The organism is Adlercreutzia sp. St.1H8, from assembly GCF_059728655.1.
Genome location: NZ_AP039376.1, coordinates 2,350,001 through 2,407,671 on the forward strand (window position 1 = coordinate 2,350,001; position 57,671 = coordinate 2,407,671).

Consider the following 57,671-nt stretch of genomic DNA (forward strand, 5'->3'; position numbering starts at 1 on the left):
AGTGCTAACGCATCCGCGTAACCTTCCGGCACCGGGCAGGCGTCAGACCCTATACGTCGTCTTACGACTTTGCAGAGTCCTGTGTTTTTGATAAACAGTCGCTTGGGCCGTTTCGCTGCGGCCCCCGCACGCTCCGGACGCGAGGTCCTTCACCCGCAGGGGCGCTCCTTCTCCCGAAGTTACGGAGCCAGTATGCCGAGTTCCTTAACCATGGTTCTCCCGATCGCCTCGGTATGTTCTACCCGCCCACCTGTGTCGGTTTTGGTACGGGCGCCGATGGTCCTCCCTAGAGGTTTTTCTCGGAAGCATGGGCTCGCCGGCTTCGCCATGAGGCTTCGTCTCGCGTCTCAGGCTCACGTGAGGCGCTGGTTTCCACGCGCCTCGCCCTACATGCTTTCACGGGGACGTCCAGAACCCCGCCCGGCTACCCTTCTCCGTCGCCCCCTCGGTAGATAGCGGCCCATCAGCGGTACGGGAATGTCCACCCGTTGCGCATCGGCTACGCCTTCCGGCCTCGCCTTAGCTCCCGACTGACCCTGGGAGGATTAGCCTTGCCCAGGAACCCTTAGGCTTACGGCGGCTGGGTTTCTCGCCCAGCTCTCGTTACTCATGCCAGCATTCTCACTTCCGTCCCCTCCACCGCGGGTCGCCCCGCGGCTTCTCCGGTGACGGAAAGCTCCCCTACCAATGAAATGAATCATTCCGCCGCTTCGGCGCATCGCTTAGCCCCGTGAATTGTCGGCGCATGTCCACTCGACCAGTGAGCTGTTACGCACTCTTTAAATGCATGGCTGCTTCTAAGCCAACATCCTGGTTGTCTGGGCAGACGCACATCCTTTGCCACTCAGCGATGACTTGGGGGCCTTAGCGGGCGGTCTGGGCTGTTTCCCTCTCGAGCACACAGCTTAGCCCACATGCTCTGACTCCCGGCCTGTGATCCCATGGCATTCGGAGTTCGGTTCCCGTCGGTAGGCGGTGAAGCCCCCTCAGGGATCCGGTGGCTCTACCACCATGGGAGAACGGCCGAGGCTAGCCCTAAAGCTATTTCGGGGAGAACGAGATATCTCCGGGTTTGATTGGCCTTTCACCCCTATCCACAGGTCATCCCCTCCGTTTTCAACCGAAGTGGGTTCGGCCCTCCACGGGGTCTTACCCCCGCTTCAGCCTGCCCATGGATAGCTCACCCGGCTTCGCGTCTGCAGCATGCGACTGAATCGCCATCTTAAAGGCTCGCTTTCGCTGCGGCTCGTTTCATAACTTAACCTCGCCGCATACCGCAACTCGCTGGCTCATTCTACAAAAGGCACGCCGTCACAGCGCGAGGCTGCTCCGACTGCTTGTAGGCGCACGGTTTCAGGTACTGTTTCACTCCCCTCTCGGGGTGCTTTTCACCTTTCCCTCACGGTACTGGTGCGCTATCGGTCACAGGAGAGTGTTTAGCCTTGGAGGGTGGTCCCCCCGGCTTCGGACCGGGTTTCACGTGTCCGGCCCTACTCGGGAAATCCCCACGGGGGGAGCTGGGTTTCGCGTACGGGGCTCTTACCCGCTGCGGCCGGCCCTTCCATGCCGTTCCGCTACCCAGCTCCTTTGTGACCCCGCCCAGGCGGGCAGCGCCTGGGATGAGGCTCCCACGACCCCCGGGCGGCAACGCCTGCCGCTTACACGCGCCCGGGTTTGGGCTCGCGCGCTTTCGCTCGCCGCTACTCGCGCGATCTCGGTTGATTTCTCTTCCTCCGGGTACTTAGATGTTTCAGTTCCCCGGGTTGTCCCCCCGCCCCTATTTGATTCAGGGCGGGGTGCCCGGGCATGACCCCGGGCGGGTTCCCCCATTCGGAGATCCTCGGATCAAGGGATGTGTGCTCCTCCCCGAGGCTTATCGCAGCTTGCCGCGTCCTTCTTCGACTTCCTGTGCCAAGGCATCCGCCGTGCGCCCTTGGTATCTTCATCTACCGTCCAAGGTTCGCACGGAGAAGCATCGTAGTTGCTTCTCCAGATACTTTGAACTTATGTTCAAACATACGTTTGCGATCGTATTGTCTGTCCACGATGCGGACCACCTTCTTAATGCATGGTGCATTGGGATTGTGGTTTCGTATCATGGTTCGCGACACATTCGTGCCGCGCGCTATGCAACTGTCAAGGTGCGCGGGGCGGAGCCCCGAGGGCCGGATGCTGCGGACGAGGCCAGGAGACGACCTCCGTGAGATAGGTTTGAGATAAGTCTTCCGGGAGCGGGGAGCAGACGCTCGACCCGCCTCGGACTCGTTAGAGTCTCCCTAGAAAGGAGGTGATCCAGCCGCACCTTCCGGTACGGCTACCTTGTTACGACTTCACCCCCCTTACCCTCCACACCTTCGACGCCTCCGCCCCCAAGGGGTTCGGCCGGCGGCTTCGGGTGCAGACGACTCGGGTGGTGTGACGGGCGGTGTGTACAAGGCCCGGGAACGTATTCACCGCGGCATGCTGATCCGCGATTACTAGCAACTCCGACTTCACGCAGGCGGGTTGCAGCCTGCGATCCGAACTGGGGCCGGCTTTGCGGGATTCGCTCCCCCTCGCGGGGTGGCGGCCCTCTGTACCGGCCATTGTAGCACGTGTGCAGCCCAGGGCATAAGGGGCATGATGACTTGACGTCGTCCCCACCTTCCTCCGGCTTGACGCCGGCAGTCTCCCATGAGTCCCCAACTCAATGCTGGCAACATGGGACAGGGGTTGCGCTCGTTGCGGGACTTAACCCAACATCTCACGACACGAGCTGACGACAGCCATGCACCACCTGCGCAGGCTCCTCTCGGCCACCGGGTTTCCCCGGCTTCACCTGCATGTCAAGCCCTGGTAAGGTTCTTCGCGTTGCTTCGAATTAAGCCACATGCTCCGCTGCTTGTGCGGGCCCCCGTCAATTCCTTTGAGTTTTAGCCTTGCGGCCGTACTCCCCAGGCGGGGCGCTTAATGCGTTGGCTGCGGCACGGAGGGAAGGCCCCCCCACACCTAGCGCCCATCGTTTACGGCTGGGACTACCAGGGTATCTAATCCTGTTCGCTCCCCCAGCTTTCGCGCCTCAGCGTCAGTGCCGGCCCAGAGAGCTGCCTTCGCCATCGGTGTTCTTCCCGATATCTGCGCATTCCACCGCTACACCGGGAATTCCGCTCTCCTCTACCGCACTCGAGCCGCCCAGTTCGGAACCCGGCCCGAGGTTGAGCCCCGGGGTTAGAGGTTCCGCTTAGGCAGCCGCCTACGCGCGCTTTACGCCCAATGAATCCGGATAACGCTCGCTCCCTACGTATTACCGCGGCTGCTGGCACGTAGTTAGCCGGAGCTTCTTCTGCAGGTACCGTCAATATCTTCCCTGCTGAAAGCGGTTTACAACCCGAGGGCCGTCATCCCGCACGCGGCGTTGCTGCGTCAGGGTTTCCCCCATTGCGCAAAATTCCCCACTGCTGCCTCCCGTAGGAGTCTGGGCCGTATCTCAGTCCCAATGTGGCCGATCGCCCTCTCAGGCCGGCTACCCATCGCGGGCTAGGTGGGCCGTTACCCCGCCTACTACCTAATGGGCCGCGACCCCATCCCTTGCCGTCGGGGCTTTCCCGCCGGCCCCATGCGGGGCCCGCGGAGTATCCGGTATTAGCCGCCGTTTCCAGCGGTTGTCCCGGAGCAAGGGGCAGGTTGGTCACGTGTTACTCACCCGTTCGCCACTCTATTCCCGGCCGAAGCCGGCTTAATCGTTCGACTTGCATGTGTTAGGCACGCCGCCAGCGTTCATCCTGAGCCAGGATCAAACTCTCCGTTCAAGCGGCCTTGCGGCCGCATCGGTTCGCTTGATACAAGCTGAAATATGTCTCATCCGCCCTGCGCCCGCAAGCGGGCCCGGGCCGAATCGACGAGGTCAAAATGTCCGTCTGACACTATTCGATCCATCTCGAAATTCATCCACAGTATCCGGTTCTCAAGGTTCCGCGCCGTCCGCTCTCGTGAGCGGCGCAAGGAGATACTTTACTAGGCTTCCGGAGGTTTGTCAACGACTTTTTTCGAATTTCTTCGAGGCCGGTCGCCGCCTCGCCCGCCGGGGGCCGCCGCCTCCCTCTCCCGAAAAAGACAGCTTGCATATATTACTGCTCTGGCGGGAAAGCGCAAGGGTTGATATCGACCTCCATAATTCCTGCATAAGAGCCGCAGGCGACGCCGGGAACGCCTTACTTATATAAGGAACGGCTAGGCTCCGTGGCGACCGTGACCATGGGAGCCGCCAGCCCCTTCGCCCTGGCCCTGGCCTTGGGCGCCGCGCCCCTCCCCTGCCCCGCTGCCCGCGTGGGGGCCGCGTCCGGCGCCAGTGGAGGCATCGTCCGACGAGCTCTCGCCATGGCCCGCGCAGGCGCTGATGCGATCGCGCAGCTCGCGCATGCTCATGGCCGCGCACTCGTCGAGCGTGAGCGAGGGATCGAGCGCCACGAGCTCCTGGGCGGCCTGGTAACGCGCCATGCCCATGCCGGCGGCGCTAGCCTGATCGCGCACCTCCGTGCCGACGCTTCCGCAGGCATGATCGCAGGGAAGGGCCTCGAGAGCGGCATCCGTCTGGGCGGCAAGACGGTCGGCCAGAGCGGTGTCGGCGGAGGCGACGCTCACCTCCACGAGGGAGCCGGCGTCGGCATAGGGCGCGAAGGCGGCGCTCGTGGTGAGCGCGTCGATGGCCTCCTGGTATCCGAGGCCGGTGAGCGCCACGTCCTCGAGCAGGGCGCGGCCGTCATCGTTGAGGGGGCGCGCCTCCACCACCCGGTCGAAGCGGTTGATCCCCAGCTCGATGGAGGGGTTCACGTCGATGCCGACGAAGGCGACCGGCTCGCGGTAGACGGAGTGGAGACCGAAGCCCGCAAGGGCCAGGACGAGGCATGCCGCAAGGGCCGCGATCGCGCGGGCGGGGCGACGACGCCGAGCGGCGGCACGCACGGCGGGAGAAGGCGCCGGGGCCTCTGCCGCAGCGGTCGGCCCGGCACTCGTCGCGGGAGCATCAGCGACCAGCGGCTGCCCGGGAGCCGCGCTGGCACCCTCCGCGCCTTGGCAGGCCCGCGCCTCCTCGATGGCGGCCAGGGTCTTCTGCCGGAGGGAATCGGGCACGTGCTGGGCGTCGAGCGCACGACGGACGCGGGCGTCGAGGTCGGTCATGCGAGCACCTCCTTCAGCTGCCGCTTTCCGCGGGCTATCCACGAGTAGACCGTGTTGACGGGCGCCTCGACCAGCTTGGCTATCTCAGGCGCCGTGTAGCCCTCGTAGATGGCGAGGTAGAGCGGGGTGCGCGGCGGGTCGTCGAGCGAGCGCAGCGCGTCGATCACCTCGTGGACGGAGGATCCGGGCTGCGTCTCGGGGTCGTCAGATACGGCAAGGCGGGCGGCCGCCTCGTCGAAGGGGACAGCCGTGCGGCGCGCGGCGCGGCGCAGGAGGTCGCGGCAGACGTTGGTCGCCACGCGAATGAGCCAGGCCTTGCGATGCTCCTCGCCCTCGAAGGCCTGGGCGTCGGCCAGGGCGTACTTCATGAACGTGTCCTGGAAGGCATCCTGCGCGTCGGCGTCGTGACGCAGCGACAGAAGGCAGACGCGCCAGACGGTATCGCCGTGGCGCGTCATGGCCTGCTCTATGTCATCGCTCGGACGCACGGGAGCGCGAAGAACGACCTAGCGACGGCAGCCGTAGCCCTGGCCGCCGTGATGACCCATGCCGCGAGCGCGACCGCAGCCGCTGCCGTAGTTGTCGCAGGCACCGTCAGCGTCGGCATCGACGTAGCCGGGGCAGGAGGCGGCGCCGCGGCCGGCGCCTTGGCCGGAAGCGTAGTTGTCGCAGACGCCGTCGCCGTCAGCGTCGACGTAGCCCGGGCAGGCGGCGAGGCAGCCATGGGCGCGGGCGGACGCGCCCGCGGCAGGGGCGCCCTGACGCGGGGAGCGCTCAGCGTAGTTGTCGCAGACGCCGTCACCGTCGGCGTCGACGTAGCCGGAGCAGGAGCCGGCGCAGCCGTGGGCGTAGCCGTCGCAGATGCCGTCGGCGTCCTTGTCGACGAAGTTGGGGCAGGCGGCCAGGGCGGCCGCGGCCGGCGCGGAGGGCGAGACGGACACGCTGCCCGCGGCCGAGCCGCCAGCCGGCCCCCACGCGGCAAACGCCACGGCGGGAACCGCCAGGACGGTAAGGGCCACGGCGGCGATGAGCGCGATCATTGACTTCTTCATGGAACTGACTCCTCCTCTAGGACTCCTCTTCGCGATCTCTCTTGTCTCTAATACGAACGAGGGCCCGTGATCCTTGCAAGGATATCAGAGAAATTTGGAAAATTTCGCCCGGCAGACGCAGGGATGAGGGGCAGAGACGGCAGAAGTCACGCGTCGGAGCACAAAGAAGGGGGCGCGCCTGCGCCCCATTCTCTCCTGCTATACGAGCTTGACGAACTTTCGCTTGCCTACCTGGATGGTGGCTCCGGCGAGGAGGGCCGGATCGACGTTGTAGGCCTTGGGAGCGAGGGGCTCGCCGTTGACCTTCACGCCGCCGCCGTCGATGAGGCGGCGCGCCTCGCCGACGCTCGGGGCCAGGCCCGCCTCATGGAGCAGCTTCGCCACGTAGACGAGGCCCTCGTCGTTGGGGGTGAGGTCGGCGGCGAACGCGGGGATGTCAGCCGGGGCCTCGTGCTTCTTGAACACGAGGTCGAACTGCTCCTCGGCCGCCTGGGCCGCCGCGTCGTCGTAGTAGGAGGCCACGATGTTGCGGGCGAGCGCGCGCTTCACCTTGTTGGGATGGAGCTCGTCAGCAGCCAGGCCCGCCTCGATGGCGTCGATCTCGTCGACCGGCACGGTGGAGGCCAGGCGGTGGTACTTGACCATGAGCTCGTCGGGGATGGACATGACCTTGCCGAACATGTCAGCCGGCTCGTCGGTGAGCCCGATGTAGTTGCCGTAGCTCTTCGACATCTTCTTCACGCCGTCGGTGCCCTCCAAAAGCGGCAGGGTGAGGCAGACCTGGGGCTCCATGCCCATCTTCTCCATGAGCTCGCGGCCGGCGAGCAGGTTGAACAGCTGGTCGGTGCCGCCGAGCTCCACGTCGGCCTTGATGACCACCGAGTCGTAGGCCTGCATGACCGGGTAGAGGAACTCATGCAGGCTGATGGGCTGGGAGTTGGCGTAGCGGTTGTGGAAGTCGTCGCGCTCGAGGATGCGGGCCACGGTGAAGTTGGCCAGCAGCTTGAGGAGGGCCTCCATGTCGAGCGACAGGATCCACTCCGAGTTGTAGCGCAGGGTGGTCTTGGCAGGGTCGAGCACCTTGAAGGCCTGGTCGACGTAGGTCTGGGCGTTGGCGTCGATCTGCGCTCGCGAGAGCTGGGGACGCGTGGAGTTGCGGCCCGACGGGTCGCCGATGAGCGCGGTGCCGTCGCCGATGATGAGGGTGACCTGATGGCCGAGGTCCTGGAACTGGCGCAGCTTGCGCAGGGGCACCGCGTGGCCCAGGTGGATGTCGGGAGCCGTGGGATCGACGCCCAGCTTGACGTTGAGCGGCTCGCCGCGCTTGAGCTTCTCGAGCAGGGCCGCCTCGGGGACGATCTGGGCGGCACCGGACTTGATGATGTGGAGCTGTTCTTCGGGAGTTATCGGACTCATCTCCTTGGGATTGGGTTCGGCTGCTGGCAGGACATTCTAGCGCAGGGTGCGGGCCGCAGGCTAGCTGACGCCGCGGAAGAGGTGGCCCGAGGTGGTGTCGGGCATCTTGGCGATGGCGTTGCCGTCGTTCTGAGCCACGTGGAGCGCGCGGATGGCGCGGCCCACGGCATGGGCCGTCTCCTCGACGTTCATGAGGGTGGCGTCCACCATGAAGGCCGACACGCCGGCGGCCATGAGCTCGGGCAGGGCGGGAGCCACGTCCAGCTCCACGGAGTTGTACAGGTGGCTGCGCCCGAAGCAGTCGGTGACGACCGGGAACTCGAAGCCCTTGCGGTCACGCAGGTAATGGGGGCTCTTGCGGCGCGGGCAGACGGCGCAGTCCTCGTCACAGGGGCCTTGGCTCATGAGCAGGCAGTGCTCGGTGACCATGAGCTCGGTGGCGCCGATGAGCTGCACGCCGATCTCCACCGGCGCCTCGCGGGCGAGCTCCTCGATCTGGCGCAGGGTGAGCTCGGGCGAGAGCCATACGCGCTCGGCGCCGAAGTCGCTGACCGTGCGCAGCGAGAGCGCGTTGGTAACCGGCACATGCGGCCCCACGCTGATGAGCGCGCCCTCCTCAGAGGCCCGCTGGAGCGCGCCGAGGCTCTCGGCCATGAGGGGCTTGTCCTCGGCGGCGTACTTCCACACGTCGTGGGCCACGGCAGCCTCGCGGGAGGAGCCGACGGCCTCGTGGTCGACCACGGGCATGATGGGGATGCAGCCCTTGGGATAGCCCGCCTGCTCGGCAGCGGCGTTCAGCTGGCCTGCGATGACGGCCTCACCGCGGCGGTAGTTGAGCGCGGGCACGTAGATGAGGTGCGCGCCAGCCCGCTTGGCCGCGCGGGCGCAGGCAGGATTGGTCACCGTGACGGCGATGCGGCAGCCCGAGGGATGAGCCGCAGGCGCGGGATCGCGGGGGACGACGCGAGGCAGCGGCCGGTCGGCGGTTCCCGCCAGGATGAGGGACTGCAGGCGGTCGAGGGCCTCGGCGCGAATGTGGTGGAGCTGGGAGAACCCGATGCCCACGTTGTCGTCCAGGTCGATGGCGAGGCTCACCAGCCGGTAGGGCGTATTGCCGAGGCGGTCGATGTGGGCTGCCGCGTCGTCGAGGGAGACGGCGCGAGTGCGGGCCGCCTCGACCTCCTGGCCCTCCGCGACGCCGAGAAGACCGCCCTCGGGGAAGGCGGCGGCCAGGCGGCGGGCGATGGCGAGGGAGGTGCGGGCCGCGTCACCGTGCTCCAGGGGGAGCGCCGCGAGAACCTCCGCCTCCGTGGCGACGCGAAACTCGATGCCGAGCGGCTCGCCGATGCGCAGCGTGGCGGCGCCCACGAGGGGCACGCGGGGCTCGCGGGCGTCGTCGGCGAAGGCCGCCTCGGCGCTGCGCACGCGAAAGACGCGGTCGCCGGCCTTCACCGTGCGCGCCTTGCCCTCGAGCGGCAGGTGGTAACGTCCCCGCTTGTCGGTGCGAACAGGTCCCAGCGCAAGCGTGCCGTTGCCCTTGCGCGTCCAGAACTCCAGCACGTCGCCCTCGGCCAGGACGTGATCGCTCTTGAGGAAGGCGGCGCCGTCGCGCACCTCGTCAACGCGGCCGAGGAACAGCCCGCGGTTGTTGGGACGCCGATAGCTCATGATGCCGTTGCCGCGCTCCCCTTCCAGGTAGGCCGTGGTGAAGCCGCGCGAGAAGGCGTCGGTGAGACGGTCGCGATCGGCGTCGGTGACGCCGGGCTGCGCCGGCGCGGAGGGCGCATCTTGCCCGGAGGGGCTCGCGAGGGCCGCGTCCAGGGCCTTGCGATAGACGGAGACGACGGCCTGCACGTACTCGGGGGACTTCATGCGGCCCTCGATCTTGAGAGAGGCGACCCCGGCCTCCACCAGCGCGGGCACCAGGTCCACCGTGCAGAGGTCCTGGGGCGAGAGCAGGTGGTCGCCTGGCGAGGGCAGGCTCTTCTGCAGCGCTCGGTTGCGCAGCTCATAGGGCAGGCGGCACGCCTGGGCGCACAGGCCGCGGTTCGCCGAACGGCCGCCGATCAGGGAGGACATGAAGCACTGGCCCGAGTAGCAGACGCACAGCGCGCCGTGGGCGAACGCCTCCACCTCCATGCCCAGCTCGGCCGCCTCCGCAGCCAGCACGGCCACCTCCTCCACCGACAGCTCGCGGCCCAGGGTAACGCGGCGCGCGCCCAGGCGGGCGGCAGCGCGGATGCCGGCCAGGTTGACGGTGTTCATCTGGGTGGACACGTGGAGCCGCGCCTCGGGCAGGGTGCGCGAGAGCTCGGCAGCCAGGCCGATGTCCTGCACGATGAAGGCGTCGGCGCCGGCCCGGTAGGCCTGGCGTGCGCACTCCAGGGCGTCGGCCGCCTCGCCGGGAAGGATGATCGTGTTGAGCGCCACGTAGACGCTCACGCCGCGCAAATGGGCATAGGCGCAGGCCTCGCGCAGGGCCTCTAGGGAGAAGTTCCCCGCGTTGCGACGGGCATTGAAGGCCTCCAGGCCCAGGTAGACGGCATCAGCACCAGCGGCGACGGCCGCATGGAGCGCCTCGGGGGTGCCGGCGGGGGCCAAGAGCTCAACGGTGGGACGGGCCATGGGGTTCCTTTCTGCAGAGACAGCAAGGGCCCGGGCGATCGGCCGGGCCCTGTGGTGCGAGGGAGGATGGGGCTTACAGCTCGGCGGCGCGGGCGTCCCCGGCCTTGAGCTTGTCGATGCCCTCATCGTAGGTGTTCTGGATGTCCTTGACGCGCTGGTCGTAGGTGGCGTAGTCGAAGGGATGCTCGTCAGTGGCGCTCGCCACCTCGGTGTAGAGGGCGATGTAGCCGTTGAGCGCGTCCTTGAGCGCGTTGCAGCCGTCCACGTAGTCCTGCTGAACCTCCTTGAGCGGCTCGGGCGCCTCGATGGCAGCCAGGGCGTCGAGCGCCTTGAAGGCGTTGTCCGCCTGGGTGCGCATGGTCACCACGTCGCCGCGAGACACCGCGTCCTCGAAGCCCTCGAGCTTCTGGGAGAGGTCGTCCATGGTCTGGTTGACCTGGGCCATGTACTGACGGTTAGCCGTCTGGGCCTCGGTGGCCGGGTTGTTCTGGGCGGCGCAGCCAGCCAGCGCCACCAGCGCGCCCAGGCAGAGAGCCGCCAGGGCGAACGAGACGATACGTGTCATCTTGAAGCTGTTCATCGATGCTCCTGTTCCGGGGCCCGCGGGCCCTTCCGTCTTTATGCCGCCGGGCCGGCTTGAGCCGACCCGGAGTGGTGCCTATCGCGCTGCGGCCCTCTAGGCGGCGCGGCCCTGGTTGCCGGAGATGGTTCCCGGGTTGCCGCCCGTGTTCCCTCCGGTGTTGCCCCCGGTGTTGCCGCCCTGGTTGCCGCCAGTATTGCCACCGGTGTTGTCGCCGGGGTTGCCGCCGGTGTTTCCACCGGTGTTGTCGCCGGGGTTGCCACCCGTGTTCCCGCCTTGGTTGCCGCCCTGGTTGCCGCTCTGGTTGCCGCCGGTGTTGCCCGGGTCGGTGGCCGGCGGGGTGGTGGGCTGGGTGGCCGGCGGGGCGGTCGTGGCCGGCGGGGTGTCAGGGGCCTCGCCGGTCTGGGCTGCCTCGCCCTGCTCCTCGGCGCCCTCGTCGCCCTTGCCGTAGTTGCCGCCGATATGGTACTCCTCGTCCCTGAAGTCCTTGATGTAGTCGGGCTTCTTGTCGGCCTTGGGGAACTTCTCGGTCTGCTGGCCCTTGAGGGCCTTGCCGAGGAAGTCGGAGAACACGCTGGCCGCCGACACGCCGCCGGGGATGGACTTGGCCTTGGTGATGTCGGCGCGATCACCCAGCCAGATGGCCACGGACAGCTGCGGGGTGATGCCGCAGAACCAGTTGTCCTTGTAATCGTCAGCCGTTCCCGTCTTGCCGCCGGCCTCCTGGCCGAGGCTCCAGAGCGCCGCGGCGCGGCCGGTGCCGGAGGTGACGACGCCCTTCATGACCTCGATGGTGGCCACGGCCACCTCCTGGTCGATGACGCGCTCGCCCTGGGGGTTGGAGTTGTCCACGATGACCTTGCCGTTGCGATCGACGACGCGCTCGATGCACTCAGGGTCGTAGTGGACGCCGCCGTTGGCGAGCGTGGCGTAGGCGTCGGCCATCTCAAGCGGGGTGACGAGCGAGGTGCCCAGGGTGATGGAGCCCACCTCCTCCAGCGGAGAGGTGATGCCCAGCTTGTGGGCCATGTCGGCCACCTTGTCGGGCCCAAGCGAAAGGCACAGGCGCGCGAAGGCGGTGTTGGAGGACACGGCAAAGGCGCTCGCGATGGAGCGGGTGCCGTAGTCGGCGTAGCCGATGTTGTGCACGTCCCAGCCGGGGAACTTCTCCTGGCGGCCGGCGTCGATCTTCGTCTCGGGGTCGATCCCCTCCTCGATGGCGGCGGCCAGCGTGAACGTCTTGAACGACGAGCCTGCCTGACGACCGGAGCCGCCCTCGCCCGTGGCCATGTTCACCATGGTCTGGCCCTCGCCCTCGCCGTACTCTCCCTGGCTGACCATGGCCTTGATGTAGCCGTTGTCCGGGTCGATGGCGACGAGCGCTACCTCGAACGGGTCGCCGCCAGCCTGCTTCTTCTTCTTCTCGCAGGCCTCCTCGGCGTAGCCCTGCATGGTCACGTCGAGGGTGGTGTAGACGGTGAGCCCGCCCTTGAACACCTCGGCGGTGGAGTAGGCGTACTTGCCGTTGGGGTCGGTCAGCTGGTTGCGCACGTAGCTCGTGAAGTAGGGGTAGGCCAGGATGCCCGACTGCGAGGGCACCTTCTCGTTCAGGGTGATGGGCTCCGCCTTGACCGCGTCAGCCTCCTCCTGGGTGACGACGTTGTTGGACACCATGCGGTCGAGCACCGTGTTGCGGCGCTTGACGGCGTTCTCCATGTTCCGGGTGGGATCGTTGTAGGTAGGCGACTGCGGGATGCCGATGAGCGTGGCCGCCTCGTTCAGGGTGAGCTCGTTGGCGTTCTTGGAGAAGTAGCGCTGGGCTGCGGCCTGGATGCCGTAGGCGCCGGCGCCGTAGTTGATGGTGTTGAGGTACATGAGGAGGATCTCGTCCTTCTCGTACTGCTCCTCCAGCTTGAGGGAGATGTAGGCCTCGCGCACCTTGCGCTTGAGGGAGATGTCGTTCATCTCGTCCGCCAGGATGGTGTTGCGGACGAACTGCTGGGTGATGGTGGAGGCGCCCTCGAGCTGGCCGCCGGCCAGGTTGTTGACGAGCGCACGACCGATGCCGAGGATGTCCACGCCGTTGTGGGTGTAGAAGCGCTCGTCCTCGGTGGCGACGGTGCCCTTGAGCACGAGCTCGCTCACCTCGTCGAGGGTGACCGGCTGACGGTTCTCCAGCTGGAACTCGGCCAGGACGGTGGTGCCGTCGGAGGCGTAGACGACCGTGGGCTTGGCCGTGTTGTAGGCATCCGCGTTGGCATAGTCGGGGAGATCCTCGATCCACGCGGTGCACAGCCCGATGACCCCGGCCACACCGGCGACCACCACGGCGACGACGACGGCCAGCGCCATCAGCACGCCGGTCTTCTTGTTGCTGGTCCGCGTTCCCTTGCGGCCCTTGATAGCCCTGGAGCCCATGATCACCTCCGTCGAAAACTGCCGCTCATTGTACCATCGGCCCGTTAGAGCAGGGGTTTCTTCACAGTTGTGGGGAGAAAACCACAGGAGGCGCGGTGGGGCAGGCAGGTGCGCGAGCGGGGGCCGGGCTCCCGCAAGACTCCGCCCGACGCGTCGCGGCGGAGAACCGAGGTCTCCCCGCCGCCTTGGCTTGACCTCGCCGCGCCCCGCGGGGAGCCCGGCTCGGCTGGCCGGCGGGCGCGGGGCTAGGCGATGGCCGCCTCGTCGGCGGCCAGGCGCTCGCGGGCCTCGGCCAGCTGGGCGCGGACGGCCTCGTGGCCGGTGCCGCCGTAGGTGGTGCGGGCCGCCACGATGGCCGGCAGGTTGAGGGCGCCGGCGATGTCGGCCTCGAACAGGTCGCATTCCGCCTTGAAGTCGTCGAGCGCGAGGTCTTCCAGGTCGCAGCCGCGCTTCTCGCACAGAAGCACCAGGTGCCCCACCACCTCGTGGGCCCGACGGAACGGCAGCCCCTTCTTGGCCAGGTAGTCGGCCACGTCGGTGGCGGCCAGGTAGCCCTTGCGCGCCTGGGCCATCATGGCGTCCGGGTTCACCTGCATGGTGGCGATCATGCCCGCCGCGCACCGATAGCAGTCCTCGAGGGTGTTCGCCGCGTCGATGGCGCCCTCCTTGTCCTCCTGCAGGTCCTTGTTGTAGGCAAGCGGCAGCGACTTGACCGTCACCATGAGGGCCATCAGATCACCGATGACGCGGCCGGACTTGCCGCGGATGAGCTCGGCGAAGTCGGGGTTTTTCTTCTGCGGCATGATGGAGGAGCCGGTGGAGTAGGCGTCCGACAGCGTGACGAAGCCGAACTCGGCCGTGGACCAGAGGATGATCTCCTCGCAGAGGCGCGTGAGGTGCAGGGCCGACACCGAGCAGGCGTAGAGCAGGTCGAGCAGGAAGTCGCGGTCGGACACGGCGTCGAGCGAGTTGGGAATGACCGACCCGAAGCCGAGCGCCTGGGCGGTCATGAAGCGGTCGAGCGGATAGGTGGTGCCGGCCAGCGCCGCGGCGCCGAGCGGGCACGCGTCGGCGGCCTCGCGGGCGGCGGCCAGGCGCTTGAAGTCGCGGGTGAGCATCCACGTGTAGGCCAGCAGGTGATGCGAGAAGAGCACCGGCTGGGCGTGCTGGAGGTGGGTGTAGCCCGGCAGGATGACGTCGAAGTGGGCCTCGGCCTGGGCCAGGAGCGCCTGGCGCAGGGCCACGTTGGCGGCCATGAGGTCGCCGGCGCGCTTCTTGGCGTAGAGGCGCGTGTCGGTGGCCACCTGGTCGTTGCGGCTGCGGCCCGTGTGCAGACGCGCGCCCGGCTCGCCGATGGCGGCGGTGAGCGCGCCCTCCACGGCCATGTGGATGTCCTCGTCGTTCACGTCGAAGGCGAACTGCCCCGCCTCGATTTGCCCGAGCACGTCGGCCAGGCCTGCGTCGATGGCGGCGGCGTCCTCTTGGGCGATGACCCCCTGGGCCGCCAGCATGGCCGCGTGCGCGCGCGACCCGGCGATGTCCTGGGCGTAGAGCGCCTTGTCCACCGGCAGGGACGCGCCGAAGCGCTGGGTGAAGGCGTCGGCGCCTTCCTCGAATCTTCCGGACCAGAGGGCCATGGGGTTCCTTTCCGAACGACGAGACGGGGGGTGGGGGTCTGGCGCAGGGCTTCGCTCGACGCGTCGCGCCGGCGAGCCAAGGTCTCGCCGGCGCTTTGGCTTAACCTCGCTGCGCCCTGCGCCAGACCCCCTCTTCGCTTCCTGAGATTCTACGCGGTGACCGGGGTGGCGGCGATGACGGCCTCGGCCTCTTCCACGACCGCCGAGTTTTCGGCCGTGAACTCGTCGGCGGTGGAGCCGACGGCGTTGAACTGGTGCATCTTCGCGCCCATGGACAGGCGGTTCTTCGCCCACACCTTGCAGGTGAGCGCGTGCAGGTCGATGAAGCCCTTGGCAGCCTGCTGGTCGAACTCGTCCTCGGCGGAGTAGGTGGCCAGCTCGTAGGTATAGAGCGAGTAGTCGGACTTGCGCCCCACCACGGTGCAGCTGCCCTTGTAGAACTTCAGCTTGATGGTGCCGGTGACGCACTGCTGGGTGTCGGCGAGGAAGGCGTCGAGGGCCTCCTTGAGCGGCGAGAACCACAGGCCGTTGTAGACCTGCTCGGCCCACGTCTGCTCGATGCCGAGCTTGTAGTGGAGCACGCTGCGCTCGAGGCAGAGGTCCTCGAGCGCCTTGTGGGCTTGGATGAGGGCGAGGGCGCCGGGCACCTCGTAGCACTCGCGGCTCTTCACGCCCACGAGCCGGTTCTCGATCATGTCGAGGCGACCGTAGCCTTTGGAGCCGGCGATGTCGTTCATGGCGTAGATGATGTCGAGGTAGTCCATGGCCTGGCCGTTGAGCGCGCAGGGCACGCCGTGCTCGAAGGCCACGTCCACGTAGGTGGGGGCATCGGGCGCCTCGGTCGGGTCGACGGTCATGGTGTAGATGTCCGCCGGCGGCTCGGCCCACGGGTCCTCGAGCACGCCGCACTCGATGGCCCGACCCCACAGGTTGTCGTCGATGGAGTAGGGCGACGCCTTGGTGGTGGGCACGTCGATGCCATGGGCCTCGGCCCAGGCCATCTCCTCCTCGCGCGAGCCCAGATCCCAGTCGCGCACCGGCGCGATGATCTCGAGCTCGGGGTCGAGCATGAGGATGGAGGACTCGAAGCGCACCTGGTCGTTGCCCTTGCCGGTGCAGCCGTGCGCGATGTACTTGGCGCCGTACGCATGGGCCGCGTCCACCAGATGCTTGGCGATGAGCGGCCGCGAGAGGGCGCTGACCAGGGGGTACTTGTTCTCGTAAAGGGCGTTGGCGGCCATGGCGCAGGTGAGGTACTCGTCGGCGAAGGTCTGGCGCATGTCCACCACCAGACACTCGATGGCGCCGGAGGCGAGGGCCTTGGCCTTGATGGCCTCCAGGCCGGCGTGATCCTGGCCGAGGTCGCCGGCGACGGCGATCACGTCAAGGTCGTACTTCTCCTGGAGCCACTTGATGCACACGGAGGTGTCGAGACCGCCCGAGTAAGCGAGGATGACCTTGTCCTTGGTGGTGTTCTGCTGCGTCATGATTCGTGCCCTTTCGCTTGTTCTGCTTGACTTCGTGCCCGGGTCTGCGGAACGCGGAGACGGCTTGACGCGAACAGGGCAAGCCCTTGCGGGCGCCCCAGGAGCTTCGGCGGGATGCTGCTGCGTACCACGGCTTTTCATCGAGGGCGGGCGCCGGGCGGCGCCTGCGTGCCCCGCCTTCACGCGAAGGCGAGTGGGGAAGGGAGAAAAGCGGCCCTTGGGAGAATGCGGACGACTAACGTCGTCGCAGACGGGTCGTCACCTCGACGCGTCGGCGTCGGGTAACCGTGGAGAGAACGTCGGAGCGCACGGCAGCATCGCCAGCGAGGGCGATGTCGGTTGCTATGAGACCGGAGGTCTGCACGCCGTGGTTCCTTTCAGACGGTTCTTCCTGCGCGGCCAAACGATGACCGCGAAGCAGCTCATTGCTTGCAGGGGATGATAACGCAGGTTTCGGAAAAACACGCGAGAAATTTGCGAAACGGAAACATTGAGGGCGCGAGGAGTCTGCATCGGACTCCGGAATCAAGGAGAAACCCCTGATGAGAAGGGCGCTTTCTTTGGCGCGACGCCCCCAAGGCGCAATGCCGCACGTGCGAAATAGCGCGCTCGCACGGGTTGGCTGCCGCTTATTTCTTCGGGAACGAGAACTGGGAAGTTCTGTACCCGAGGATCGAGGGATTGCCCAGAACGCGTCCGGAAGGAGTACCCGCATAGACGGCGGAACAGCCGAGCGGGTATTCGGCACAGCTTGCGAAAAAGGGAGTGAGCCCGCTTTGAAAGCCCCTCCCCCAAGAAAAACCTAGACAGATGCGCCATCCGCCGGAGTAGGAGAAGGCGTCGGGGCAAACCGAGGGGGCTGACCCCGAGAAGTTCCGGAATCAGCCCCTAGCGGCTTGACGTATTATTCGCACCCGAGTTTTACTCGCTACGATGCCGATGGACGAGGAAACTCCACTAGGCCTCTCGCCTTAAGAAGGCGATTACCACCACCCTGTTTGCAGGCGAAATGCAAAGACTTTCGGGGACAGTCCAGTGGCGAACTCCGCGCTAAGCCATCAGCCGAATACTTATTCGGCTACCGTCAGCAATGCCCAGCGGGTCTTGCCGTCCATCTTCTTGACAAGCTCCTCAGCCTCGCCGTAGTACATGCACCACGCCTGGCAGTGCTGGACGCACATGGGCATCTTGCCCTCGGCGGTACGGCTGGCGCACATGTCGCAGGCCTGGGTGATGACGGGCATGTAGGTCCACTCCCACGCGCCCTCGAGGCCGGGGCGGTTGGCGTACTGGAACGGGCCAACCTCCTCCACCTTGATGCCGAACTCGCCCTTGGGCAGGTCGAGCTCCTTCTTGCAGGCCACCTCGCAGGAGTGGCAGCCAGTGCAGTAGTCGTAATTGACTAGGATTCCCTTTGTCATTATCAGTCTCCTTTTCTCTGCGCTACTGCTGCATCTCGGCTTTGCCATCGGCCATGGCTTTCTTCAACGCCTCTCGGCCTTGCATGTTTGCATCCTCAACCTTTTGCTGAACAGCACGTTTAACCTCATCTTGAATGAAGTCCGTTTGCCCTTCACGCTCCTTCATGGATGCAATATCGCCTGCCCAGGTGCCAGGGACGTAGTCTCCGAATCCGCCTTCTCTCGTCACCACCTCGCCCGGCATCTGATCCCCTTCCTCGTATTTATAGATTCTCGCGAGGAAGCTCTTGATGTCCGAGCCAATGCCGCCTTGGCCTGTCTCAAAAATCTTCGTCATGTTATTGATATTGGAATCAAACACGCCGTAGAGGCTGGGCTCGGCGGCCTCTTCCTCCGGGAACCACCACGCATGCTCCATGTGGATGGTGTTAGGCTTGATGCCCGGGAACAGGAAGGCCTTCTGGCGGCAGCGACCATGCGGGCTCTCAATCCACACCCAATCGCCGTCCTCGATGCCATGGGCAGCAGCGGTCTGGGGATTGATGGTCACGAGCGGATAGGGATGGAACTCGCGCATAGTCTCCAGCTGACGGTGCTCGCTGTGGAAGAACTCGTAGGAGCGGCCGCCGGACGTGGCGATGAGCGGGTACTCCTTGAGCAGATCCGGCGTGGAGACCGGAGAGTTCTTCGGCTCGATGTGGTACGGCATCGGGTCGACGCCCCAGTGGTTGTAGCCCCAGCTCCAGAACTCGAAGCGGCCGGTGGCGGTGTCGAAGCCCGGCTGGCCGTCGGGACGGCACATGCCCTTCTCGTACTTGTAGTACTCGCTGTTCCAAGGATCGTACTTGTAGCCGCCGCGGGCCTGCAGCTCCTCGAAGTCGCCCTCGTAAGACGTGCCGCCCTCGGCGTACTGGTCGCACAGGTACCAGGTGGAGAGCTCCTTGTCGTCCTTCCACGGCCAGTTCTCGGGCTTGAGGCGCTTGCCCAGGTCGAGGATGATATCCTCGTCGGACTTGGCCTCATAGTAGCTCGTGCACTTGGAGATGGAGCGCGCCGGCGTCCACCAGGTGCGCACGGCGTTGCGCTCGCAGCTCATGGCCACGGGCAGCACGATGTCGGCGTGGGCCACGGCGGTGGGGGTCATGAACGGGTCGGCGACGACGATAAAGGGAATGTTGTTCATGGCGTTGTAGGCACGTGGCGCATCCATGCTGGAGCAGGCGATAGGGTTGCCCGACTCAATCCAGAGCATCTGGATCTTGAAGGGCTCCTCAGCCTCAGAGGCGTGAATAAACGAGTCTGCGGACGCGCAGGCCACGATGTCTGACTCCTCGATGCCAGCCGAGGTAGTAAGCTTATGCTTATAGTTCTCACGCGGGATTTTGAAGTCGCCCAGACCATAGCGCTTCTCAATATCGAAGGCGCACTTCATCAGAAGGTTGCCACCAGGCCTATCGATATTGCCGGTAACGCCCATAAGGTCCAAGGCTGCCGCCGACACGCCCAATGCAGAAAGCTGCTGCTCGAAAGCGAGGCCCCACTGGATGGAGGCGGACTCGGCGGTTGCGTAAATGCGCGCAGCCTTGCGGATATCTTCAGCAGGCACATCGCAGATCTCGGCCGCCCAGTCGGCGTCCTTGCCCTGCACCGACTCGACGAGCTGCTCGTAGCCGTAGCACCACTTGTCGATGAAGTCGTGGTCGACGAGGTCCTCGTTGATGATGGTGTTGAGCATGCCGATGCCAAGGGCGCCGTCGGTGCCGGGACGCACCTGCAGCCACACCTCGGCCTTGGCGCCGAGCCAGGTCAGGCGCGGGTCGATGGAGATGATCTTGGTGCCCATCTGCATGCACTCGACGATCCAGTGGCCCAGGAAGCCGTCAGCGTTGGACTTGAGCGGCTCGTTGCCCCACACCATGATGACGTCGGGGCGGCGGAAGGTGGGATCCGCATACCTCAGCTCATGCGTCTCGGACACGTCGATGATGTTCATCTCGCCCATCTTTGCCGATGAGGCAATCATGCGGGGCAGGTAACATGCAAAGCCGGAGAAGCCGAAGTTGCTAACATTAGGCGTCTCAAGCGCAGTCGACGCGAAGAGAGGAAGCTGCCAGCCGATGTTACGGCCGGTGCCATGATCGAAGAGGATGGTGTGGGACCCGTAGTTCTCCTTGATGTAATTAACCTTCTCCACAATGATGTCGTAGGCCTCGTCCCAGCTGATGCGCTCCCACTTGTTCTCGCCGCGCTCGCCAGCGCGCTTAAGGGGCCACTTCAGGCGGTCGGGATGGTTGACGGCCTCCACCATATCCAGGCAGCGCATGCACAGCTTGCCGCCGTTGAACGGGGCCAGCGGGTCGCCCTCGATGCGGGCGAGCTTGCCCTCCTTGTCCACAAAGAGCAGCACGCCGCAGCCGTTGTGGCAGCCCGGGGGCGACCAGTGGTTGGTACGGGTGACGGTGAAGTCACCCTCCTGCCAACGCCACTCGCCCTCGTGATAGGCCTTACGATCTACTGAGTCCAGATACTCTTGGTAATCCATTCCTTCTCCTTTTCTGACAGGCGCACAAAGGACACGTAGGTATGGTGAAGTCACTTCAAATGGAACAGCGATTCGAACCCCGATGCCAACCTCAGGCATCGCTCTGCAGTGCTTCTAAAATAATCAAATTGTTATGATTGGTTTTGCCTAAAAGCTATCTTATTTATAAATAAATTATGAGGCCGAATGGCGCATAGACACCAACGTTATGCCTGAACACAGACGTATTTTCGAATCAAGCGAATAATTACCGCTCTTGATATGTAGTAGATATCAGCGAAAGATACTAAAAGTCTGCCCAGTCGCCCCATACTATAATTACGAGAGCCGCTTATATGCAGCAAGGAAAAGGAGTCATCATGGAGCCTGATGAATTATTGGCCTTGGAGGCATCGGCAAAGCTTTACCAAACCATTCCTGATTATCTTTTGGAAAAAAAGAAGAAATCGAGCTTGGAGCTCGCATTGCTTGAGCTAATTGACGCCCTGGATGTTGTCGAATACAGGCGCTCTAAGGAGTCCTTTCTGCAGTCTATCCAATACGAAATCCCCTATCACCGCAAACGCATGGTGCTGAAAATAGTGGAAAAATACGGCTTAACCACTCAGGAAGGTCACGTTCTGCGTTATCTCGCGAATGGGAGAGATGTGCCTTACATCGCAGACAAGCTTGTTGTATCGACCAACACTGTTAAGACGCATAAGTATTCTATCTATCGGAAGCTAGGCATCCATTCAAGCCAGCAGCTTGAAGAACTACTTTCCAGGAAAGACCTCGTCTAAGGCGCATTTATAGCCCGAAGGGCATGCTTTCAATCCATCCCCCATGGCTCTTGAAACCACTATGCTCAGAAGCTTGGCTCAGGCATAATGACTTCAAAAGAAGTGATCATAGGCCGCAATTCGAAACCTAGAGCTACGGTAAATCATCGGCAGGCATGTTGGTTCAGGGCAAATAACGTCAATCCTACCGAACCCCACACAACGTGGGTGCCACCCCCTTCACGGTCTGCTCATCAACGCTTGCACCACAGAGGCATCACCCAATTCAGCACCATGCGCAGACGCTTCCCTGCAACGTGGCGGTGCTGGAGAGACAGGATCCCAAACAAGCGGACGGATGGCGCAGAGGAGCAAACAGTAAGGGACGGCGATGCCACTACCCCCCCCCAACTAAGCCCCTGCGCCGCCCGCTCCGACTTTTAAGGAAAAAGCGGGCCTCACCGGTGCTTGCGGCATAGCACACGCCCCGCGCTGAATGGGAGCGGCGAGCGCCTTCGCCGTTTCCCCCTGCGCATCGCGCTCATATGGGGCACCGAGCGCGCCCGCGTGCGACCCTGGCGTGTAAAGTGGCCAAAAATGACGACCTGACGACAGGTTTTCGCACCGGGGGCGCGTCGCCGAAGGCGGCGACGCGCAAAAGCCCAGGTCGCGCTCTGGGCCTTAGGGGGATTCGCGTCGCGGGGCGTGCTTTCGTGCCCCGCTTTGTCGTCAGGTCGTCGTTTTTGGCCATTTTTGGGGCCGGCGGCTGCGCGGATGCGCAGGAAACGGGGGCAGGAGCGCAGGGGGGGTGGCGCAAGACGGGGAGCCCCACCCCCACGCCCGTGCCCCGCTTGGCAGCGCCCTCCCCCCATTGCCCCGCCTTCCGAGAGGCAGGGGGCTGCCGACGCGGGCTAGACGATGGCGGCGAGGGCCGCGACGAGGGCGTCTACGTGGGCGCGCTCGCAGATGAGGGGCGGGAGGAAGCGGAGGGTGCGCGGGCCGGTGGCGTTGAGGACGAAGCCGCGCTCGAGGGCGGCGGACACCACCTCGGGGGCGCTGGGGGCGTCCTCGACCAGGTCGCAGCCCACCATGAGGCCCAGGCCGCGCACGTCGTGCACGCGCGGGAGGGCGGTCAGGCGCTCGCGCAGGTAGGCGCCGACCTCGGCGACGCGCTGCTCGTAGCCGCCGGCGTCCAGCTCGTCGAGCACGGCCTGGGCCGCGGCCACGGCCAGGCAGCTGCCGCCGAAGGTGGTGCCGTGGTCGCCGGGGGCGAACAGGTCGGCCACCTCGGCGCGGGCCGCGCAGGCACCGGCCGGGAAGCCGCCCGCTATCCCCTTGGCCATCGACACCACGTCGGGCACGATGCCGAAGTGCTGGAACCCGAAGGGGCGTCCCGTGCGGAAGATGCCGCACTGGACCTCGTCGCAGATGAGAAGCGCGCCATGCTCGCGCGTGAGGCGGCGGGCGGCAGCCAGGAACTCGGGTGTCAGGGGATGCACGCCGCTCTCGCCCTGGACGCACTCGAGCATGACCGCGCAGATCTCCGGCCCGTGGGCGGCGAAGAGCGCCTCCAGGGCGGCCACGTCGTTGCGCGGCACGTCGAGGAAGCCGTCAGGCATGGGCGCGAAGTCCACGTGGAACTTGGCCTGGGCGGTGGCGGCGAGCGTCATCATGGTGCGGCCGTGGAAGCTCGCGTCCACCGTCACCACGTGATAGGGCGCGGGCGCGTCAGGGCCGCCCTCGGCCTGGGCGCGCCGGAGCGCGTGGAGGCGCGCCAGCTTGAGGGCGCACTCGTTGGACTCGGCGCCCGAATTGGTGAAGAACGTCTTCCACGGGCCGTCCTCGCCTTCCGGCGCGTAGCGGCTGAGCAGGTCGGACAGGTGGCGGGCCACTTCGCCGCGGTGCTCGATGTAGAAGTAGTTGCTCACGTGGATGAGGCGGCCGGCCTGGGCGTCCAAGGCGCCTACCAGGGCCGGCGGGCAGTGGCCGAGACAGTCGCAGCCGATGCCGGAGAGGAAGTCGAGGTACTCGCGGCCCTCGGCGTCGACGAGGGTCATGCCGCGGCCGGAGGCGAACTCGACCGGCTTGCGGGCGAAGGTGCCCATGACGTAGGCGGATTCGAGGGACTGCTGCTCGGGGAGGGACATAGGGGTGATCCTTTCTGCGGGGAGGGCCTTCGTCAGCGCCGCGGGGCTACGCCTCGCGGTTTTCGATGAGCTTGGCGGCGAAGTTGCCGAGGGGCGCGGCGGCCTCGGGATCGCCGTCGCCGGTGACCATGGTGCCGATGCCCTTGTCGGTGAGAATCTCCAGCAGCAGGGCATGGGGCGTGGTGCCGTTGATGATGTGGCCCTTCTTCACGCCGGCGTCCATGGCGTAGACGCAGGACCGCAGCTTGGGGATCATGCCGGTGGAGATGGCGCCGTCCTCCACCATCTGGCGCGCCTCCTCCAGGCTCATGGCCGAGATGAGCGTGTCGCGGTTGGGGTAGTCCTCGTAGAGGCCGTCCACGTCGGTGAGGAAGAACACCTTGTGGGCGCCGATGGCCGCGGCGATGTGCCCGGCGGCCACGTCGGCGTTGACGTTGTAGCAGCCGCCGTCCTCGCCGATGGCGATGGTGGCGATGACGGGGATGTAGTCGGCGGCCACGAGGTCTTCGATGAGCAGGTTATTGATGCGGGTGATGGCGCCCACGCGGCCCAGACGCGGGTCGGCCTGCTCGGCCACGATGACGCCGGCGTCCGTGCCGCTGATGCCCACGGCCATGTTGCCGTGCTCGTTCATGGCCTCCACGAGCTCCTGGTTCACCCGGCCGGTGAGCACCATGCGCACCACGTCCATGGCCTCGGGGCTGGTGACGCGCTGGCCGTCGACGAACTCAACCGGCAGGTCGAAGCGCTTCATGGCCGCGGATATGGCCTTGCCGCCGCCGTGGACGATGACCGGGTTCACGCCGATGATCTTGAGCAGGATGATGTCGGCCATCACCTCGGCGCGCAGGGCCGGATCCTCCATGGCCGAGCCGCCGTACTTGATGACGATGGTCTCGCCGGTGATCTTCTTGATCCAGGGCATCGCCTCGGTGAGGACGTCGCCGGTGATGCTGGAAACGCCGTGGGGGCGCGTCTCGGTGTCGTATTTCATGAGCGATAGTCTCCGTTGATCGAAACGTATTCATGCGAGAAGTCGCAGGTCCAGACCGTGGCCTCGGATTCGCCGGCGCCCAGGTCGGCCACGATGGCCACCTCCGGGCCCTCGAAGCGCCGCAGCGCCTCGTCCTCGTCGAAGGGAACGGTGAGGCCGCCGCGGCAGACGGGCAGGCCGAGGATGTCGATGGCCACGTCCTCCTGGCGGAAGGCCGCGCCCGAGCGTCCGAGCGCCGCGGCGATGCGCCCCCAGTTGGCGTCGTGGCCGTAGACGGCCGTCTTCACCAGGGGCGAGTTGGCCACCGTGCGCGCCGCCGCCTGGGCGTCGGCGGGGCTGGCGGCCCCGCGAACCGTGACGGTGACCAGGCGCGTGGCGCCCTCCCCGTCGGCCGCCATGGCGCGGGCGAGCGTGGCGCACACCTGGTCGAGCGCCTGCTGGAAGCGGGCGAAGACGGGAGTGCCCGGGGCCAGCGGCGCAGCGCCGGGAGCCGCGGCTCCGCTGGCCAGCAGGAAGCAGGAGTCGTTGGTGGAGGTGTCCGAGTCCACGGTCACCCGGTTGAAGCTGGCGTCGACGGCGGCGCGCAGGGCCGGGGCCAGGTCGCACGCGAGCACGGGCGCATCGGTGGTGACGACGGCGATCATGGTGGCCATGTCGGGCATGATCATGCCCGAGCCCTTGGCCATGGCGCCCACGGTGAAACGCGCGCCGGGGTAGCCCACGTCATCGCCATCGAAGGCGACGGCGCACTCCTTGGGATGCGTGTCGGTGGTCATGATGGCGCGGGCCGCGGCGGCGCCGCCCTCCCGGGAGGCCGCGGCCGCAGCCGCCGGGGCGCCTGAGCGGAAGGGGCCAAGCGGCAGGTGCACGCCGATGACCCCGGTGGAGGCCACGAGCACCTCCTCGGCCGGGCAGCCCACGGCCTCGGCGGTGATGGCGGCCATGGCCCGGGCGGCCTCGCGGCCGCGCTCGCCGGTGGCGGCATTGGCCACGCCGGAGTTCACCACCACGGCGCGGGCGGTGCCGTAGCTCGGCGCGCCGGAGCCGCCCTCGTCCAACCGCTCGCGGTTGACCTGCACCGGGGCGGCGCAAAACACGTTGCGGGTGAACACGGCCGCGGCGGCGCAGGGCTCGTCGGCCACGACGAGGGCCAGGTCCAGACGGTCGGGGTCGTCGCGGAAGCCCGCGTGCACGCCGGCGGCGCGGAAGCCGAGGGCCGCCGCGACGCCGCCGGGAACGGCGGGCAAGGCGTCCGGCGCGGGCGCGGCGGGCGGCAGCGGCTCAACGGCGGGAATGGCGGCGTCCGGCGCGGGGGCCTCGCCCGCACGCGCGGCGGCCGCGGGGGCCGAAAATCCCGTCGGGATCTTCTCGTTCTCCATGGGCTCTTTCCTCCCCTACACCGGCTGGGCCACGGCCGTGAGGCCGGTGTCCTCCGGCAGGCCGCAGATGATGTTGGCGCACTGGACCGCCTGGCCCGCAGCGCCCTTCCCCAGGTTGTCGATGGCGCCGACGGCCACGATCATGGGCGCCGTCGGATGCACTGCCACGCCCACCTGCGCGCGACAGGTGCCGGCGACCGACGCCGTGCGCGGCCAGGCGCCCGGCTCGAGCACCTCCACGAGCGGAGAGGCGGCGTAGAAGTCGCGGTAGAGCCCCGCCAGCTCCTCGGTGGTCGGCCGCGGCGAGGACGGGCCAAGCGGCAGGTTCACCGTGGAGAGCAGCCCGCGGTTGAGCGGGGCCAGGTGCGGGGTGAACACGAGGCGCCCGGGGATGCCGAGGATCTGCTCGATCTCCGGCGTGTGGCGGTGGGCGCCCACGCCGTAGGCCTCGAGGTTCTCGTTGGCGAAGCAGAAGTGGGTGCGCTCGGTGGCCTTCTTGCCGGCGCCGGTGACGCCGGACACCGCGTCGGCCACCACGGTGCCCGCCGGATCGACGAGTCCCGCGCAGATGGCGGGCGCGGCCGCCAGCGAGGTGGCCGTGGGATAGCAGCCGGCGCAACCCACGAGCACCGCCTCGCCGCGCGCGTGGGCGGCCGCGGCGCGGGCGAGCTCGTCGCCGGTGAGCTCCGGCAGGCCGAAGGCGGCGCGGGCGAGCAGGTCGACGGCCGTATGGGGCATCTGGTACCAGGCCTCGTAGACGGACGGGTCCTTCAGGCGGAAGTCGGCCGACAGGTCGATGACGGTGACACCATGCTCCACGAGCCCGGGGGCCTGGGCGAGCGCCGCCGTATGGGGCACCGCCAGGAACACCACGTCGCAGGAATGCAGGTCGGCCTGGTCATGGGCGGAGAAGGCCAGGTCGGTGGCGCCGCGGAAGGCCGGGTAGACCTCGGCGACGGGGCGGTCGGCCAGCGCGTCGGAGGTGACGGCGGCCAGGGTGAATTCCGGATGGGCCAGGAGCAGCCTCACGAGCTCGATGCCCGCGAATCCAGCTGCGCCCACCACGCCTGCTCTCAGGGTCATGAGTCGCTCTCTTCCTTCGGTGCTTCGGCGAGAAGCCTCTGCCATGCTAGTCAAGGAAACGGCACCGCTGCCGGACGGCGCCGAGGAGTTACGGAAATGAAAGGGCGCGCGGAAGCGGCGGCGCTAGGAACGTCGTCGGAGGCGCGGCCCTGCGGCGGCGCCAGCGGTGATGAACGCGTTGCGGAATTCCACGATATGCCCTCGTTTTCGCTCCTTGGGCGCCCCTCGGCCATGCCAGTGATACCATGGGCGCCGATCAAACGGATATTGTAAGCAAACCGGATAGCGTTTTGCGCAGAAAACGACGGAGTTTGGAGTAAGCGATGACCAAGAACGACCAACCGGCTCGCGAGGCGAACCTCGACGCCATCGTGGCCTACTTCGAAGGCGGCATCAAGGAGTCCTCCGAGCAGCTCGGCATCGAGCTGGAGCACACGCTCGTGCGCGCCGACGGATCCCCGGTCTCCTACCGCGAGGAGAACGGCGTACGCTGGCTGCTCGAGCAGCTGCTGGCCGACTACCCGGAGGCCACGCGCGACCCGGAGGGCGACCTGCTGGGCGTGGCGCGTCCCGGCGAGGCCGTGACCATCGAGCCCGCCGCCCAGGTGGAGCTCTCGGCCGGCCCCTTCACGCGCCTGGCCGACGCCGAGGCCTGCTTCACCGCCTTCGAGCGCACGCTCGCCGCGCGCCTCGACCCGGTGGACACCCAGGCGCTCACCCCGGGCTACCACCCCACCGCGCGCGCCGTGGACCTGGAGCTCATCCCCAAGCGACGCTACAAGCTCATGAACAGGTACCTGGGCGCCATCGGCAAGTACGGCATCTGCATGATGCGCGGCAGCGCCTCCACCCAGGTGTCCATCGACTACTCGTCGGCGGACGACTGCCTGCGCAAGATGCGCCTGGCCTTCGCCCTGGTGCCGCTGCTCTCGCTCATCTGCGACAACTCCCCCGTGTTCGAGGACGCGCCGCGCGAGCATCAGCTGGTGCGCACGGAGATCTGGGAGAAGTGCGACCCCGACCGCTGCGGCGTGGTTCCCGGCATCATGGACCCCGGCTTCACCCTGCGCGACTATGCCGCCTACGTGCTGGACACGCCGGCCATCCTCGTGGCCTGCGACTCCGAGCAGTGGTGCTACACCGACCGCACCTTCGGTGAGATCTACGCCGAGGAGCCCATGACCCGCGCGCAGGTGGAGCATGCGCTGTCGATGTTCTTCACCGACGTGCGGCTGAAGACCTACGTGGAGATACGCCCGGCCGACGCCATGCCGGTGCCCTACGTGATTGCCTACGCGGCCCTGATCAAGGGGCTGTTCTACAGCGACGAGAGCCTGGATGCGCTCGAGGGGCTCTTCGCCGGCGTGACCGCCGAGGACATCGCCGCCGGCAAGGCGTCGCTCATGAGGAGCGGCTACGACGGCTATTTGTACCGCCACCCCGTCTCCGAGCTGGCCGACGAGGTGATGAGCCTGGCGGCGACGGGGCTTCCCGAGGACGAGCGCGCCTACCTCACGCCGCTTGCCAGCCTGGTGGCGTCGCGCATCACCCTGGCCGATGTGGCCGAGGCGGAACGCGGGGCGTAGCCGGCGGCACGCGCCCATCCAGGGAAGGCGCCCGTCCAGGGAAGGTGCCCCTGCGCCTCGCCCCCCTCCGCGCCGCCGAGCGCAGAGGCGCCGCTTGATGACAAGTTGGAGCAGGTTTGCGGCCGCAGGCGCCGAGGGCGCCCGCTTGGGCTAGACTGGCAGGCTCTGGCACAATGACGAAAGGAGCCTTCCGATGAGCAACGAGGGCAAGAAGGTCAAGATCCACTACACTGGCACGCTGGACGACGGGGAGAAGTTCGATTCCTCCTACGACCACGGCGAGCCCATTGAGTTCGTGTGCATGGCCGGCGACGTGATCCCCGGCTTCGACGAGGGCGTGAAGGACATGGCCGTCGGCGACAAGAAGACCATCCACATCGAGCCGGCCGACGCCTACGGCGAGGTGCGCGAGGACCTCATCCAGGAGGTTCCGCTGGAGAACATCCCCAACGCCAGCGAGCTGCCCGTGGGCGGCGTCATCTACATGCACGGCCCCGACGGAAGCCCCGTGCCGGTGCAGGTGAAGGCCGTCGAGGACGGCGTGGCCACCTTCGACTTCAACCACCCGCTGGCGGGCAAGGCGCTCAACTTCGAGCTGGAGCTGGTGGAGGTCGCCGACTAGCGTCCGCGACGCGCCAGATGCCAAGAGCGGCCCGGCCTTCCCAGGGAGGCCGGGCCGCTCTGCTTTCCCCAGCGCATGAGGGCCCCGGCTCATTGGATGCCGGGGCCCTCATGCGCTGGGGGTCTGGACGCCCTGCGGGCGCCGGCCTCGTCGGCCGCTAGGCATAGGCCACCTCGTCCAGCGCCTCGGCTGCGGAAGCCTGCGCGGGGGCCTGGGGCGAGGCGAAGGAGCCGGCCCACTTGGTCACGCCGGCCTCGGGAATGGCGTCGGCCTCCACCAGCGAGCACACGGCGCTGCTGGCCTTGTCCGACGAGATGCCCATGTTGGCGAAGTGGCGCGCCAGCTTGTGGCAGTAGGCGGCATCGGGCTCGGACAGGGTAGCGAGGACCTTGAGGGCCTTTTCGTTGAGCATCGGAAACTCTCCTCTCGTCATGGTTGATCAACGACGAAGAGGTTACCGTCAGTTCGCGAGCGCGCCCTTAGAGGCGGCGACGAACCGCGTGCGCCGCCATTTGTGCCGTTGCACAAAAAATAGTGAGTTAGTCAGTCATTGAATATGCCAAAACGAGGAGGGCGGCCAGCTCCCTGTCGGATACGTCGGGCAGGGCCAGCTCCTCCCGGATGCGCCGCAGACGATAGCGCACCGTGTTGGGATGCTGGTAGAGCGCCTCGGCCGTGGCGCGCACCTCGCCGAAGGACGCGGCATAGGCGCGGGCGGTGGCGGCAAGCTCGGTGCCGTGGGCTCGGTCGTACTCGTCGAGGAGCGATCGGTAGAGCTGCGCCGTTCCGGCGAAGAGACGGTCGGCCGACGCCGCGGCGCGAAAGGCCCCCAGGCCCAAGCTCGCCCAGCGAACGACCGGCCTCCCCTGGTCGCAGGCGGCGTCGAGAGCCGTACGCGCCTGGCGAATGGCCAGGTCTCCCTGGCCGAGGGAGACCTCCTGGCTGACGCCGCAGCGCAGGCGGCCCGCCGCCTCTATGCGAGCCACCAGGTCGGCCTCGGACCGGGCGATGGCGCCGCGAGGCGGCCGGTCGTAGGAGACGAAGGCGAGCAGCTGGTCGCGGTAGCGCACGACGCAGGCCTGAACGACGCTCGCCTGATTGCGCTGGAAGTCGTAGAGCAGCGCGCCGAGCTCGCCCTGGAGCGCCGAGAGCATGCAACCGTCGGGCGCCAAGGGGCGGGCCGCCAGGCACTGCACCGTGGCGCCGGTGGTGCGCGCCACCTCGAAGAGGCCCTCGCGCACATCCGCATCGCCTCGCGGGGCGATGAGCGCGTCGATGAGCGCGTCGCGCTGGGACTGGGCCCGATCCTCGGCCACCAAGGCGAGGACGGCGGCCATGAGCCGCTCGACGAAGTGCCCCTCGTAGAAGAAGACGGGCACGCCGCGGGCGGTGCTGAGCTCAGCGGCCTCCGCGCTGATGGCGTCCATGGCCACCGGCTTGATGACGAGGGCCGCGACGTCTCGCTCGATCATGGCCCTGACGGCCTGGTCAGCCAGATCGGGGTCGCGCTGGGCGAAGCCGAGCGAGGTGAAGATGAACTCGCAGGGGGTAAAGGAGTCGTAGTCTCCCCAGAACGGCTCGAAGTCGAGAATGCCCGCGCCGGTAACCAGGCGCTCCTCGCAGCCCTCGCAGGGAGCGGCCAGCCAGATATCCTCGAATATCCCCAGGTTCAGCACGTCTTTCACCGTGACCACGATCCGCACCTCCTCACACGTCATCAGGACATGCCGCCATGGTACGCCAATCCCCCGACGAGGGCCAGAGAGCGCCCCGGCCGGGCGGGCGCCCCTTGGGGAGAGCCCGCCCGAAACCGCAGCCTAGCCCTCGTCCAAGACGCGCAGGACATCGGCCAGCAAGACGAGCCCCTCCTCGTCAGCGATCAGGTCAAGCAGGACATCGGTGAGAACCGCCTGGCCGATAAGCGATCGGCACGGGCAGGATCCGAGCAGCCAGTCGGTCTGACCCGGGAAGGGGGCGGTCGGCCAACCGGGCGCGCAAGCGCAGTCGTAGGTCATGTCAGAGCACCTCCAGAAGTCGAGCGGATTCGACCTGGGCGCCAAGCAGGCTCACCCAGGCGTTGTAGTTGAGCAGGCGAAGGCAGGCGTTCCCCGTCGTCGGAGACCGACACGCAGGAGCGGAGGGCACCGGGCGCGGCGCAGGCGGCGGGGCAGCCCGCGGGGAGAACCCCCGGCGCGTGAGGGCCCAGAACAGGGCGGCGGCCACCTGCAGCGCGTCATCGGCCGACTGCTCGCACGGCACCCAGAGGGGCCGCGCGAGCACCTGCCCCCAAGCCTCGTCGCCCCAGGCGCGCAGGCTCGCCCCAAGGGCGGCGGGCGCCCAGGGGACATCGGGGCCAAGGCCCTCCAGCAGCCGCGCGGCGTCAGGAGGCAGGGCGCCCCAGGCCGGGCCGCCGCAGACGGCAAGCGCGTCGGCGGCGGCCGAGGCGGATGCCAGGGAAACTTGCGCAGCCCCCATGCGCCGCATGAGGGAGCCCGACGGGCCCAGGGCGCGAAACGACTCGAGCGGCAGCACCACCTGGCCGCCAGGAGAGGCGCCCTTCCGGGCGCGCAGGGCCTCCATGGAGCGCAGGGCTGCGCGCACGCGGGAGACGAGGGGCCGCAGGCGCCGGGCGCCCAGGCGCGCGGGATCGACCGACCAGCCTGCCTGGTGGCGCAGAACGGCGCAGCAGAGCTCCTCCGGATCGCAGGAGCAGAGGGCCTCCCCCACGGTGATGAGGCTCCCCCTCGGGCTGGCAAGACGGGTTTTGGGCAGCACGGTATTAGGACGCGGGTGCGCCATGGTAAATCCCCCCTTCGGAAGGTTCCCTGGATGAGAGAGGATCTTGCAAGCGTGGTAAGGACGGGGCGGGAATCACGACGTCTCGGTGGGCACATCCCCCAGAGGGACGGCGCTTGCACTGGCTCTGCTTTGACTGCAAGCAGTATACCATAGAATCAGAACGTTTGTTCTGTAAAAGAACAGGCAGAAAGCCTCCGGGGCCACCCTGCCGTAAATCAGACGCCATCAGGGGAAACGCGCCGCCTCCCCCAACCGGCGCCCAGCCTAAACGTCAACGCGCGCGAAAAGCCCCTCCCCGCACGCCGGGGCGCCCGCGGGGAGGGCGCCGGCGCCCCCGAGCCGCCCCGCGCACGCAAGGAGGCCGGGATCTCGCGAGCCCGACCTCCGCATAAGCCGTCTTGCTCAAGTCTCCCGCCGCCAGCGCCTTCCGGCCGCAGGAGGCGCGTCGCTAGTTGCCAGCGGCGCGAGCGGCCTGGTACTCCTCCACCAGCCGCTTGGTCACGTCATGGGGAGCCTCCTCGTAGCCCTCCACCGCGATGGCGTAGGAGCCGCTGCCGCGCGTGAGCGAGCGCAGGTCCTTCGTGTAGCTGACCACCTCGGCGTAGGGCACGCGCACCATGATGACCGTCTCGCCCGCGTCGTTGGAGTCTGTGCCCACGATGCGGCCGCGGCGCGTGGAGATGTCGCCCATGATGGCGCCGGCGTACTCCTCGCCCACCACGATGTCCATGGTGGCCATGGGCTCCAAGATCACCGGATCGGCCTTCTCGCACGCGGCGCGGAAGCCGATGCGGGCCGCCGTCTTGAACGCCATCTCATTGGAGTCGACGGAGTGGTAGGAGCCGTCGTACACAGCGCACTTGATGTCCACCATGGGATAGCCGGCCAAAAAGCCCTCGCGCATGGCGTCCTGCACGCCCTTGTCCACCGCGGGGATGAGTCCGTTGGGGATGGCACCGCCCTTGATCTCGTCGACGAACTCGTAGCCCGCGCCAGGATTGGGCGAGAGGCGCAGCCAGCAGTCGCCGAACTGCCCGGCGCCGCCCGTCTGCTTCTTATGGCGCCCCTGGGCCTCGGCGGTCTTGCGGATGGTCTCGCGGTAGGGCACGCGCACGGGCACAAGCCGCGCCTCCACGCCGGTCTGGTCCTTGAGGCGCGCCATCAGCATGTCCACCTGGGTATCGCCCATGGCGGTGAGGATGGTCTGGTGCGTGTCCTCGTTGCGGGAGATGCGCACCGTGGGGTCGGACTCAGCTGCGCGGGCCAGGAACGTGCCCAGCTTGTCCTCGTCCTTCTTGTTGACCGCCTCCACAGCCACGGGGTACTGCGGGGTGGGCGTGGGCAGCGGCATGACGGAGATCTCGCCGGTCTGCGAGAGCGTGTCGCCCGAGCGCGTCTCCCCGAGCTTCGGCACCACGATGATGTCGCCGGCCTTGGCGCTCTTCACGTCCAGGGGCTCCTTGCCCATCATCACGTAGAGGTGCCCCAGGCGCTCCTTCTTACCGGTGCGGTAGTTGATGAGCTCCATGCCGGGCTCGAGCACGCCGGCGATCACCTTGAGGAAGCTGAGGCGGCCGACGAACGGGTCGGAGAGGGTCTTGAAGACGAAGGCGGCGGGGCGCTTGGACTCGTCCACGCGGATGGTCTCGCCGTCGGCCATCTGGAAGCGGCCGTGGCTGCGCGGATGCGGGAAGTAGGTGCAGATGTCCTCCATGAGGCCCTGGACGCCCTGCATGATGATGGTGGATCCCACGAACACGGGGATGAACAGCTCCTTGGCGATGGCCTGGTCGAGCAGCGACTCAAGCTCAGCCTGGGTGAGCTGCTCCTCGCCGTCGAGGTACTTCATCATGAGCTCGTCATCAGCCTCGGCCACCAGGTCGCAGAGCTTATCGCGGGCCGCCTGGGCCACGTCGGCGTACTCCCCGGGGATGTCGGTGACGACCTCCTCCAGGCCGTCGCCGTCATGGAAGCGGGCCTTCATGCGGATGACGTCGATGACGCCCTTGAAGTCGGACTCGACGCCCATGGGGATGGTGACGGCGCCCAGGCGCGAGCCGAAGCGCGCGTGGAGGGTGGCCATGGCCGTGTCGAAGTTGGCGTTCTCACGGTCGATGTGGTTGATGTAGACGGCGCGCGACAGGCGCATGTCCTCGGCCTCACGCCACAGCTTGGTGGTCATGACCTGCGGGCCGGCGACGGCGTCCACCACGAACAGCGCCATCTCGGCAGCTTGCATGGTGGCCAGGGTGTCGCCGATGAAGTCGGGGTGGCCTGACGTGTCCAGCACGTTGATCTTGTAGTCCTTGTAGGGGATGGGGGCAATGGAGGTGCCGATGGTGAACTTGCGCTTGATCTCCTCGGGGTCATAGTCGAGGTAGGACTTCCCGTCGTGGGTCGTGCCCATGCGGGGGGTCTTGCCGGAAACGTAGAGCATCGCCTCGGCGAGCGACGTCTTCCCGGCGCCGTCTTGGCCCACGAGGACGATGTTTCTGACGTGTTCGGTAGCAGGAGCTGCCATGGTGACCACCAACTTTCAAGTTTCGCCGCCGCGCACCCCTTTCGTGGAAGGCGCGACTGCCCGGGCCTTCATTACGAACTCGCACTCATCGCCCGCGCACGCGTGGGCGACGCCTTCAGTTTAGCGTATCTTCCCTTCCGCGAACGCGGGAGGGGACGGTTTCGAAGGCGACTTGGAGGCTGCTCACCCGGTTTTTCCCTCCGCTCGCAGAGAAAACGCCCCGCCCGGCGCGAAGGCGGGCCGACATCGGGAAAGAAGGAGGCCGCGATGGAGGCGAATTGCCCCGACGCTCTTGCGCTCCGGGGAAAGATCGCTATCATGCCCGTGTCTATCTGCGGAAACGTAAACGGGCGTTTGCACCGTGCCCCTCGCAGAGAGACGGCGGGGCCGAGGGCCTCGCCCGCCAGGCGACCGAAGGGGTGATGACATGCGCGACACCGGGGAATCCGCCCACCTGCCCGTAGCCCTGACCCTGGCCGGGGCGGCTGCGGGGGCGTTCGCCGCCGCGTGGCTGGCCTGCTGGGCGCAGAGCCGGCCGGAGGGCGCGGAGGCCGGCGAGGCAGGCGCGAAGGCGCCGGCGGCCCGAGGGGCGAGCGCGCCGCCCGGGGCGGCGGCCGTTGGAGGAGCCTCCTGCGCCCCTGGCGCCGGGATGCCGCCCGGCACGCAGGAGGCGTTGAGCCGGCTGCGCTCGGCAGAGAGCGCCGTGTTCGACGAGCTCCAGCTTTCCGCCCACGAGCGCTGCATCGGCCGCCACGTCATGCGCGGGCTCACCTATCGCGAGATAGCGGGGCGCGTCTACCTGGCCGAGCGCACGGTGAAGTACCACGCGCGAAGCATCTACGCCAAGGCGCGCGTGGGCAACCGCCGGGCCTTCGAGGCCTACGTGAGGGAGGCCGTCAGCCGCCTCCAGGACGAGCGCGGCGCCTGAGGGCGCGGGCCCGCGCCTGGCCGCCGCGCGCCTTCCCTACAGCTCGGCGATGATGCGGCGGGTGCGAGCCGCCACCTCGGCCTTGGCGCGCTCGACATCGATGGTGGGCCACACGCCGTCGCGGTAGACCACCCGGCCGTCGCACATCGTCAGCACCACGTCCGCGCCGTCGCCGGCGAACACCACGTTGTAGTCCGGCGCGGTCATCGGACACCACTGCGGCCCGGTGACGTCGAGCACGCACACGTCGGCGCGCATCCCCTCCTTCACGAGGCCGCAGTCCTCGCGGCCCTGGGACAGCGCGCCCGTGCGCGTGGCGGCCGCCATCACCTGGCGCGGCTCCACCACGGCCGGATCGAGCGCGGCACCCTTGTAGACGAGCCCCATGAGGTACATGTCCTGGAACAGGTTGTGGTTGTTGTTGGACGCCATGCCGTCCGTTCCCAGGCACACCTTGACGCCGGCGTCGAGCATCTGGGGGATGGGGGCGAAGCCGCTCCCCAGCTTGAGGTTGGAGGCGGGACAGTTGGCCACGAACACGCCGCGGTCGCGCAGGATGGCGATGTCGCCCTCGTCCACCCACACGCAGTGAGCGGCGGTCACGGCGCCGTCAAGCACGCCGAGGGAGTCGAAGTAGGCGATGGGGCTCAGGCCGTCGTGGCGGCCGCGGCACTCCTCCACCTCGCTCTTGGTCTCCGAGGCATGCAGGTGCACCCGCAGCCCCTTCTCGCGGGCGATGGCCGCCACCTCGGCGCACACCTGGGGGTTGGAGGTGTACTCGGCGTGGATGTTGTAGTCGATGCGGATGCGCCCGTCAGCCGAGCCGTGCAGGTCGCGCACGAGCTCCTCGTTGAGCGCGCACTGCGGGTAGTCGGCGAAGGGCTTGGGCTCGAAGGCGAGCAGGCCCTCGCTCAGGTTGGCCTTGAGCCCGGCCTCCGTGACGGCCTGGGCGCGCTCGCGCGTGGCGTAGTACATGTCGGAGAAGCTCACGCCGCCGTAGCGGGCCAGCTCGGCGCAGGCCAGCAGCATGGCCCAGTAGTTGTCCTCGGGGGTGATCTTCGCCTCGAAGGGCCAGCACTTCTGCTCAAGCCACGCCTGGAGCGGCAGGTTCTCCGCGTAGCCGCGCAGAAGCACCATGGGGGCATGGGCATGGTCGTTGTAGAGGGCGGGCATGAGCAGCTTGCCCGCGCCGTCGTAGGCCTCGCCGTAGGACGCGGCATCGGCGGGCGCGGCGTCGCCCACGTACGCGATGCGGCCGTCCCGCACGCCCACCCAGCGGTCGGGCTGGTAGGCGAAGTCCTCGTCGAGGATGGCGATGTTCTTGAACAGCATGGGCACTCCCCTTCCGTAGCGTGCGCGTCGGACGATCCCGACGCCTTCTTCCGCCTTCGCGGTCAGTTATCTATAGGACAAAGTCTAATACTTGCCTACGCTGATGCGCGCGGCGCAGACGAAAAAAGAGGCGGCTGACTTGCGTCAACCGCCTCTCTGATAAGTGGTGGAGCCTAGGGGGATCGAACCCCTGACCTCATGGCTGCCAGCCATGCGCTCTCCCAGCTGAGCTAAGGCCCCGTAAAAGTGCGAGGACTATATTAACAGAAGGAGCGTCGGGCGCAAGAACTTTTTCGAAAAAGTTTTGCGCGCGGCGGCGGGTATCCGAGTCGGGCGCCCACGCCTCCTCCTGGAGCCTCGCGGCACGTGGCCCTAGGCCTCGGCCTTCTCCTTCGTGATGGCCTCGATCTGGTCGATGATGCCGTCCAGGGCGCCCTCCACGTCGTACTCCTCCACCTTGCCGGCGTCGACGAGGCGCGCGAAGCCCGGATCCATCGGCAGCGTGGCCACCGCGGGGATCTCGTACTTCTCGGCCACGGCCGCGCCCTGGGGCTCGCCGAAGATGTGGTGCTCCTTGCCGCAGTCGTCGCACTTGAAGTACGCCATGTTCTCCACCAGGCCGATGACCGGCACCTCGAGGGAGCGGGCCAGGTTGACGGCCTTGCCCACGATCATGGCCACCAGCTCCTGCGGGGCCGACACGGTGACGATGCCGTCGACGGGCAGCGACTGGAACACGGTGAGGAACACGTCGGAGGTTCCCGGAGGCATGTCGACGAACATGTAGTCAACCTCGCCCCAGTTGACCTCCTGCCAGAACTGGCGGATGGCGCCGGACACCACCGGGCCGCGCCAGGCCACCGGCAGGTCGTCCTGCGGGAGCATGAGGTTGACGGACATGACCTCGATGCCGCTCTCGGACACCGACGGGTTGATGCCGTCCTCGTCGGCGGTCAGATGGCCGGTGATGCCGAAGGACTTGGGGATGGACGGGCCGGTGACGTCCGCGTCCAGGATGGCCACCTTGTGGCCGCGCTTGCGCATCTCGGAGGCCAGCAGGCTCGTCACCAGGGACTTGCCCACGCCGCCCTTGCCGGACACGACGCCGATGACGTTCTTGACGGTGGTGCGCTTGTTCGTCTCAAGGGTGCTCGGGCCGGCGCTGGCCTCGCGGTCGCCGCAGCCGGACACGCCGCAGCTGGAGCACTCGTGGCTGCACTCTTCTTCTGCCATGGTTCCTTCTTTCCTGAGCTTCGCCGCGGACTCGTCTTGACATTCCGCGGACTCTGTCGTTTGCCAGCAGGCATCATAGCATAAGGCATGAGAAAGGGGCGGCTCGCCCAGAGCCGCCCCTCGGCTGCTTGGCTATTCAGTTGTGGGAGAGGGCTACTCGGGCTTCTCGGAGGCGAAGAACACGGCCTCGTCGAAAAGACCGCTCACGCTCTTGCCATGGAGGAAGGGGAGGTCGAGGAACTCGCTCAGGGTGGGAACCAGGTCGCTGCAGTCGACGTAGTGACCCTTCTCGTTGAGCTCGGCAGTGTTCTGCACGCGCCAGTAGCGGTCGTTCACATCGGTCAGGTAGTAGGTAGCGCCGTCGACGTCCATGTACACCGAGTGATGGGCGTGCAGGTAGGTCGGCAGCTCATCGTAGGATATCTCCAGCGACTCCGTGGATTTGACTCCCATGACGGTTCCCTTTCCCTAGGAAATATGATGGCTCCATCATACCAAGAAGGGCCCCTGTCAGCGAGCAGAGCGCTCAACAATCTCGCCACGGCGCCGGGCGGGGCGCGGAGACCGGGAAGCGCGCTAAGCGGGGCGCGGGCCAGGGGGGAAGCCGGCGCGGGCGGGGCGCGGACGACCGGGGGGGCGCTAGGCGGTGCGCGGACGACCGGGAAGCGCGCTAAGCGGGGCGCGAGCCAGCGGCCACGAGGGCCGCGAGGGCGGCAAGGTGGGCGGGGGTGGTGCCGCAGCAGCCGCCGACGATGGCGGCGCCGGCCTCGAGGATGGGGGCCATGGCGGCGGCGAAGTCCTCGGGGCCCACGTCGTAGACGGTCTGGCCGCCCTCGAGGCGCGGCAGGCCGGCATTGGGCTTGACGATGAGCGGGCAGCCGAGCAGCGGGGCCATGGCCGCCGCCAGAGGCGCAGCCTCACGCGGGCCCACGGAGCAGTTGAGGCCCGCGGCGTGAACGCCCCAGCCCGTGAGCGCGCGGGCGGCGTCCTCGGGCGTGACGCCCATCATGGTGCGCCCGCCCGCGCCGAAGGAGAGCGTGACGAACACGGGCAGGTCGGTGACGTCGAGCGCCGCCCGCGCCGCCGCCTCGGCCTCCCCCAGGTCGGTCATGGTCTCCACCACGATGACGTCGGCCCCGGCCGCCTCGGCGGCGCGAGCCTGGGCGGCGAACAGGCCGGAGGCGTCGTCGGGATCGAGGTCGCCCCAAGGCTCGAGCAGCCGGCCGGTCGGCCCCAGGCTTGCGGCCACGTAGCGCGGCTCGGCCGCGCGGGCGCAGGCCACGGCCGCCGCGAACACCTCGTCGACGGAGAGCCCCGCGTCGGGCTTGAGCGCGCTGGCGCCGAAGGTGTTAGCGGTCACCAGCTGGGCGCCGGCCTCCACGTAGGCGCGATGGACGGCGGTGACGGCCTCGGGGGCGGAGAGGCTGAGGCCCTCGGGCGGCTCGCCCGGAGCGAGCAGGCCCGTGCGCTGGAGCATGGTGCCCATGGCGCCGTCCTCGACGAGGGGGGCACGACCCTCTAAGACGAGGGCCAGGTGCTCGTCGGCGACGGTGCGGTGGGAGAGGTCGGTGCTCATGGGGTCTCCTTGGATGATCGAGCGAAACAGCGCGAAGGCGGGCGGAGCGGCGTGCCCAGAGGGGGCCTTCGCCGCCGAGACAGCGGCATGCGGGGCATCAGCCATGGCGAGCGGATCGCCGGAAGACGCGAGCCCGCAGGAACGCGCCGGGCGGCACGGGGTCGGGCGTCGTGATGGCATAGAGCGCACAGGATCGGTTGGCCGCGGCCACAGGCTGCGGCGCAGGGGCCGGATCGTCCTCGTCAGGCTCGGGAAGCCAGGTGAGATCGCGCACCACGAGCGGCCGCACGGGAACGCGCGGCGCGAGAACCTCCAGCTCGTCGCGCTCGGAGAACCGGTTGCGGCACCGCACGGTCATCCGGTAGCGCGGCGCGGTCGCGTCCGCGTCCGCCGCACGGCGCGATGGCCCCTCGCACGGTGCGCCGCCCGCAGGCGCGCTCCCGGCAGCGCCCTCGACACGCGACGCGACCCCCTCGCCCTCGCAAGGCTCGCAAGCCACCACGTCGGCAACGTGCATGGTCTGCTGCTCGTAGCCATCGTAGGCGCACGCCTGCTCGGCCTCGGCGAAGTAGAAGCCGGTGCCGTAGGGGCGATGGCTCACGGCCAAAAGCTCGTCAGCGACGGCCTCGAACGGCTCGCCGTCGAGCACGCGACGGTAGGCGCCCACCACGGTGGCCACGTAGAAGGCCTTCTTGTTGCGGCCCTCTATCTTGATGGAGTCCACGCCAGCATCCGCCAGCTCGCGCAGGTGGGCGAGCATATTGAGGTCCTTGGCGTTCATGATGAAGGTGCCGCGGCCGTCCTCCTCGACGGGAAAATGCTCACCGGGGCGCTTCTCCTCCTCCAGCGTGTAGCTCCAGCGGCAGGGCTGGGTGCAGTGGCCCTGGTTGCCGGAGCGGCCCGTGAGGTAGCTGCTGATGAGGCAGCGCCCCGAGACGGCCATGCACATGGCACCATGGGCGAAGGCCTCGATCTCAAGGTCGGGCGGGGCGTCCTGGCGTAGGCGGGCTATCTCGGCGAGCGACAGCTCGCGGGCGCACACGACCCGCGTGGCGCCCAGGGAATGCCAGACGCGGGCAGCTGCGGCGTTGGCCACCGACGCCTGGGTGCTCACGTGCAGCGCGACGGCCGGCGCGTGCTCGCGCGCGAGGACGGCCGCGCCCAGGTCGCCGATGATGAGGGCGTCGGCACCGGCGTCTTGGACGGCACGCAGGTAAGCGGGCAACGCGTCTAGGTCGTCGGGCATCATGAGGACGTTGCAGGCCACGTGCACGCGCACGCCGGCCTCGTGGGCGACGCGCACGGCCTCGGGCAGCTCGTCCAGGGCGAAGTTGGCAGCCCGAGCACGCATGCCGAAGCGATCGGCGGCCAGGTACACGGCGTCGGCGCCGAAACGGACGGCGGCACGCAGCTGATCCATCCCCCCGGCGGGGGCCAGCAGCTCCATCGGTATGCGGTCGGACGAGGTCATGGGTGCCTATTATAGCGACGACGCGGCGAAAGGCACCGCGCGCAAGGCGCCGAAGGAGCCGGCCGGCCCCTCAGGGCCTCCGCGAAGGCTTCGTGCGAGACGGCGCGGCCGCTTCTGCCAAAATCGAGCCCGCGAACCGCAATGACCGCCCGCCGAAAGCTCACCGAGGCTTTCGGGGAAAACGCCCTCTGCGAGCGTGACGAGTGATCGAGGATTCGGAATTGGCGCCCGAAAAGAGCTCGCAACCTTGTTTTTGGCAGAAGCGGCGCGTTGAAAACGCACGGGGGGGTCGGCGCGGAGGCGGGCGTGCGGCGCGGGGCTGTGCGGGCGCGGGCAGCCTGCGTGCCGTCCTCGTCCTGAGCGGCGCCCCGCGCGCGTGCGAGCGTCTCCGCTGGAATGTTTCACGTGAAACATTCTACGCCATGCCCCGCGCGTACGAGCGTCCTGCCCCCGCGCGCGTGCATGCGAGCATCCCCATGCCGTTGTCGCGGGCGACCTCCACGCACTCCGCCTCCCTCACATACGAGCGCCTCCATCGGAGGTGCCATTAGGTGTGACCCTTTGACCAGCCGGAAACGCACGACAGGGGGAGTCGGCACATGGATGGTGCACGGCAGGCGCAATCAGCGCGCCGACGGCCTGCGGCGAGCACGACCGATGCGACTCCGCGCAAGCGACCCCCCTTCCGCGATCGGGTCAACGAGCTATGATGGAGCCGAGCGCTGACCTGCCGGTCAACGCCGCCCTCCCCCGACCCCGAGGAGCCCCCATGAACCGAAGCGACTACCCCGCCGCGCCCACGCCCGGCACCGCACCCGCGCCCACGGCCGGCGTCGCGGGCGCGTCCGGAGCGCCCGCGTCCGCCCCACGCCGCGGCGACTTCGACGCGCTGCCGCCCGAGCGGCAGGAGGCCATCATGCGCGCGTCACTCGAGGGGTTCGGGCGTCACGACTACAAGAGCGCCCGCACCGCCGACATCGCACGGCGCGCCGGCATGTCAAAGGGGCTGCTGTTCTTCTACTTCCGCGATAAGCGGTCGCTCTACCTGCGTACCCTGGACTATCTGACCGACCGCATCATCGAGCTGGTGGTAGACGAGGACTTCTACGCCATCGACGACTTCTTCGACCTGATGCTCTACGCCGGCGAGCAGAAGGTGGCCAGCCTGAGCCGCTGGCCATGGGCGCTCGAGTTCGCGGTGCGGGCCTTCTACGCTGACCACCGTGACATCCGCCAGGCCGCGGCCCAGTGGACGAACCACCAGGTCGACGTCATGTTCGACCGGTTCTTCAAGAACGTGGACTTCAGCCGCTTCCGCGACGACGTGGATCCGCGCGAGGTGCTCGACATGCTCATCATGCTGGGCGACGGCTACCTGCACCAGCGCCTCTCCAGCCGCGAGCCCATCGACCTGGACGCGCTCATGGACGCGTACCGCCGCTGGTGCGAGATCCTGCGTGGGTGGGCGTACCGCTAGGCCTCGGCTTTTCGCCGCCAATCTGCAAATTCGAACGGTTTTGCACCCTGCCGTGCGGCAAAAGCCCCCAAGATGCCGGCACACGCAGGCGCGTCCAGGGGTTTTGCGGCCGCGGCGGCTGAATCAGCGGCAAAGAAGGACGCTGCAGAGTGCAAAACCGTCCGAATTTGCGCGGCAAGCTCAATTTTCCGAGGCACGACGCCTCGCCAAGGCGCCGCGGGCGGCACCGGCCGCAGGCGCTACAGGCTGAAGTCGCGGCGGGCGAAGGAGACGACGGCCAGGGCGTCAAGCGCCGCCGCGGCTGCGGCGAGCAGGGCGGATCCGACCAAGGCTCCCGCGTCCCCCGCCGCCAGGCCGTAGGGATCGAACAGCGCGAAGGGCGACAGGTCGGCCGCCCAGGCGAGTCCCTCCCCCACCGTGCCGATGAGCCCCACGAGGAAGAACAGCACGCAGGCGCCGGCGCCCACCCCCAGGCCGAGGCCGGGGCGCTGGAAGGCGCAGGCCGACGCGAGGCAGACCGCCGACGCGAACAGGCCGAGGGCGAGCAGTCCCGCATTGACGCGAGCCAGGCCGGCATGGTCGAGCTCGCCGGGGAACAGCGCCTCGCAGCTGATGACCTCGCCCGCCCAGCAGAACCCCACCAGGAGGGCGACGGCGGCCGCCTCCGCCGCGACAAGCGTGAGGGCAAGTGCCGTCCGCGAGCGCGGAGCGGCCAGCAGCCACGCGAGCGAACCGTCCCTCTCGGGCCCCACCACCAGGCGCTGCGCCAGGTAGACGGCCAGAATGACCAGCACGATGGTCAGCAGGAAGCCGTAGAGATAGTTGACGAGGAAGTCGAGCAGCGTGGCGGCGGCGTTGGTCATGTTGAAGGCCGCGAAGAGCTCGGGCATGGCCTCCTGCATGAGCACCAGGCTCTCGCTGACGGCCGGGTCGTAGAGGTAGGCGACGGAGGCGACGTACATGACGGCGACGGCCGCAAGGGCTGCGAGCACCGGGGCGACGCCGCGCAGGCTGCGCGCGAGGAGGGCGGGGATCATCGGGGGCCTCCCTTCTCCGGCGAGGCGGGCTCGGCGGGCGCCTCCCAGTGGCGGTCGAGGGCGTCGGCGCCGTAGAGGCGCTCGAGCGTGGCGTCCAGCGTGAGGTCAGCGGCGGGCGTCTCCGACGACAGGCGGCCGCGGCGGATGAACACCGCGCGGTCGCAGATTCCCTCCACCTCGCCGAGGACGTGGGATGACAGCAGCACCGTGGCGCCGCGCTCCCGCTCGGCCCGCACCAGCTCGACGAAGCGGCGCTGCATGAGCAGGTCGAGGCCGCTCGTGGGCTCGTCGAGCAGCAGCACGTCGGGCGCACCCATGAAGGCGGCCACGATGCCGAGCTTCTGCCGGTTGCCCTTGGAAAGCGAGCGGATGCGAGCGCGCGGATCAAGCTCGAAGAAGGCCGTGAGCTCGTCGCGGCGGCGCCGGTCGGACGCGCCGCGCAGGGCCGCCATGAAATCGAGGAAGGCCGCGCCAGTCAGGTCGGCGGGGCATGCCAGCTCGCCGGGCAGATACCCCACGCGCCCCTGGATGGCGGCGTGGCGGGCGAAGCAGTCCAGGCCGCCGATGGACACGCTGCCCGCATCGGGCCGCACGAAGCCCATGAGCAGCCGCATCGTGACGGACTTGCCGGCGCCGTTGGCCCCGAGGAAGCCGACGACCTCGCCGCGGCCCACCGCAAGCGACAGGTCGAACACGCCTCGGCCGCCGCCATAGTCCTTGGTGACGCCGCGCAGCTTGATGACCGGATCCATCGCATCCTCCCTCCCGTGGCGCCCCGTCGGCGCCCTCGCCATGAGACGATACGCCATTGACCCGATTGCGGAAGGGGCCTTCTCGCCGCCCTGGGAAGAAACGCGCTGCCTTCGCGGCGTAACGTGGCAAAAACCGGCGACCTGACGACAAGCCTGCGGAGCAGACGATGTCCCGTTGACCCGATTGCGGAAGAGGTCGTTTCGCACGGCCCCACGGACAAAATGGTCAAAAAAGCCGACCTGACGACATCCGCGCGAGAGACGCCGCCCAGCCCTCGCGAAACGCGCCTGGTCACACGCGAACCCGATCCCCACCGCTCCGCCGCATGGCGAGAAACGCGCGGGATCGCCCCTCCCCCGTCGTCAAGTCGGCTTTTTTGACCATTTTGCACCGCAGTTTCGCACAGGCGGAGCAGGGGTGAACGCGGATAGCACGCGCGGGGCGCCCGCAACACGCGGGGCCCCGCCGCCGAAGCAGCGGGGCCCCGCGAAGGAGCCTGCCCGCGACCGCAGGCCGCGCGAGCCCGCGCAGGACCCGGGCCGAGGCCCGGCGCTATCCCGCGTAGGTCACGCGGGCACCCTGGGGGGTGTCCTCGATGGTGAAGCCGAGGGCGGTCAGGCCGTCACGTACGCCGTCGGCCACGGCCCAGCTCTTCTCCTTGCGAGCGCGGGCGCGCGCCTCAAGCAGCGCCTCCACCGCCTCCATGGCATCGGCGCCGCCGTACCCGGCGATGTCGGCCGCCAGCTCGATCACCTCGGGCGGATAGGCCGCGCCCCCGCCCTGCTCGTCGGCGAGCGCAACGCCCAGCACGGCCAGCAGCTCCACGACGGCGTCGCGCGCGGCCATCGCGGCCTGCACATCCGCCACCGAGAGCGATTTGTCCGCCACCGCAGCGTTTACCTCGCCCACCAGCGTGAACACGGCGCCCAGAGCCGCCGGCGCGTTGAAGTCGTCGTCCATGGCCTGAGCGAACGCCTCGCGCGCGGCCGACACCTGCGCGCCCAGAGCCGCGGCGTCCACCACGTCCGGCGCGCCGTCCTCGGCGGCGCCCGCCAGCCAATCCACGTTCTTGACCGCGTTCTCGATGCGCGTGAGCGCGGCGTCGGCCTCGGCCAGGCGCTCCTCGGAGAAGTCGAGCGGGCTGCGGTAGTGGGTCTGCAGCATGAGCATGCGCAGGGCCGCCGGGCGCGTGGTGTCGAGCACCTCGTGGAGCAGCATGAAGTTACCGAGCGACTTCGACATCTTCTCGGCGTTCACCTGCAGCATCCCCGAGTGCATCCAGTGGTTGGCGAAGGTGCAGCCGCACGCGGCCTCAGACTGGGCGCGCTCGTTCTCGTGATGGGGAAAGGCCAGGTCAGAACCGCCGCCGTGGATGTCGAAGGGCAGCCCCAGGTACTTGCGGGACATGGCCGAGCACTCGATGTGCCACCCCGGGCGCCCCTGCCCCCAGGGGCTCTCCCACGAGGGCTCGCCAGGCTTGGCGGCCTTCCAGAGGGCGAAGTCGAGAGGGTCGCGCTTGCGATCCTCCAGGCCCTGGCCGTCGGCGCGCAGCTCGCGGTGGCCGCCCTCCATCTCGTCGATGTTGCGGCCGGAGAGCTCACCGTAGCCCTCGTAGGAGCGCACGGCGAAGTACACGTCGCCGTCCACCTCGTAGGCGTGGCCGCCGTCGATGAGCGTCTGCACCAGCTCGATCATGGCGGGAATCTCCTCGGTGGCCTTGGGGCGCACGTCGGGGTCCTGCACGCCGGCCGCGTGCATGTCGGCGATGAACGCCTCAGTGTACTGGGCGGCCACCTCAGCGGCAGAACGGCCCTCCTCGTTGGCGCGCTTGATGATCTTGTCGTCCACGTCAGTGACGTTCTGGACGAAGGTCACGTCGAAGCCGCGCCACGTCAGGTAGCGGCGGATCATGTCGAAGGAGATGAAGGTGCGCGCGTTGCCGATGTGGATGCGGTTGTAGACGGTGGGGCCGCACACATACATGGACACCTTCCCCTCATGGAGGGGAGTGAAGTCCACCTTGCGGCGCAGCTTGGTGTCGTAGAGCCTGATGGTCATGGGATGCTCCTTGCCGTAGTCGCGAATGCATGCGATTGTAGCGCATCCCGCAGGCCGCGGGGGCGACGGCGGCCGCGTCGCAGGCGGCTCGCGGCACGGCGCGGCGCGGCGATGCCCGGGCGGGCGGCGCGCGCAGCGGGCCCGAGCAGGGTGCGGCCCGGCAGCGACGGCCGCGCGAAGGGGAAGGCCCCGGCGCCGAACGGGGCGCGCGGGGCCGAGGGAGGAAATGGCAGATGCCCGGGCGGGCGCGCTAGGCGCGCTCGGCGGTGGCGCGGTAGGCGCCCTTCTGGCCGGTCACCTCGAAGGCATAGGTCACGCCGTCCGCCTCGCAGGTGCCCGCGGCGGCGCCCGACGCCGCCAGCTGGTCGGTGACGTCGACGGGGGCGCCGCCGGCCACGCTCACGTGCACGCGGCCGTCAGAGCCCTCAAGCACGATGGCCTGGATCCCGCCGGCCTCAGCCGAGCCCAGGTCGCTGACCTCGAAGGTGCCCGTGGCGCCCTGGGCGCCCGACCCCGCCGTGGCCGTCGAGTTCGACTGGTAGACGACCTCGCCCTCCGTGGCGCCGTCCGCGTGGACGCTCACCTTGACGGGCTCCGTGGTGTCCTTGACGGTCACCTCCACCGGATCGCCGTTCACCATGACGATGGCCTTCTCCACCCACGTCTCGCCCGTGGCGGCGTAGCACACGCCGTTGCTCACCGCGAACGTCCCGATGAGCGCGGCCATCGCCACCGTCGCGTACCTCAGCGCCAGCGTCGGCGCCTTCTTCGTCTTCTCCATGGGAATGCCCTTAACCTTTCCCAGCAGCTCAGCAGGGGCACGTACCTCTTCCATCATGGCTCGGTACCGGCTCTGGTTGCTCGTCGTCATCCCACGCCTCCTTCAGCTGCTGTCTCAACAGTTTCCGTGCCCGAGTGAGTCGGGTGCGCACCGTGGGCTCCCTGATGCCGAGCACCTCCGCGATCTCGCGCGTGCCGTAGCCCTCGAAGTAGAAGAGGTGCACGACGATGCGGCACTTCTCCGGCAGCGCGGCCAGGGCGTCGTAGAGGCGCTCATGGTCGGGCTCGTCGAAGGCGGGCGGCAGATGCTCGTCGGTGACCTCCTGCAGGCTCACGCGCCGACGCCATGCCGAGCGCCACAGGCTCTTGCACTCGTTCGCCGTCACGCGGATGAGCCAGTGCTTGAGCCGATCGCCCTCGGCATCGGCCGGCGGCTTGGCGTAGAGCCTCATGAACACCGTCTGAGTGACGTCGTCGGCATCGGCCGCGCTGCGCGTCTGGTTGAGCGCGATGCGGTACACCATGTCGCCATAGGCGTCGACGGCGGCGCGATACTCCCGGTTGTCCACGAACGCTCCCTCATCATCTCGGTTGAAAGGCCCTTCACCCGTAATACGCCGCAGCGACGCGAAATGTGCGGGCGGAGGCGGATTTTTTTCGGAGAAGGCAGCGGAGCGCGCCGAGCAGGATCGGGACGGGCGGCCGGCAGGGCGGCGGGGCGGCCGAGTCGGACTGGGGCGGCGCCGAGCAGGATCGGGACGGGCGGCCGGGGCGGCAGTGCGGCGAAAGGGGCGCCCGTCCCCGCCCGCCCTGCCGGCCGGCAAGTTGACACGGGCAGAAATAGAGGGCGTTTTCTGCGAGAAATGACGGTTCTGCATGATTTCTCGGGCGCGAGGCGACCCCCATCACGCCACAAGCCTGCGGGACGCTTTCGCGACCTGGGGAAACGCGGGGCGAACCGCCAGCCCGGAAGCGAGCGACAATGCAAAGCCGTCATTTCTCGCAGGGAAGGGGCCCCTTTGCCGCCCAGGCTCGAGGGAACCGGGCTAGAGGCGGCACACGAGGCAGGTGGCGGTGGCGGAGATGCCCTCCTCGCGGCCCTCGAAGCCGAGGCGCTCGGTGGTGGTGGCCTTCACGCCCACGTTTTCTGCCGACAGGCCCATGGCAGCAGCCAGGTTGGCGCGCATCTGGTCACGGTAGGGCGAGAGCTTGGGCGCCTGGGCGGCGATGACGCTGTCTACGTCGAGGATCTCGAAGCCCTGCTCGCGCACGAAGGCGGCCACGGCGGCCAGCAGCTTGAGCGAGTCGGCGTCCTTGTAGGCCGGGTCGGTGTCGGGGAACAGCTTGCCGATGTCGCCCCCGCGCACGGCGCCGAGCAGCGCATCGGCGATGGCGTGGGCCAGCACGTCGGCGTCTGAGTGGCCGTCGAGCCCGCGCACGTGCGGGATGTCCACGCCGCCCAGGATGAGGCGGCGCCCCTCGGCGAAGGCGTGCACGTCGTAGCCAAGGCCCGTGCGCAGTCCGCGCAGGGCCGCGGGAACCGCCGAGGCGCCGGAGCCGGAGCCGGCGCCCGCATCCGCGCCAACCGCGTTCGCACTACTCGCCATGGCTGACCCCCTCGGCGTCCCTCAGGAACATGGTGCGCACGGCGCTGGCCAAAAGCACGTAGTCCTCCGGCACCGTGAGCTTGATGTTGTCGCGCTTGCCCTCCACCACGAGCACGCGACCGCCAAGCCGCTCGATGAGCGCCGAGTCGTCGGTGCCCACAAAGCCGTCAGAGAGCGCGCTCGCGTGGGCGCGGCGGTAGATGCCCGTGCGGAACACCTGGGGCGTCTGAGCGTTCCAGAACACCGAGCGGTCGGGCGTGCCCATGATGACGCCGTTCTCCACCACCTTGAGGGTGTCGACGGCCGGATGCGCCACCACGGCGCCGTCGCAGTCGAAGTTCCCCTTCACCGTGTTGATGGTATGGAGGATGAGGTCGGGCGAGATGAGCGGACGGGCGCCGTCGTGCAGCACCACGTACTCGTAGTCGTCGCCCACATACTCCAGGCCCGAGAACGCCGACTCCTGGCGGATGGAGCCCGCCGGCGCCATGACGACGGGCGTGACGAAGGGGAACGGGTCGATGGCGCGGGAGAGGTACTCGCGCATGCGCTCCTCCGGGCACACGATGACGATGAGCCCCACGTCACCCACGGCGTCGAAGGCCTCGGCCGACCAGGTGAGGATGGGCTTGCCGGCAATCTCCACCAGCTGCTTGCCGCCTTCCTTGCCGAAGCGCTCGCCCGTGCCGCCGGCCAGGATGATGGCCGCCGTCTGGGGGTTCTTGTCCACCTTGCCCTGCAGCCCGCAGTTCACCTGGCTGAGCGCGTCGAAGTCGAGGCCGTCAAGCAGCAGCTCCGGTGCGCGCAGCACCGCCGGCTCGAAGATGGGATCGATGGTCTTGGACATTGGGCTACCCCCTGGTGGTTTGTCGGTCGCGTCTAGTATAGAGCAGGACGGCGGCCCGCGCCCGAGCTCGCTCCCCCATCCCGTATAATGCGACAAAGGCCGACGAACCGGGAAGGCGGTGGCAAGCGATGGCGGTGGCTCGCTACGTGCTCATGAACAAGAACACGCCCGTGCTGGCCTTCGAGTACGACCTGGACGAGCACAAGGCCGTGCGCGTCACGCGCACGGAGAACCTCGACGCCGCGCCGGTGGGCCTGGCCGACCGCCACGGCGAAATCTCCAAGCACCAGGTGAACTACTGGTGGCACCATCGCGCCATCCCCGCCTCGCGCGCCCACGTCAAGCGCCTGCTCGAGAACCTGCGGCTCGACAGCACGCTCGTGCTGGCTGAGCGGAGCTTCGGGCTGTCGCTCTCCGACCGCTACTGGCTCAACGACGAGGACGACCCCAAGACCTGGGACGCCGTCAACTTCTTCGACAACGACTTCACCGATGACCTGGGGTTCCTCACCTTGGGGCAGGACTCCCAGGGGTCGTCGCCCGACGCACCCGACTACGCGCGGGTGAGCCTCTCGTCGCCCAACAGCACGCTCGGCGGCGACCTGCTCAAGAAGTGGAAGATCATCGACGGGCAGCGCGTGTTGCTGAAGTCGGGCATCGGCTTCGTCAACCAGGAGCCCTACAACGAGGTGATCGCCACCGAGCTGCACCGCCGCCTCATGGAGCCGGGCGAGTTCACCCCCTACTGGCTGTTCGAGGACGGCCGCCGCGTGTACTCCGCCTGCGGCAACCTCCTGGGCGACGACGAGGAGCTCGTGGCCGGCTGGGACGTCATCCGCAACGTGAAGCAGCCCAACAACCTGTCCGACCTCCAGTTCTACGTGCGCCGCTGCGCCGACTTCGGCCTGGACGCCGACGAAGTGATGACCCAGCTGGCCAAGATGTTCGCCTGCGACTTCGTGCTGGCCAACCGCGACAGGCACTACCGCAACTTCGGCGTCATCCGCAACGTGGAGACGCTCGAGGTCACGGGCCTGACCCCGGTGTTCGACACCGGATCGTGCCTCTGGTCGGACGCGGAGCTGCTGGAGGTGCCGGGCGACTTCCTGTACCGCGCCAAGCCGTTCAAGCGCGACGGCATGAAGCCCGCCGAGCAGGTGGCGCTGTTCGAGGGCTACTTCGGCTGGCTCGACGCGGCGGCCCTCGACGGGTTCCCCGAGGCCGTGGCCGCCATCCTGGGGAAGAACCCCAACATTCCCGAGCGGCGCATCGGCATCATCGTCGACCAGGTGAAACGCAAGATCGAGGTGCTCGACCGCATCGCCTGCTAGGCCCAGCGCGGCCCAAACACGCAAGAAGGGCCCCGGGGGCGTGTCCCCGGGGCCCTCGGCATTCCAGGCGGACGGGCGCGTCGGCTAGTCGGCGGCGCCCCCGGTGAGCGAGCCGGCGGGCGCAGGGCGCGAGCCGGCATGGCCCAGGTCGAAGTTGGTGAGCAGCAGCTCGGCGTCGCGGGCGATGGAATCGCGCTTGCGGGGCGCCGGGATGGAGCCGGTGCCCTCGTTGAACACGAGCTCGCCGTCGACCGCCGTGACGTCCACCACGCTGCCGCTCGTCCAGCGGCCCTCGAGGATCTGCTCGGAGAGCGGATCCTCCAGCAGGCGCTGGATGGCACGGCGCAGCGGGCGGGCGCCGAAGGTGGTGTCGGTGCCCTCCTTGGCGATGAGCTTGATGGCGGCCTCGTCGAGGTTGATGGACATGTTCTGGGCGATCATGCGGTCGCGCAGGTCGGCCACCATGAGCTCGACGATCTGGGCGATCTGCTCCTCGGTCAGCGACTTGAACACGATGATCTCGTCGATGCGGTTGAGGAACTCCGGCCGGAACAGCTTCTTCATCTCCGACATGACGCGGGACTTGATCTCCTTGTCGGAAAGGCCGCTGCCCTCGCTGGCGGAGAAGCCGAGCGTCGTGGTCTGCGCGATGTCGCGCGCACCCACGTTCGACGTCATGATGATGACGGTGTTGCGGAAGTCCACGGTGCGGCCCTGGGCGTCGGTGAGGCGTCCCTCCTCGAGGATCTGCAGGAGGATGTTGAACACGTCCGGATGCGCCTTCTCGATCTCGTCGAAGAGCACCACCGAGTAGGGGCGCTGGCGCACGGCCTTGGTCAGCTGGCCGCCCTCGTCGAAGCCCACGTAGCCCGGAGGGCTGCCGATCAGGCGCGACACGGCGTGCTTCTCCATGTACTCGGACATGTCGAAGGACAAGAGCGCGTCCTCGGAGTTGAACAGGAACTCGGCGAGCGCCTTGGAGAGCTCGGTCTTGCCCACGCCCGAGGGGCCGAGGAAGATGAACGAGCCGGCGGGGCGCTTGGGATCCTTGAGGCCGCTGCGCGAGCGGCGAATGGCCTTGGAGAGCGCGGTCACGGCCTCGTCCTGGCCGATGACGCGCTCGTGAAGCACGCCCTCCATGCGCAGGAGCTTCTCCGTCTCAGCCTCGGTGAGGTTGGAGACGGGCACGCCGGTGGACATGGACACCACGTCCGCGATGTCCTCAAGCGTGACCTGCTGGATGGTCTTGGAGGAGTCCTCGGCCCACTGCTTCTCGGCCTCCTCGCGCTTGGTCTTGAGCTGGGCCTCCTCGTCGCGCAGCTGGGCGGCGCGCTCGAAGTTCTGATCGGCGATGGCGGCGTCCTTCTCGCCGCGGATGCGCCGCAGCTCGTCGTCGAGGTCGCGCAGCTCCTTGGGCAGCGTCATGTTGCGGATGCGCATGCGGGCGCCGGCCTCGTCGAGCACGTCGATGGCCTTATCGGGCAGGTAGCGGTCCTGGATGTAGCGCTCGGAGAGCGTGACGGCGGCCTGGATGGCCTCCTCGGTGAAGCGCACCTGGTGATGGGCCTCGTAGCGGTCGCGCAGCCCCTCCATGATGCGGATGGCCTGCTCCTCGTTGGGCTCGTTGACCGTGAGCGGCTGGAAGCGGCGCTCGAGGGCGGAGTCCTTCTCCAGGTGCTTGCGGTACTCCTCGAGCGTGGTAGCGCCGATGATCTGGATCTCGCCGCGCGACAGCGGGGGCTTCAGGATGGCGGCCGCGTCGATGGAGCCCTCGGCCGAGCCAGCGCCGATGATGGTGTGGATCTCGTCGATGAACAGCAGCACGTCGCCGGCGTCCATGACCTCCTTGATGACCTTCTTCAGGCGCTCCTCGAACTCGCCGCGGTACTTGGAGCCGGCCACGAGCGCCGACACGTCGAGCGTGATGAGGCGCTTGTTGCGCAGCAGGTCGGGCACCTGGTTGGCCACGATGAGCTGGGCCAGCCCCTCGGCGATGGCGGTCTTGCCCACGCCGGGCTCGCCCAGGATGAGCGGGTTGTTCTTCTGGCGGCGCGACAGGATCTGCATGACGCGCTCGATCTCGGCCGCGCGGCCGATGACGGGGTCGAGCTGGCCGTCACGGGCCTTCTTGGTGAGGTCGGTGCCGAACTCCTTGAGCATGGAGTCCGAGCCGGCCCCCGTCGGGTCGAACCCGCCGCGGCCGGCGTAGACGGCGCTCTGGCCCACCAGGTCGTTCAAGGCCGCGCGCACGTCGTCGCCGGTGACGCCCATGCGACCGAGCACCTCGAGCGCGGTGCCCTCGCCCTCGCGGACGATACCGAGCAGCAGGTGCTCGGTGGAGATGTAGGACTGGCCCATCTGCATGGCCTCGCGCAGGGAGTTCTCCAACACGCGCTTGACGCGCGGGGTGAATTGGAGGTGCCCGGAGACATCGGCCTCCTCGTCGATGGAGACCACCTGGCGGATGGTCTGGACGACGCCCTCGTAGCCGACGTTCAGGCGCGCGAGGGCCTGGGCCGCCAGGCCGTCCTTCTCCTGGATGAGCCCGAGCAGGATGTGCTCGGTGCCCACGTAGGGCTGGTGGAGCCCGCGTGCCTCGTCCTGCGCCAGGACCAGCACCTTGCGGGCCTTGTCGGTGAACTTCTCGAATGACATGCTCGCCTCGTTTCTCGCGGAGCTTCAAGCTCTCTCTGTTGCTCGGAATCATCCTAGCATTCCTGTCAAACAAGTGCTAAGACGCCAGCTCGCCGAGGGCGCCCCCCACACATATTATGCGTACATGGGAGATGGGCGATCCGCAGGGCGAGGAAAGACGACTGCCCGCTCGAGCCCCCGCCTCAAATGGCAGAGCGCAGCGAAGCATTCCGCCTTGCAGCCTCCTCCACCCCTATCGTCCCAGGATCCCCAATCGGCCGCCTCCTCCTTTACTTTACTACAGTAGAGCGCTATAGTTTCTGGGCATGTTCCGTCACCGCGAGCCTCCTACTCCGCGGTTTCAGAGAGGAGCCGCCATGAGCGCACCTTACGATGACAACGACCCCTCCGCCTCCGCGCCGTCGCTGCGCCGGCAGTTCGGCCTGCGCGAGGCCATCACCATCACCGTGGGCACCGTCATCGGCGTGGGCCTGTTCACCACGGGCGGCAACATCGTGGGACTCATGGGCCCAGCGGTCATCATCGCCACGCTGGTGGCCATGCTCGTGTCCATCTACCCGGCGCTGCTCTACGCCGAGATGGGAGCGGCGCTCCCCTACGCCGGGGGCACCTACCAGTACGCGGGCCTCGGGCTCGGACGTCCCCTGGGGATGCTCGCCGGCTGGAACTTCATCATCTCGCTCGTGGCCGTCACCGGCGGCGAGTCGCTCGCCTTCGCCTACTACTTCAAGACCATCTTCCTGGCCGTGGGCGTGGAGCTGCCCGTGCCCGACGTGGTGCTCGCCTGCGCGGCGCTCCTGCTGTTCATCGTCACCAACGTGCGCGGCGTGCAGATCACCGGCCGTCTGCAGAACGGGTTCATGTTCTTCTTCTGGGGCGTGGCCGTCATCTGGTTCCTCACGATGATCCCCGAGGTGAGCCTGCCCACCTTCGTGACGACGCCGGACTTCCTGGGCTCCCTGGACGCCTTCGGGTTCATCGCCGCCGTGGCCATGATCTGGTGGTGCTTCGCCGGCTTCGAGACCTGCTGCGGCATGGGCGAGGAGATCCGCTACCCCTCCGTCAACATCCCGCGGGCGCTGAAGCTCGCGCCCTTCATCATCTTCGCCGTGAACGGGGCCTTCCAGTGGTTCCTCGTGGGCATCACGCCGGTGGACGCCATCCCCGGCCTGGCCGACGCGGCCGCCCCCTACGCCGAGGCCATGGTGTCGGCCGGCATCCTGGGGCTGCCGCTTCTGCTGCTGGCCCTCGGCGTGGCCTTCGGCGGCGACTTCTCCACGCTCAACGCGTCGATCGCCGTGCCGCCGCGCTATTTGTTCACCATGGCCCGCGACGGCGCCATGCCCCGCGTGTTCGCGAAGGTGCACCCGCGCTTCCGCACGCCGTACGTGGCCATCATCGCGCTCGGGGCGCTGTCCATCCTGCTCGTGGCCACCTCCACGCTGGACTTCATCGCGTCGCTGTCGCTGTTCGCCGACCTGTTCTACTACATCATCGGCATCGCGGCGGCCCTGGGGCTGCGTCGACGCATGCCCGATCTGGCGCGTCCCTTCCGCGTACCGGGCGTAGCCGTGGGCGTGCCGGTGTCCATCGTCATCTACGCCGTCATGATGAGCCAGCTGGGCACCGAGCCCTTGGTAGTGGGCGCCCTGTGGTGCGTGATCGGGCTCGTGGTGTTCTTCGCCTGCCAGAGCCGCTACGGCAAGCCCGAGCCGGTGTCGGTGGCCGAGGCGCTGCCCGGCGCCGCCGACGTGCCCGACGCGCAGGAAGCCGCGAAGATGGATCGCGAGTACCGCCTGTGGAAGATCGTGGTGGCCGCGGCCTGCGTCGTGGTGGCCCTGCTCTACCTGGTGCCGATGCTGGTGGGATAGGACGCGAGCGGGCGCCCTCGCTACAGCAAGCCGGCGGGGATCACCAGGGTGTCGCCGTCGAGGGCGCTGACCCTCTCGGCCACGCAGATGATAGCGCCCGTCCCCCGGGGAACCGATGCGCGGTCAAGGACCCCGAAGCTTTTTGTCATCGAACGGCTGGGCGACGCCGTCTTCTTGGGCGAGCAGGGTCGATTTCCCACCTGACGAGGGCCGGTCACCAGCAGCACCGCGTACTCGCTCGCAGTTTGCTCAACCAACGACTCGATAGCGCGCGGAATATAGCTCATGACCTTACCCGAAAGGTAATGAGGCCATCAGGGGAGCCGGCGCTATGAGATGGGCACCGAAGGGTGCCACTTGAGGAAGCGGGCCTCATCCTGAAGCCAGCGGACAAAATGGGTGATCTGATCCTTCTTCGGGCTATCGAGCGGGTAGACCGCGCAGTCGCGCACGTTCTCCGCCTCCCCGGCGAACGGGATCTTGAAGCATCCGCCGATCGCCGTTCTCTCGGGAGGGCCGTCGAAGTCGGTCATGCCCACCCCCTTGGTCTTCTTGATGGCCGCAAGCGCCATGGCCGAGTTGTCGACGTAGCTTACCTTGGGGCCGCGCCCCTCGGCGGCAAGCGCGTCGAAGAACGCCTTGTAGCGCTGCCGCGAACCATTGGGGACGATGAGGGTCCGGCCGCGGACGTCCTCGATGCCGAGTGCATCGCGTGCCGCCAGCGGATCGTCCCCGCTCACGATGAGACCCAGTTTGGCCGAGCGCAGGGGCACGGCGGCGCAGCCGTCGAAGGAGCTGGAGAGCGAGCGCAGGATGAGCAGGTCGCGCCTGCCGTTGAGCAGCATCTCCTTCATGGACTCGAAGGGATCTTGAGCCACGCGGACGAAGCAGCCGCCCTCCGCCGAGGCGTATTCGATGAGCGAGTCGAAGGGATCCGTCATCGAGCCGATCACGAAGGAGTCAAGCCCCAAGACCAGCTCATCACGGCCGTCGGCCTCCTCGTTGTAGAGGTCGTCGACGAGACTGATGACCCGCTGCGCCCGGCGCGCGAACCGCTCGCCCTCCGCCGTGAGCCGCATCTGGTTGTGCTTGCGCTCGAAGAGCTGGACGCCCATCTCGGACTCAAGGCTCCTCACCGAGTTGCTGACGGCCTGCCGCGACGTGCCCGTCGCCTCCGCGGCCTTCGCGAAGCTCGCCCCCTCGCACGAGGCGAGAAAGAAGCGCAGCTGGTTGATCTCCACGGGAACACCCCTTCCTGCCCTCAGCCGGCGCACCTGCGGGAAGCACCGCATCAGACGTCTGCGATCCGCCTCCCGACCTGCGCCTCGACTTGCCTTCGAAGCTCGTCGAGCAGCACGTCCACCTGAGTCGCGCCTGCCTCGCCCTCGGCGACCACCCTCACTACGTACACGACGTCGCGCCCCGCCAGGGGATGGTTCAAGTCGAGCACCACCTCGAAGTCGTCCACCTTGACCACCTTGGCAGCCGTGGGCTCCTTGTTCTTGCGCGTATCGCCGTACCACTGGATATACTCGCCCACCGGAAGCGAGCGGTAGTCGGGAATCATGCTCACCGGGATGCGAAACACCGCGTCCTCATCACGCGGCCCGAAGCCCTCCGCAGCCGACACCGCAACCACGCGCTCCTCGCCAAGCGCCATCTCACGCAGAACCCGCTCGAGCCCCTTCGGGACGCAGTTGGCCCCGAACACCACGCGCAGGGGCGCCTTATCCACACGCTCCTCGAATACGGCTCCGTCAGGATACGTTCCCCGATAGGCGATGTCCACCCATGAGCCCAACTCTCTCATCGCGATTGTCCTTCCTCTTGTCGACACGCCCCCGCCGCAGGCGGCGAGCGCGCTATCCGGGAAACACCACGCCCACGGCCATGGGCAGATACACCGTGCTGAACACAAGGCTTACCACCACCGTGGGGATCTCCGCCTTCCACATCTGCCTGACGGTGAACTGGCCGGCATCGTAGGTGTAGGCACGTAATATGTCGATGGGAAGCATGAAGCAGATGGTGCCCCACACGACGCCGACGCACGTCATGACGACCGGATGGATGCCCGTCACCGCGCCAATGCCGATGAGCGCCGGGATGGCGAGGATGGTCACCGGCGGCCCCGCCGGGATAAGCACGCGTATCAGGAACAGCACGAGACACGCAAGGAACAGCGTGAGGGGCACCGGCAAGCCCGCAAGCGTCGCAAACGCGTTGCCCACGAGCCACTGGATGAGCCCCGACTGCTCGATGACTGTGGCCATGACCATGACGCCCGGCAGCAGAAAGAACAGGTCCCATGAGGCGATCTTCTGGAATCGCTCGGGCACCATGACATCCACGCCGGGCAGGTACATGACGATGGCGCCGATGATGACCACCATAGGGCTGCTGAGAAGGGGCACGACCGACCCGGCGAACCACAGGGCCACCATTCCCAAGAAGATGACCAGGGATTTCTTCTCGAGCACCGTCCATC

The 57,671-nt window shown here is 67.8% G+C and carries 44 protein-coding genes, 1 tRNA gene and 2 rRNA genes (2 of these 47 running past the window's edge); 7 read left to right on the plus strand and 40 right to left on the minus strand.

Features of this window, described 5'->3' with window-relative positions:
* The 13 genes from AC6I0Y_RS09300 to AC6I0Y_RS09360 all read right to left on the minus strand — a co-directional run.
* Positions 1-1,947: ribosomal RNA gene (locus AC6I0Y_RS09300) — 23S ribosomal RNA — on the minus strand; it reaches 1,021 nt to the left of the window's first position.
* 333 nt (positions 1,948-2,280) lie between these two features.
* Positions 2,281-3,788, minus strand: a 16S ribosomal RNA gene (locus tag AC6I0Y_RS09305).
* Together the 16S and 23S rRNA genes form the textbook arrangement of a ribosomal RNA operon.
* A gap of 421 nt (positions 3,789-4,209) precedes the next feature.
* Entirely contained in the window at positions 4,210-5,157 is a 948-nt protein-coding gene (locus AC6I0Y_RS09310) for an anti-sigma-I factor RsgI family protein (RefSeq protein WP_497731247.1), read from the minus strand.
* Positions 5,154-5,645, minus strand: a complete 492-nt coding sequence (locus AC6I0Y_RS09315; RefSeq protein WP_497731250.1) for an RNA polymerase sigma factor — start codon at positions 5,643-5,645, stop codon at positions 5,154-5,156. The genes AC6I0Y_RS09310 and AC6I0Y_RS09315 overlap by 4 nt, the downstream gene beginning before the upstream one ends.
* 18 nt (positions 5,646-5,663) lie before the next feature.
* Positions 5,664-6,209 carry a hypothetical protein gene (locus tag AC6I0Y_RS09320; RefSeq protein ID WP_497731252.1) on the minus strand — a complete coding sequence of 182 codons (546 nt, stop codon included), beginning with the start codon at positions 6,207-6,209 and terminating at the stop codon, positions 5,664-5,666.
* 198 nt (positions 6,210-6,407) lie between these two features.
* Complete coding sequence (gene tyrS, locus AC6I0Y_RS09325; protein WP_497731254.1) at positions 6,408-7,625, minus strand: tyrosine--tRNA ligase; 1,218 nt, start codon at positions 7,623-7,625, stop codon at positions 6,408-6,410.
* A gap of 60 nt (positions 7,626-7,685) precedes the next feature.
* Positions 7,686-10,250 carry a U32 family peptidase gene (locus tag AC6I0Y_RS09330; RefSeq protein ID WP_497731257.1) on the minus strand — a complete coding sequence of 855 codons (2,565 nt, stop codon included), beginning with the start codon at positions 10,248-10,250 and terminating at the stop codon, positions 7,686-7,688.
* Positions 10,251-10,323: 73 nt separating this feature from the next.
* Positions 10,324-10,830 (minus strand): hypothetical protein, encoded by a 507-nt coding sequence (locus AC6I0Y_RS09335; protein ID WP_236643428.1) that lies wholly within the window; start codon positions 10,828-10,830, stop codon positions 10,324-10,326.
* A 96-nt stretch (positions 10,831-10,926) separates the two neighbouring features.
* Complete coding sequence (locus tag AC6I0Y_RS09340) at positions 10,927-13,248, minus strand: transglycosylase domain-containing protein (RefSeq protein WP_497731260.1); 2,322 nt, start codon at positions 13,246-13,248, stop codon at positions 10,927-10,929.
* 245 nt (positions 13,249-13,493) lie between these two features.
* On the minus strand, positions 13,494-14,885 hold the full coding sequence (gene argH, locus AC6I0Y_RS09345) for an argininosuccinate lyase (RefSeq protein ID WP_497731263.1): 1,392 nt from the start codon (positions 14,883-14,885) through the stop codon (positions 13,494-13,496).
* Between the two features lie 149 nt (positions 14,886-15,034).
* Complete coding sequence (locus AC6I0Y_RS09350) at positions 15,035-16,372, minus strand: argininosuccinate synthase (RefSeq protein WP_497731266.1); 1,338 nt, start codon at positions 16,370-16,372, stop codon at positions 15,035-15,037.
* A 1,070-nt stretch (positions 16,373-17,442) separates the two neighbouring features.
* Positions 17,443-17,793 carry a 4Fe-4S dicluster domain-containing protein gene (locus AC6I0Y_RS09355; protein WP_497731269.1) on the minus strand — a complete coding sequence of 117 codons (351 nt, stop codon included), beginning with the start codon at positions 17,791-17,793 and terminating at the stop codon, positions 17,443-17,445.
* Positions 17,794-17,815: 22 nt separating this feature from the next.
* Entirely contained in the window at positions 17,816-20,335 is a 2,520-nt protein-coding gene (locus AC6I0Y_RS09360) for a molybdopterin-dependent oxidoreductase (protein WP_497731271.1), read from the minus strand.
* 359 nt (positions 20,336-20,694) lie between these two features.
* Here AC6I0Y_RS09360 and AC6I0Y_RS09365 point away from each other — a divergent pair, with 359 nt between their 5' ends.
* Positions 20,695-21,117: a helix-turn-helix transcriptional regulator gene (locus AC6I0Y_RS09365; protein ID WP_160710421.1), complete on the plus strand. Its 423-nt coding sequence runs from the start codon at positions 20,695-20,697 to the stop codon at positions 21,115-21,117.
* Positions 21,118-22,007: 890 nt separating this feature from the next.
* On the opposite strand, the gene AC6I0Y_RS09370 is transcribed toward AC6I0Y_RS09365, so the two are convergent.
* From AC6I0Y_RS09370 to argC, 4 genes are read right to left on the minus strand one after another with little or no spacing between them, the layout of a single operon-like run.
* Positions 22,008-23,243, minus strand: coding sequence for an aminotransferase class III-fold pyridoxal phosphate-dependent enzyme (locus tag AC6I0Y_RS09370; protein WP_497731275.1), 1,236 nt, complete (start codon positions 23,241-23,243; stop codon positions 22,008-22,010).
* 46 nt (positions 23,244-23,289) lie between these two features.
* On the minus strand, positions 23,290-24,237 hold the full coding sequence (gene argB, locus AC6I0Y_RS09375) for an acetylglutamate kinase (protein ID WP_497731278.1): 948 nt from the start codon (positions 24,235-24,237) through the stop codon (positions 23,290-23,292).
* Positions 24,234-25,616 carry a bifunctional glutamate N-acetyltransferase/amino-acid acetyltransferase ArgJ gene (argJ, locus tag AC6I0Y_RS09380; protein WP_497731280.1) on the minus strand — a complete coding sequence of 461 codons (1,383 nt, stop codon included), beginning with the start codon at positions 25,614-25,616 and terminating at the stop codon, positions 24,234-24,236. Before argJ ends, argB begins: the two co-directional genes overlap by 4 nt.
* 15 nt (positions 25,617-25,631) lie before the next feature.
* Positions 25,632-26,699, minus strand: coding sequence for an N-acetyl-gamma-glutamyl-phosphate reductase (gene argC / locus AC6I0Y_RS09385; protein WP_497731283.1), 1,068 nt, complete (start codon positions 26,697-26,699; stop codon positions 25,632-25,634).
* Positions 26,700-27,022: 323 nt separating this feature from the next.
* Here argC and AC6I0Y_RS09390 point away from each other — a divergent pair, with 323 nt between their 5' ends.
* Positions 27,023-28,285, plus strand: coding sequence for a glutamate-cysteine ligase family protein (locus AC6I0Y_RS09390; RefSeq protein WP_497731286.1), 1,263 nt, complete (start codon positions 27,023-27,025; stop codon positions 28,283-28,285).
* 193 nt (positions 28,286-28,478) lie between these two features.
* Positions 28,479-28,907 carry an FKBP-type peptidyl-prolyl cis-trans isomerase gene (locus AC6I0Y_RS09395; protein WP_160710252.1) on the plus strand — a complete coding sequence of 143 codons (429 nt, stop codon included), beginning with the start codon at positions 28,479-28,481 and terminating at the stop codon, positions 28,905-28,907.
* Positions 28,908-29,064: 157 nt separating this feature from the next.
* Here AC6I0Y_RS09395 and AC6I0Y_RS09400 read toward each other — a convergent pair whose 3' ends face one another.
* From AC6I0Y_RS09400 to AC6I0Y_RS09420, 5 genes are all read right to left on the minus strand, one after another.
* Positions 29,065-29,319, minus strand: a complete 255-nt coding sequence (locus AC6I0Y_RS09400) for a hypothetical protein (protein WP_160710251.1) — start codon at positions 29,317-29,319, stop codon at positions 29,065-29,067.
* Between the two features lie 127 nt (positions 29,320-29,446).
* Positions 29,447-30,601: a helix-turn-helix domain-containing protein gene (locus AC6I0Y_RS09405; RefSeq protein WP_201751045.1), complete on the minus strand. Its 1,155-nt coding sequence runs from the start codon at positions 30,599-30,601 to the stop codon at positions 29,447-29,449.
* A gap of 123 nt (positions 30,602-30,724) precedes the next feature.
* Positions 30,725-30,922: a hypothetical protein gene (locus AC6I0Y_RS09410; protein ID WP_160710250.1), complete on the minus strand. Its 198-nt coding sequence runs from the start codon at positions 30,920-30,922 to the stop codon at positions 30,725-30,727.
* 1 nt (position 30,923) lies between these two features.
* Complete coding sequence (locus AC6I0Y_RS09415) at positions 30,924-31,706, minus strand: hypothetical protein (protein WP_160710249.1); 783 nt, start codon at positions 31,704-31,706, stop codon at positions 30,924-30,926.
* 448 nt (positions 31,707-32,154) lie between these two features.
* Positions 32,155-34,227: an elongation factor G gene (locus AC6I0Y_RS09420; RefSeq protein WP_497731291.1), complete on the minus strand. Its 2,073-nt coding sequence runs from the start codon at positions 34,225-34,227 to the stop codon at positions 32,155-32,157.
* 427 nt (positions 34,228-34,654) lie between these two features.
* Between AC6I0Y_RS09420 and AC6I0Y_RS09425 the strand changes: the two genes are divergently transcribed.
* The gene (locus tag AC6I0Y_RS09425) at positions 34,655-35,155 is read left to right on the plus strand and encodes a response regulator transcription factor (protein WP_497731293.1); all 501 of its coding nucleotides are present in this window, start codon (positions 34,655-34,657) and stop codon (positions 35,153-35,155) included.
* Positions 35,156-35,191: 36 nt separating this feature from the next.
* On the opposite strand, the gene AC6I0Y_RS09430 is transcribed toward AC6I0Y_RS09425, so the two are convergent.
* The 6 genes from AC6I0Y_RS09430 to AC6I0Y_RS09455 form a co-directional block, all read right to left on the minus strand.
* A complete protein-coding gene (locus AC6I0Y_RS09430; protein ID WP_160710075.1) occupies positions 35,192-36,487 on the minus strand; it encodes an amidohydrolase in 1,296 nt (431 codons plus the stop codon).
* Positions 36,488-36,651: 164 nt separating this feature from the next.
* Positions 36,652-36,727: transfer RNA gene (locus tag AC6I0Y_RS09435), tRNA-Ala, on the minus strand.
* A gap of 132 nt (positions 36,728-36,859) precedes the next feature.
* A complete protein-coding gene (locus AC6I0Y_RS09440) occupies positions 36,860-37,720 on the minus strand; it encodes a P-loop NTPase (protein WP_497731297.1) in 861 nt (286 codons plus the stop codon).
* A 153-nt stretch (positions 37,721-37,873) separates the two neighbouring features.
* The gene (locus AC6I0Y_RS09445) at positions 37,874-38,173 is read right to left on the minus strand and encodes a CDP-alcohol phosphatidyltransferase (RefSeq protein WP_160710073.1); all 300 of its coding nucleotides are present in this window, start codon (positions 38,171-38,173) and stop codon (positions 37,874-37,876) included.
* Between the two features lie 217 nt (positions 38,174-38,390).
* The gene (locus AC6I0Y_RS09450) at positions 38,391-39,296 is read right to left on the minus strand and encodes a homocysteine S-methyltransferase family protein (protein WP_497731299.1); all 906 of its coding nucleotides are present in this window, start codon (positions 39,294-39,296) and stop codon (positions 38,391-38,393) included.
* A gap of 97 nt (positions 39,297-39,393) precedes the next feature.
* Complete coding sequence (locus tag AC6I0Y_RS09455) at positions 39,394-40,767, minus strand: U32 family peptidase (protein ID WP_497731302.1); 1,374 nt, start codon at positions 40,765-40,767, stop codon at positions 39,394-39,396.
* Positions 40,768-41,536: 769 nt separating this feature from the next.
* Here AC6I0Y_RS09455 and AC6I0Y_RS09460 point away from each other — a divergent pair.
* A complete protein-coding gene (locus AC6I0Y_RS09460) occupies positions 41,537-42,244 on the plus strand; it encodes a TetR/AcrR family transcriptional regulator (protein WP_497731305.1) in 708 nt (235 codons plus the stop codon).
* Positions 42,245-42,483: 239 nt separating this feature from the next.
* Here the strand turns inward: AC6I0Y_RS09460 and AC6I0Y_RS09465 are convergent, their stop codons facing one another.
* From AC6I0Y_RS09465 to ispD, 7 genes are all read right to left on the minus strand, one after another.
* Positions 42,484-43,281: a hypothetical protein gene (locus AC6I0Y_RS09465; protein WP_497731306.1), complete on the minus strand. Its 798-nt coding sequence runs from the start codon at positions 43,279-43,281 to the stop codon at positions 42,484-42,486.
* Positions 43,278-44,033 carry an ABC transporter ATP-binding protein gene (locus AC6I0Y_RS09470; RefSeq protein WP_497731307.1) on the minus strand — a complete coding sequence of 252 codons (756 nt, stop codon included), beginning with the start codon at positions 44,031-44,033 and terminating at the stop codon, positions 43,278-43,280. The genes AC6I0Y_RS09465 and AC6I0Y_RS09470 overlap by 4 nt, the downstream gene beginning before the upstream one ends.
* A gap of 553 nt (positions 44,034-44,586) precedes the next feature.
* A complete protein-coding gene (cysS, locus tag AC6I0Y_RS09475; protein WP_497731309.1) occupies positions 44,587-46,092 on the minus strand; it encodes a cysteine--tRNA ligase in 1,506 nt (501 codons plus the stop codon).
* 250 nt (positions 46,093-46,342) lie between these two features.
* The gene (locus tag AC6I0Y_RS09480; protein ID WP_497731311.1) at positions 46,343-46,963 is read right to left on the minus strand and encodes a hypothetical protein; all 621 of its coding nucleotides are present in this window, start codon (positions 46,961-46,963) and stop codon (positions 46,343-46,345) included.
* Entirely contained in the window at positions 46,902-47,441 is a 540-nt protein-coding gene (locus tag AC6I0Y_RS09485; protein ID WP_497731314.1) for an RNA polymerase sigma factor, read from the minus strand. Before AC6I0Y_RS09485 ends, AC6I0Y_RS09480 begins: the two co-directional genes overlap by 62 nt.
* Before the next feature lie 477 nt (positions 47,442-47,918).
* Positions 47,919-48,479 carry a 2-C-methyl-D-erythritol 2,4-cyclodiphosphate synthase gene (gene ispF / locus AC6I0Y_RS09490; protein ID WP_497731317.1) on the minus strand — a complete coding sequence of 187 codons (561 nt, stop codon included), beginning with the start codon at positions 48,477-48,479 and terminating at the stop codon, positions 47,919-47,921.
* Positions 48,469-49,326 (minus strand): 2-C-methyl-D-erythritol 4-phosphate cytidylyltransferase, encoded by an 858-nt coding sequence (ispD, locus tag AC6I0Y_RS09495; protein WP_497731320.1) that lies wholly within the window; start codon positions 49,324-49,326, stop codon positions 48,469-48,471. Before ispD ends, ispF begins: the two co-directional genes overlap by 11 nt.
* A 128-nt stretch (positions 49,327-49,454) precedes the next feature.
* Here ispD and AC6I0Y_RS09500 point away from each other — a divergent pair, with 128 nt between their 5' ends.
* Positions 49,455-50,657: a HipA domain-containing protein gene (locus AC6I0Y_RS09500; RefSeq protein WP_497731323.1), complete on the plus strand. Its 1,203-nt coding sequence runs from the start codon at positions 49,455-49,457 to the stop codon at positions 50,655-50,657.
* A gap of 84 nt (positions 50,658-50,741) precedes the next feature.
* Here the strand turns inward: AC6I0Y_RS09500 and AC6I0Y_RS09505 are convergent, their stop codons facing one another.
* Entirely contained in the window at positions 50,742-53,312 is a 2,571-nt protein-coding gene (locus AC6I0Y_RS09505; RefSeq protein ID WP_160707796.1) for an ATP-dependent Clp protease ATP-binding subunit, read from the minus strand.
* Between the two features lie 356 nt (positions 53,313-53,668).
* Between AC6I0Y_RS09505 and AC6I0Y_RS09510 the strand changes: the two genes are divergently transcribed.
* Positions 53,669-55,183, plus strand: coding sequence for an APC family permease (locus AC6I0Y_RS09510; RefSeq protein WP_497731326.1), 1,515 nt, complete (start codon positions 53,669-53,671; stop codon positions 55,181-55,183).
* Between the two features lie 20 nt (positions 55,184-55,203).
* On the opposite strand, the gene AC6I0Y_RS09515 is transcribed toward AC6I0Y_RS09510, so the two are convergent.
* The 4 genes in view from AC6I0Y_RS09515 to AC6I0Y_RS09530 are tightly spaced (at most 52 nt apart) and all read right to left on the minus strand, a layout consistent with a single transcriptional unit that may run on beyond the window.
* A complete protein-coding gene (locus AC6I0Y_RS09515) occupies positions 55,204-55,470 on the minus strand; it encodes a hypothetical protein (RefSeq protein ID WP_497731329.1) in 267 nt (88 codons plus the stop codon).
* A gap of 42 nt (positions 55,471-55,512) precedes the next feature.
* The gene (locus AC6I0Y_RS09520; RefSeq protein ID WP_160707799.1) at positions 55,513-56,424 is read right to left on the minus strand and encodes a LysR family transcriptional regulator; all 912 of its coding nucleotides are present in this window, start codon (positions 56,422-56,424) and stop codon (positions 55,513-55,515) included.
* Positions 56,425-56,474: 50 nt separating this feature from the next.
* Positions 56,475-56,993 (minus strand): FKBP-type peptidyl-prolyl cis-trans isomerase, encoded by a 519-nt coding sequence (locus AC6I0Y_RS09525; protein ID WP_160707800.1) that lies wholly within the window; start codon positions 56,991-56,993, stop codon positions 56,475-56,477.
* Positions 56,994-57,045: 52 nt separating this feature from the next.
* A protein-coding gene (locus AC6I0Y_RS09530; RefSeq protein ID WP_160707801.1) for an SLC13 family permease crosses the window boundary here: on the minus strand, positions 57,046-57,671 show its 3' end. 769 nt of this gene lie beyond the right edge of the window; only the last 626 of its 1,395 coding nucleotides appear in the window; the start codon falls outside the window, past its right edge; it ends in the stop codon at positions 57,046-57,048.

Bases quoted from the DNA above. Each gene is read 5' to 3' on its own strand.
- argJ (WP_497731280.1), bottom strand. From the start codon at position 25,616: ATGGAGAACGAGAAGATCCCGACGGGATTTTCGGCCCCCGCGGCCGCC.
- AC6I0Y_RS09470 (WP_497731307.1), bottom strand. From the start codon at position 44,033: ATGGATCCGGTCATCAAGCTGCGCGGCGTCACCAAGGACTATGGCGGC.
- AC6I0Y_RS09320 (WP_497731252.1), bottom strand. From the start codon at position 6,209: ATGAAGAAGTCAATGATCGCGCTCATCGCCGCCGTGGCCCTTACCGTC.
- AC6I0Y_RS09390 (WP_497731286.1), top strand. From the start codon at position 27,023: ATGACCAAGAACGACCAACCGGCTCGCGAGGCGAACCTCGACGCCATC.
- AC6I0Y_RS09415 (WP_160710249.1), bottom strand. From the start codon at position 31,706: ATGGCGCACCCGCGTCCTAATACCGTGCTGCCCAAAACCCGTCTTGCC.
- AC6I0Y_RS09450 (WP_497731299.1), bottom strand. From the start codon at position 39,296: ATGAGCACCGACCTCTCCCACCGCACCGTCGCCGACGAGCACCTGGCC.
- tyrS (WP_497731254.1), bottom strand. From the start codon at position 7,625: ATGAGTCCGATAACTCCCGAAGAACAGCTCCACATCATCAAGTCCGGT.
- AC6I0Y_RS09365 (WP_160710421.1), top strand. From the start codon at position 20,695: ATGGAGCCTGATGAATTATTGGCCTTGGAGGCATCGGCAAAGCTTTAC.
- AC6I0Y_RS09425 (WP_497731293.1), top strand. From the start codon at position 34,655: ATGCGCGACACCGGGGAATCCGCCCACCTGCCCGTAGCCCTGACCCTG.
- argB (WP_497731278.1), bottom strand. From the start codon at position 24,237: ATGAAATACGACACCGAGACGCGCCCCCACGGCGTTTCCAGCATCACC.
- AC6I0Y_RS09330 (WP_497731257.1), bottom strand. From the start codon at position 10,250: ATGGCCCGTCCCACCGTTGAGCTCTTGGCCCCCGCCGGCACCCCCGAG.
- AC6I0Y_RS09445 (WP_160710073.1), bottom strand. From the start codon at position 38,173: ATGGGAGTCAAATCCACGGAGTCGCTGGAGATATCCTACGATGAGCTG.
- AC6I0Y_RS09355 (WP_497731269.1), bottom strand. From the start codon at position 17,793: ATGACAAAGGGAATCCTAGTCAATTACGACTACTGCACTGGCTGCCAC.
- AC6I0Y_RS09440 (WP_497731297.1), bottom strand. From the start codon at position 37,720: ATGGCAGAAGAAGAGTGCAGCCACGAGTGCTCCAGCTGCGGCGTGTCC.
- AC6I0Y_RS09310 (WP_497731247.1), bottom strand. From the start codon at position 5,157: ATGACCGACCTCGACGCCCGCGTCCGTCGTGCGCTCGACGCCCAGCAC.
- cysS (WP_497731309.1), bottom strand. From the start codon at position 46,092: ATGACCATCAGGCTCTACGACACCAAGCTGCGCCGCAAGGTGGACTTC.
- AC6I0Y_RS09350 (WP_497731266.1), bottom strand. From the start codon at position 16,372: ATGACGCAGCAGAACACCACCAAGGACAAGGTCATCCTCGCTTACTCG.
- AC6I0Y_RS09340 (WP_497731260.1), bottom strand. From the start codon at position 13,248: ATGGGCTCCAGGGCTATCAAGGGCCGCAAGGGAACGCGGACCAGCAAC.
- AC6I0Y_RS09460 (WP_497731305.1), top strand. From the start codon at position 41,537: ATGAACCGAAGCGACTACCCCGCCGCGCCCACGCCCGGCACCGCACCC.
- ispF (WP_497731317.1), bottom strand. From the start codon at position 48,479: ATGGCGAGTAGTGCGAACGCGGTTGGCGCGGATGCGGGCGCCGGCTCC.
- AC6I0Y_RS09455 (WP_497731302.1), bottom strand. From the start codon at position 40,767: ATGACCTCGTCCGACCGCATACCGATGGAGCTGCTGGCCCCCGCCGGG.
- AC6I0Y_RS09480 (WP_497731311.1), bottom strand. From the start codon at position 46,963: ATGACGACGAGCAACCAGAGCCGGTACCGAGCCATGATGGAAGAGGTA.
- argH (WP_497731263.1), bottom strand. From the start codon at position 14,885: ATGGCCCTCTGGTCCGGAAGATTCGAGGAAGGCGCCGACGCCTTCACC.
- ispD (WP_497731320.1), bottom strand. From the start codon at position 49,326: ATGTCCAAGACCATCGATCCCATCTTCGAGCCGGCGGTGCTGCGCGCA.
- AC6I0Y_RS09465 (WP_497731306.1), bottom strand. From the start codon at position 43,281: ATGATCCCCGCCCTCCTCGCGCGCAGCCTGCGCGGCGTCGCCCCGGTG.
- AC6I0Y_RS09395 (WP_160710252.1), top strand. From the start codon at position 28,479: ATGAGCAACGAGGGCAAGAAGGTCAAGATCCACTACACTGGCACGCTG.
- AC6I0Y_RS09505 (WP_160707796.1), bottom strand. From the start codon at position 53,312: ATGTCATTCGAGAAGTTCACCGACAAGGCCCGCAAGGTGCTGGTCCTG.
- AC6I0Y_RS09370 (WP_497731275.1), bottom strand. From the start codon at position 23,243: ATGTCCCTCCCCGAGCAGCAGTCCCTCGAATCCGCCTACGTCATGGGC.
- AC6I0Y_RS09400 (WP_160710251.1), bottom strand. From the start codon at position 29,319: ATGCTCAACGAAAAGGCCCTCAAGGTCCTCGCTACCCTGTCCGAGCCC.
- AC6I0Y_RS09420 (WP_497731291.1), bottom strand. From the start codon at position 34,227: ATGGCAGCTCCTGCTACCGAACACGTCAGAAACATCGTCCTCGTGGGC.
- AC6I0Y_RS09430 (WP_160710075.1), bottom strand. From the start codon at position 36,487: ATGCTGTTCAAGAACATCGCCATCCTCGACGAGGACTTCGCCTACCAG.
- argC (WP_497731283.1), bottom strand. From the start codon at position 26,699: ATGACCCTGAGAGCAGGCGTGGTGGGCGCAGCTGGATTCGCGGGCATC.
- AC6I0Y_RS09335 (WP_236643428.1), bottom strand. From the start codon at position 10,830: ATGAACAGCTTCAAGATGACACGTATCGTCTCGTTCGCCCTGGCGGCT.
- AC6I0Y_RS09525 (WP_160707800.1), bottom strand. From the start codon at position 56,993: ATGAGAGAGTTGGGCTCATGGGTGGACATCGCCTATCGGGGAACGTAT.
- AC6I0Y_RS09360 (WP_497731271.1), bottom strand. From the start codon at position 20,335: ATGGATTACCAAGAGTATCTGGACTCAGTAGATCGTAAGGCCTATCAC.
- AC6I0Y_RS09410 (WP_160710250.1), bottom strand. From the start codon at position 30,922: ATGACCTACGACTGCGCTTGCGCGCCCGGTTGGCCGACCGCCCCCTTC.
- AC6I0Y_RS09510 (WP_497731326.1), top strand. From the start codon at position 53,669: ATGAGCGCACCTTACGATGACAACGACCCCTCCGCCTCCGCGCCGTCG.
- AC6I0Y_RS09515 (WP_497731329.1), bottom strand. From the start codon at position 55,470: ATGAGCTATATTCCGCGCGCTATCGAGTCGTTGGTTGAGCAAACTGCG.
- AC6I0Y_RS09500 (WP_497731323.1), top strand. From the start codon at position 49,455: ATGGCGGTGGCTCGCTACGTGCTCATGAACAAGAACACGCCCGTGCTG.